Origin of the sequence: Halomonas sp. ALS9, from assembly GCF_001651035.1 — a bacterium.
Lineage (GTDB): Bacteria > Pseudomonadota > Gammaproteobacteria > Pseudomonadales > Halomonadaceae > Vreelandella.
In genome coordinates, this window is record NZ_LXRG01000110.1 from 108230 (window position 1) to 165615 (window position 57386).

At 56.6% G+C, this 57386-nt stretch carries 50 protein-coding genes and 2 tRNA genes (2 of these 52 running past the window's edge); 28 read left to right on the forward strand and 24 right to left on the reverse strand.

What is annotated here, in order from left to right:
- The 4 genes from A6R74_RS08700 to A6R74_RS08715 all read left to right on the forward strand — a co-directional run.
- Positions 1–1031 carry the 3' portion of an MFS transporter gene (locus tag A6R74_RS08700; RefSeq protein WP_064234127.1) on the forward strand. 337 nt of this gene lie to the left of the window's left edge, so 1031 of the gene's 1368 nt are visible here — the last part of the coding sequence; its start codon lies off the left edge, out of view; its stop codon occupies positions 1029–1031.
- 42 nt (positions 1032–1073) lie between these two features.
- Positions 1074–1589: a retropepsin-like aspartic protease family protein gene (locus A6R74_RS08705; RefSeq protein ID WP_064234438.1), complete on the forward strand. Its 516-nt coding sequence runs from the start codon at positions 1074–1076 to the stop codon at positions 1587–1589.
- A gap of 484 nt (positions 1590–2073) precedes the next feature.
- On the forward strand, positions 2074–2832 hold the full coding sequence (locus A6R74_RS08710; protein ID WP_064234128.1) for a response regulator: 759 nt from the start codon (positions 2074–2076) through the stop codon (positions 2830–2832).
- A gap of 20 nt (positions 2833–2852) precedes the next feature.
- Positions 2853–4463, forward strand: coding sequence for an ATP-binding protein (locus A6R74_RS08715; protein ID WP_064234129.1), 1611 nt, complete (start codon positions 2853–2855; stop codon positions 4461–4463).
- On the opposite strand, the gene A6R74_RS08720 is transcribed toward A6R74_RS08715, so the two are convergent.
- Positions 4426–5364 carry a LysR family transcriptional regulator gene (locus A6R74_RS08720; protein ID WP_064234130.1) on the reverse strand — a complete coding sequence of 313 codons (939 nt, stop codon included), beginning with the start codon at positions 5362–5364 and terminating at the stop codon, positions 4426–4428. The genes A6R74_RS08715 and A6R74_RS08720 overlap by 38 nt on opposite strands.
- 115 nt (positions 5365–5479) lie before the next feature.
- On the opposite strand from A6R74_RS08720, the gene metE reads away from it, so the two are divergent.
- Entirely contained in the window at positions 5480–7777 is a 2298-nt protein-coding gene (metE, locus tag A6R74_RS08725; RefSeq protein ID WP_064234131.1) for a 5-methyltetrahydropteroyltriglutamate--homocysteine S-methyltransferase, read from the forward strand.
- 72 nt (positions 7778–7849) lie between these two features.
- Here metE and ppk1 read toward each other — a convergent pair whose 3' ends face one another.
- Entirely contained in the window at positions 7850–10039 is a 2190-nt protein-coding gene (ppk1, locus tag A6R74_RS08730) for a polyphosphate kinase 1 (RefSeq protein WP_064234132.1), read from the reverse strand.
- Between the two features lie 120 nt (positions 10040–10159).
- Positions 10160–11170 (reverse strand): porphobilinogen synthase, encoded by a 1011-nt coding sequence (gene hemB / locus A6R74_RS08735; RefSeq protein WP_064234133.1) that lies wholly within the window; start codon positions 11168–11170, stop codon positions 10160–10162.
- Between the two features lie 199 nt (positions 11171–11369).
- Between hemB and elbB the strand changes: the two genes are divergently transcribed.
- Positions 11370–12041 carry an isoprenoid biosynthesis glyoxalase ElbB gene (elbB, locus tag A6R74_RS08740; RefSeq protein WP_064234134.1) on the forward strand — a complete coding sequence of 224 codons (672 nt, stop codon included), beginning with the start codon at positions 11370–11372 and terminating at the stop codon, positions 12039–12041.
- 80 nt (positions 12042–12121) lie between these two features.
- On the opposite strand, the gene tatC is transcribed toward elbB, so the two are convergent.
- From tatC to A6R74_RS08805, 13 genes are all read right to left on the reverse strand, one after another.
- Positions 12122–12913 carry a twin-arginine translocase subunit TatC gene (gene tatC, locus A6R74_RS08745; protein ID WP_064234135.1) on the reverse strand — a complete coding sequence of 264 codons (792 nt, stop codon included), beginning with the start codon at positions 12911–12913 and terminating at the stop codon, positions 12122–12124.
- The gene (gene tatB / locus A6R74_RS08750; RefSeq protein ID WP_064234136.1) at positions 12910–13416 is read right to left on the reverse strand and encodes a Sec-independent protein translocase protein TatB; all 507 of its coding nucleotides are present in this window, start codon (positions 13414–13416) and stop codon (positions 12910–12912) included. The genes tatC and tatB overlap by 4 nt, the downstream gene beginning before the upstream one ends.
- A gap of 3 nt (positions 13417–13419) precedes the next feature.
- Positions 13420–13698 (reverse strand): Sec-independent protein translocase subunit TatA, encoded by a 279-nt coding sequence (gene tatA, locus A6R74_RS08755; protein ID WP_064234137.1) that lies wholly within the window; start codon positions 13696–13698, stop codon positions 13420–13422.
- A 93-nt stretch (positions 13699–13791) separates the two neighbouring features.
- Positions 13792–14166 (reverse strand): phosphoribosyl-ATP diphosphatase, encoded by a 375-nt coding sequence (locus A6R74_RS08760; protein WP_064234138.1) that lies wholly within the window; start codon positions 14164–14166, stop codon positions 13792–13794.
- 64 nt (positions 14167–14230) lie between these two features.
- Entirely contained in the window at positions 14231–15853 is a 1623-nt protein-coding gene (gene ubiB / locus A6R74_RS08765; protein ID WP_064234139.1) for a ubiquinone biosynthesis regulatory protein kinase UbiB, read from the reverse strand.
- Positions 15850–16506, reverse strand: a complete 657-nt coding sequence (locus A6R74_RS08770; protein WP_064234140.1) for a ubiquinone biosynthesis accessory factor UbiJ — start codon at positions 16504–16506, stop codon at positions 15850–15852. The genes ubiB and A6R74_RS08770 overlap by 4 nt, the downstream gene beginning before the upstream one ends.
- Positions 16507–16588: 82 nt before the next feature.
- On the reverse strand, positions 16589–17344 hold the full coding sequence (gene ubiE, locus A6R74_RS08775) for a bifunctional demethylmenaquinone methyltransferase/2-methoxy-6-polyprenyl-1,4-benzoquinol methylase UbiE (protein ID WP_064234141.1): 756 nt from the start codon (positions 17342–17344) through the stop codon (positions 16589–16591).
- A gap of 138 nt (positions 17345–17482) precedes the next feature.
- Positions 17483–17866, reverse strand: coding sequence for a gamma-butyrobetaine hydroxylase-like domain-containing protein (locus A6R74_RS08780; protein WP_064234142.1), 384 nt, complete (start codon positions 17864–17866; stop codon positions 17483–17485).
- Between the two features lie 128 nt (positions 17867–17994).
- Complete coding sequence (gene hslU, locus A6R74_RS08785) at positions 17995–19317, reverse strand: ATP-dependent protease ATPase subunit HslU (protein ID WP_064234143.1); 1323 nt, start codon at positions 19315–19317, stop codon at positions 17995–17997.
- A 45-nt stretch (positions 19318–19362) separates the two neighbouring features.
- Complete coding sequence (gene hslV / locus A6R74_RS08790; protein ID WP_007113850.1) at positions 19363–19896, reverse strand: ATP-dependent protease subunit HslV; 534 nt, start codon at positions 19894–19896, stop codon at positions 19363–19365.
- A gap of 138 nt (positions 19897–20034) precedes the next feature.
- Positions 20035–20772, reverse strand: a complete 738-nt coding sequence (locus tag A6R74_RS08795) for an SPOR domain-containing protein (RefSeq protein ID WP_064234144.1) — start codon at positions 20770–20772, stop codon at positions 20035–20037.
- Between the two features lie 3 nt (positions 20773–20775).
- On the reverse strand, positions 20776–22461 hold the full coding sequence (gene argS, locus A6R74_RS08800) for an arginine--tRNA ligase (RefSeq protein ID WP_064234145.1): 1686 nt from the start codon (positions 22459–22461) through the stop codon (positions 20776–20778).
- 136 nt (positions 22462–22597) lie between these two features.
- Positions 22598–24856 carry a primosomal protein N' gene (locus tag A6R74_RS08805; RefSeq protein WP_064234146.1) on the reverse strand — a complete coding sequence of 753 codons (2259 nt, stop codon included), beginning with the start codon at positions 24854–24856 and terminating at the stop codon, positions 22598–22600.
- A 190-nt stretch (positions 24857–25046) separates the two neighbouring features.
- Between A6R74_RS08805 and rpmE the strand changes: the two genes are divergently transcribed.
- The gene (gene rpmE, locus A6R74_RS08810) at positions 25047–25262 is read left to right on the forward strand and encodes a 50S ribosomal protein L31 (RefSeq protein WP_064234439.1); all 216 of its coding nucleotides are present in this window, start codon (positions 25047–25049) and stop codon (positions 25260–25262) included.
- Between the two features lie 343 nt (positions 25263–25605).
- Complete coding sequence (locus tag A6R74_RS08815) at positions 25606–26877, forward strand: malic enzyme-like NAD(P)-binding protein (RefSeq protein ID WP_064234147.1); 1272 nt, start codon at positions 25606–25608, stop codon at positions 26875–26877.
- A 67-nt stretch (positions 26878–26944) separates the two neighbouring features.
- On the opposite strand, the gene A6R74_RS08820 is transcribed toward A6R74_RS08815, so the two are convergent.
- Positions 26945–27763: an acyl-CoA thioesterase gene (locus tag A6R74_RS08820; RefSeq protein WP_064234148.1), complete on the reverse strand. Its 819-nt coding sequence runs from the start codon at positions 27761–27763 to the stop codon at positions 26945–26947.
- A 113-nt stretch (positions 27764–27876) separates the two neighbouring features.
- On the opposite strand from A6R74_RS08820, the gene tadA reads away from it, so the two are divergent.
- The gene (tadA, locus tag A6R74_RS08825; protein ID WP_064234149.1) at positions 27877–28344 is read left to right on the forward strand and encodes a tRNA adenosine(34) deaminase TadA; all 468 of its coding nucleotides are present in this window, start codon (positions 27877–27879) and stop codon (positions 28342–28344) included.
- Between the two features lie 3 nt (positions 28345–28347).
- Here tadA and A6R74_RS08830 read toward each other — a convergent pair whose 3' ends face one another.
- Positions 28348–30306, reverse strand: coding sequence for a GGDEF domain-containing protein (locus tag A6R74_RS08830; RefSeq protein ID WP_064234150.1), 1959 nt, complete (start codon positions 30304–30306; stop codon positions 28348–28350).
- 12 nt (positions 30307–30318) lie between these two features.
- Positions 30319–31782: a membrane-bound lytic murein transglycosylase MltF gene (gene mltF / locus A6R74_RS08835; RefSeq protein ID WP_064234151.1), complete on the reverse strand. Its 1464-nt coding sequence runs from the start codon at positions 31780–31782 to the stop codon at positions 30319–30321.
- Positions 31783–31966: 184 nt separating this feature from the next.
- Here mltF and purL point away from each other — a divergent pair, with 184 nt between their 5' ends.
- Positions 31967–35917 (forward strand): phosphoribosylformylglycinamidine synthase, encoded by a 3951-nt coding sequence (gene purL, locus A6R74_RS08840; RefSeq protein WP_064234152.1) that lies wholly within the window; start codon positions 31967–31969, stop codon positions 35915–35917.
- Between the two features lie 77 nt (positions 35918–35994).
- Here purL and A6R74_RS08845 read toward each other — a convergent pair whose 3' ends face one another.
- Positions 35995–36234 carry a hypothetical protein gene (locus tag A6R74_RS08845; RefSeq protein ID WP_064234153.1) on the reverse strand — a complete coding sequence of 80 codons (240 nt, stop codon included), beginning with the start codon at positions 36232–36234 and terminating at the stop codon, positions 35995–35997.
- Between the two features lie 115 nt (positions 36235–36349).
- Here A6R74_RS08845 and A6R74_RS08850 point away from each other — a divergent pair, with 115 nt between their 5' ends.
- The 9 genes from A6R74_RS08850 to nadA all read left to right on the forward strand — a co-directional run bounded on the left by A6R74_RS08850 (position 36350) and on the right by nadA (position 43107).
- The gene (locus A6R74_RS08850) at positions 36350–38140 is read left to right on the forward strand and encodes a DEAD/DEAH box helicase (RefSeq protein ID WP_082906637.1); all 1791 of its coding nucleotides are present in this window, start codon (positions 36350–36352) and stop codon (positions 38138–38140) included.
- Between the two features lie 66 nt (positions 38141–38206).
- Positions 38207–38344, forward strand: coding sequence for a DUF4160 domain-containing protein (locus tag A6R74_RS23080; protein ID WP_240488193.1), 138 nt, complete (start codon positions 38207–38209; stop codon positions 38342–38344).
- Between the two features lie 88 nt (positions 38345–38432).
- The gene (locus tag A6R74_RS08860; protein WP_064234155.1) at positions 38433–38681 is read left to right on the forward strand and encodes a DUF2442 domain-containing protein; all 249 of its coding nucleotides are present in this window, start codon (positions 38433–38435) and stop codon (positions 38679–38681) included.
- 30 nt (positions 38682–38711) lie between these two features.
- Positions 38712–39662, forward strand: coding sequence for a segregation and condensation protein A (locus A6R74_RS08865; protein ID WP_064234156.1), 951 nt, complete (start codon positions 38712–38714; stop codon positions 39660–39662).
- Positions 39659–40513 (forward strand): SMC-Scp complex subunit ScpB, encoded by an 855-nt coding sequence (gene scpB, locus A6R74_RS08870; protein ID WP_064234157.1) that lies wholly within the window; start codon positions 39659–39661, stop codon positions 40511–40513. The genes A6R74_RS08865 and scpB overlap by 4 nt, the downstream gene beginning before the upstream one ends.
- On the forward strand, positions 40500–41375 hold the full coding sequence (rluB, locus tag A6R74_RS08875) for a 23S rRNA pseudouridine(2605) synthase RluB (protein ID WP_064234158.1): 876 nt from the start codon (positions 40500–40502) through the stop codon (positions 41373–41375). The genes scpB and rluB overlap by 14 nt, the downstream gene beginning before the upstream one ends.
- 174 nt (positions 41376–41549) lie before the next feature.
- Positions 41550–41625, forward strand: a tRNA-Lys gene (locus A6R74_RS08880).
- Positions 41626–41744: 119 nt separating this feature from the next.
- A tRNA-Lys gene (locus A6R74_RS08885) sits at positions 41745–41820 on the forward strand.
- Positions 41821–42078: 258 nt separating this feature from the next.
- Entirely contained in the window at positions 42079–43107 is a 1029-nt protein-coding gene (gene nadA / locus A6R74_RS08890; RefSeq protein WP_064234159.1) for a quinolinate synthase NadA, read from the forward strand.
- 72 nt (positions 43108–43179) lie between these two features.
- Here the strand turns inward: nadA and A6R74_RS08895 are convergent, their stop codons facing one another.
- A complete protein-coding gene (locus A6R74_RS08895) occupies positions 43180–44643 on the reverse strand; it encodes a M48 family metalloprotease (RefSeq protein ID WP_064234160.1) in 1464 nt (487 codons plus the stop codon).
- A gap of 287 nt (positions 44644–44930) precedes the next feature.
- Between A6R74_RS08895 and A6R74_RS08900 the strand changes: the two genes are divergently transcribed.
- Together A6R74_RS08900 and A6R74_RS08905 are read left to right on the forward strand one after the other, a co-directional pair.
- Positions 44931–45194: a sulfurtransferase TusA family protein gene (locus A6R74_RS08900; protein ID WP_064234161.1), complete on the forward strand. Its 264-nt coding sequence runs from the start codon at positions 44931–44933 to the stop codon at positions 45192–45194.
- Complete coding sequence (locus A6R74_RS08905) at positions 45191–46300, forward strand: AI-2E family transporter (RefSeq protein WP_064234162.1); 1110 nt, start codon at positions 45191–45193, stop codon at positions 46298–46300. Before A6R74_RS08900 ends, A6R74_RS08905 begins: the two co-directional genes overlap by 4 nt.
- A gap of 69 nt (positions 46301–46369) precedes the next feature.
- Here A6R74_RS08905 and A6R74_RS08910 read toward each other — a convergent pair whose 3' ends face one another.
- On the reverse strand, positions 46370–46846 hold the full coding sequence (locus A6R74_RS08910) for a peroxiredoxin (RefSeq protein WP_064234163.1): 477 nt from the start codon (positions 46844–46846) through the stop codon (positions 46370–46372).
- Positions 46847–47108: 262 nt separating this feature from the next.
- On the opposite strand from A6R74_RS08910, the gene dapA reads away from it, so the two are divergent.
- The 3 genes from dapA (at position 47109) to purC (ending at position 49803) form a co-directional block, all read left to right on the forward strand.
- The gene (dapA, locus tag A6R74_RS08915) at positions 47109–47993 is read left to right on the forward strand and encodes a 4-hydroxy-tetrahydrodipicolinate synthase (RefSeq protein WP_064234164.1); all 885 of its coding nucleotides are present in this window, start codon (positions 47109–47111) and stop codon (positions 47991–47993) included.
- 77 nt (positions 47994–48070) lie between these two features.
- Entirely contained in the window at positions 48071–49054 is a 984-nt protein-coding gene (bamC, locus tag A6R74_RS08920; protein WP_064234165.1) for an outer membrane protein assembly factor BamC, read from the forward strand.
- A 32-nt stretch (positions 49055–49086) separates the two neighbouring features.
- Positions 49087–49803 carry a phosphoribosylaminoimidazolesuccinocarboxamide synthase gene (purC, locus tag A6R74_RS08925; protein WP_064234166.1) on the forward strand — a complete coding sequence of 239 codons (717 nt, stop codon included), beginning with the start codon at positions 49087–49089 and terminating at the stop codon, positions 49801–49803.
- An 18-nt stretch (positions 49804–49821) separates the two neighbouring features.
- Here purC and tsaA read toward each other — a convergent pair whose 3' ends face one another.
- Positions 49822–50556 (reverse strand): tRNA (N6-threonylcarbamoyladenosine(37)-N6)-methyltransferase TrmO, encoded by a 735-nt coding sequence (tsaA, locus tag A6R74_RS08930; RefSeq protein ID WP_064234167.1) that lies wholly within the window; start codon positions 50554–50556, stop codon positions 49822–49824.
- 139 nt (positions 50557–50695) lie between these two features.
- Here tsaA and A6R74_RS08935 point away from each other — a divergent pair, with 139 nt between their 5' ends.
- Positions 50696–51226 carry a GNAT family N-acetyltransferase gene (locus A6R74_RS08935; RefSeq protein WP_064234168.1) on the forward strand — a complete coding sequence of 177 codons (531 nt, stop codon included), beginning with the start codon at positions 50696–50698 and terminating at the stop codon, positions 51224–51226.
- 3 nt (positions 51227–51229) lie between these two features.
- On the opposite strand, the gene nadC is transcribed toward A6R74_RS08935, so the two are convergent.
- Positions 51230–52084, reverse strand: coding sequence for a carboxylating nicotinate-nucleotide diphosphorylase (gene nadC, locus A6R74_RS08940; protein WP_064234169.1), 855 nt, complete (start codon positions 52082–52084; stop codon positions 51230–51232).
- Between the two features lie 123 nt (positions 52085–52207).
- Between nadC and ampD the strand changes: the two genes are divergently transcribed.
- From ampD to aceF, 3 genes are all read left to right on the forward strand, one after another.
- Positions 52208–52786, forward strand: a complete 579-nt coding sequence (gene ampD, locus A6R74_RS08945; RefSeq protein ID WP_064234170.1) for a 1,6-anhydro-N-acetylmuramyl-L-alanine amidase AmpD — start codon at positions 52208–52210, stop codon at positions 52784–52786.
- Between the two features lie 403 nt (positions 52787–53189).
- Positions 53190–55862 carry a pyruvate dehydrogenase (acetyl-transferring), homodimeric type gene (aceE, locus tag A6R74_RS08950; RefSeq protein ID WP_064234171.1) on the forward strand — a complete coding sequence of 891 codons (2673 nt, stop codon included), beginning with the start codon at positions 53190–53192 and terminating at the stop codon, positions 55860–55862.
- A gap of 58 nt (positions 55863–55920) precedes the next feature.
- On the forward strand, positions 55921–57386 hold the 5' portion of the coding sequence (aceF, locus tag A6R74_RS08955; RefSeq protein WP_064234172.1) for a pyruvate dehydrogenase complex dihydrolipoyllysine-residue acetyltransferase. Its footprint extends 559 nt past the window's final position; the window shows 1466 of its 2025 coding nt (coding positions 1–1466); it begins with the start codon at positions 55921–55923; its stop codon lies beyond the right edge, outside the window.

Below are 57386 nucleotides of genomic sequence, written 5' to 3' on the forward strand. Positions count from 1 at the left end.
TTGAACCGGGTTACGTTATCGTCGGACTGCTATTGATTGTGCTGTCCAACTACGCTTACTCCATGGGGGAGTCGTTTATCGCCTCTTTTTTACCCGAGCTTGGACCACCGCAATCGTTGGGCAAAATTTCCGGTTTTGGTTGGGCGTTAGGCTACATCGGCGGGTTGTTTGCGGCGGGGTTCACGCTAGTGGTGCTAGGCGAGGCCAGTGCGGACAACTTTGAACGCATCCGTTGGGTGGGGCCTTTTGCCGCCGGCTTTTTTCTAATTACCGCTATTCCTACGTTTTTATGGCTAAAAGAGCGCGGTACGCCCCAGCCTCGCGGCGTTTCTTATCGGCATATTGCTCTGAATCGCGTCACCGCCACTTTTCACGAGTTGCGCCATTTTAAAGACTTGACCGTGTTTTTGATATCGCTGCTGTTCTCGATGGCCGGTGTCTACATCATTATCGCGTTCGCCTTTATTTATGGTGCTCAAGTGATTGGTTGGGATGAAAGCGTGCGCAATATCATGTTTATTATTGTTCAAGTTACCGCCGCGGCAGGAGCTCTGGGGTTTGGCTGGATACAGGATCAGCTCGGCGCCAAACGCACGTACCAAATGACCCTGGCGCTATGGGTACTGGCGATTATTGCTATTTGGGCAACGCCTGAGGTGACTCAGTGGGTTAATGGGCATTTTGACCTGCAGTGGCAATCTCAATACGTATTTCTGGTGGTCGGCTGCCTTGCTGGGCTTAGCCTAGGTTCTAGCCAATCGGCAAGCAGGGCGCTGGTGGGGCTATTTTCACCCTTGGCTAAATCAGCCGAGTTTTTTGGATTCTGGGGGTTGGCTAATAAGTTAGCGGGGGTGTTGGGCATCGTCATGTTGGGTGTCCTGCAAACGCTGATTGGCTTGCAAGCGTCTATTCTATTATGTGTTGCCCTGTTCGTTATCGCGATGTTGATTTGCGCCAGGGTCAACGAGCGCCGTGGCCGGGAGGCTGCGCTCGCCTGGGAAGCCAGCCCTATCAACAGCCATAAGGCTTGAAAGGGCGCCCTGACTTCAGTGAGGTGAAGTATGGCAACGCACATGGCAAGTCGAACAACTCAGCGTGGCGGCATCGTTATGATGCTGCTGTTTTGGGTACTATTAATGGCAGTGGGCACTTGGTGGATTCACGGTGGTTTGGAAGAGATGATGCGCCCTAATGCGAATATTGTGCATACGCTGCCTGCGGGGGAACCGGTTACCTTAAAGCGTAACCGAGCCGGCCATTTTGAGTCGCCGGGGCGTATCAATGGCACGCCGGTAACCTTTTTGCTCGACACTGGCGCCACCTATGTAGCCATACCGGCCGAATTGGCAAGCGAGCTAGGTCTCGAACCTGGGCGTAGCGCTTGGTTCAATACCGCCAACGGCCGAGTAGAAGGTACCTTAACTGAACTTGATGAGGTTTCGCTGGGCGGCCTAAAAGTGCAAAATGTGCAAGGGTCAATCAGTCCCGGCATGGAACGCGACACCGTACTACTCGGCATGAGCTTTCTGAATTTATTGTCGATTGAAATACATGCGGGTGAGATGGTGTTGAGCCTTCCTGAGCAGTGAGTTCAGCTTATGGATGTACCATTGATATGAAGAGCTAAGCGGCCATGTAAAAAAGGCAGACCACTGATGGTCTGCCTTTTTGATATGCTTGAGCAAAAGTTGCTTAATATGCCTTACTCATTGGTGTCGTTTCCTTCCCCGGGTGGCGCCTTATAATGCCCTGGGATTTTTAACTTCTCCCCGTTGGGCAGGTCGCGCACTTGGGCTGGAATGTAAACACGTTTTATAACACTTTTCGTTTTGCTACTTCCCATGGCAGGCTCCCCCTGTCAGATTGTCGACAGTTAGCGTTTACACATTAGTCCTCGCTTGAGGAAGAATCAAGTTTCCGGCCTCGCGCCCAAGCCAATACGTGCAATTGTAAACGACAGAAGCGGGTGTTTTGGTGGTTTTGAGTTATCCTGAGTGCCAATCATGGGCGCCTGCGTTGATATTGGGTGAGCGGGTGAGAAAATAAACAGCCTAAGCGGAGTGCATAAAGAGGATGGTAGATCATTTGGAACAGCAATTTCAGGCACTTGAGTCGCAAGAGTCTGTAACGCCTGACTATCCCGATCAGGATCATGTTTTGATCATTGAGGATGACCAGCGTCTGGCCGAGCTTACCCGTGATTACTTGGAAGCGAACGGCTTTCAAGTAACGCTGGAAGCAGACGGTGCTAAAGGGGTCGACCGCATTTTAACCCTGCAGCCCGATCTGGTGATTTTAGACTTAATGCTGCCAGGGGAGGACGGTTTAGCGATTTGTCGCCGCGTTAGACCTAATTTTGCAGGCCCGATTATGATGCTGACCGCGCGCACCGATGACCTTGATCAGGTTTTGGGGCTTGAAATGGGCGCTGACGACTATGTGCCGAAGCCGGTTCAACCGCGGGTGTTACTGGCGCGCATGCGCGCGCTGCTACGCCGGGCGGACGGGCCAGCCCCGGACGGTGAAATGCGGCTGCGTTTTGAAAATCTGGAGATCGATAACGCGACTCGCGAAGCCTGGCTCTCGGGTGAACGTATTGACTTAACCAGCGCCGAGTTCGACCTACTTTGGCTGCTGGGTCGTAACGCAGGTCGAGTGCTCACCCGTGAAGAGATATTCAGCGACCTAAGGGGCATTAAGTACGACGGCCAAGACCGTTCTATTGATGTACGCGTATCGCGTATTCGACCCAAGATTGGCGATGATCCTAATCAGCCTCACCGGATCAAAACCGTGCGCAGTAAAGGTTATCTTTTCGTCAAGGACAGTTGATCATTCAGAGGGACAGCATCATGCGGCGAGTGCTCAGTCACGGCTCGTTTTTACGCTTCTATCTGTTGCTGGGTATCGCGCTATTAGTGGTGTTTATCATCGCCCTAGCGGGGCGTTCCTTTATCGAACAGGTGCGCCGCGAAGACTACCGTGAGCAGCTTGCCGCGCTACCCATGTCGCTGATGACGCAACAGCTCGCCGCCACGCCTTTAGAACAGCGAAATACCCTGCTTGAGCGTTTTTCAGAGCAGCTCGATGTGCAACTGACTCTAGAGCCCATCAACGAAGCGGATTTGGGCTATTTTGAGCGGTCTCGGCTGGAGCGGGGCCGGATACTGGTCGCCGAAAGCCCCTGGCTCTTGCAACAGCGTCTGCCCAGCGACACCTGGCTGCTGCAAGCACGCCTTGATGACTGGAGCGAGCACCAGTGGCATGGCAGCATTGAACTGCTCGGCGAGTGGCTTGCGGCAACGCCCGCGGAAGAGCGGGATGGCCGCATTGCCCAATTACGCCAAGGGAGTTGGCCGTTGCAGCTTTTGTCGTCGTTGCCTGTGGGGCTAACAGCGCAGCAGCAGGCCCAGCTGGCCAGCGGTAACGTTATCACTAAGCTAGTCTCCGATAAGCTGTCAATTACGCTGCTCTATCAGTTACCAAGCCAGCAGTTACCAGGCGAGTCACAATGGCTGCAAGCAGGGCCTATTTCCCGCGGCGACACCCTTCCACTAAATTTACATCTGCCTCTCCTTGTCGGGCTGATGATTGTTCTCAGCCTGATTATCTATTTGATTATGCGCAGCATTGAAGCCCGTATGGCACGGCTGGAACTGGCCGCCACGCGGATTGCCAGCGGCCGCCTGGAAACCCGTGTGAAAGTTGAGAGCGGTGACTTTTTAGGCCGCTTGGGCATGGCGTTTAACGGCATGGCCAATCAGGTGCAGAGCCTGCTGCGTGGTCAGCAAGAAATGATTCGGGCGGTTTCCCACGAATTACGCACCCCCGTAGCGCGTATTCGCTTTGCCGTGCAAATGGTCGAGGATATGACTGACCAACCCGCCATTCGGCGTCAGCTTCAGGGCATTGATGCGGATATTGCCGAACTTGATGAATTAGTCGATGAAATTCTCACCTATGCGCGCCTGGGCGGGGAAACAGTGAACGGCGCCGAGCTTGAAACGGCGCTGGTAGAGTGCCGGGCTATGGCAGAAAGGGTGATTGATACGCTGTCACCGTTGCATAAAGGCCTGGCGCTGGCGCTTGCCCCAGGGCCTGAAATCGAACTGCTGGCGGAGCCGCGCTATCTTCAGCGCGCGGTGCAGAATTTAGTCGGTAATGCCTGCCGTCACGCCAAGTCCCAGGTGGTGATTCAACTCTGGGATGAGCCCAATCTGGTGCGTATCGATGTTGAAGACGACGGCCCCGGCATTCCCCCTGAGGCGCGGGCGGATATCTTCAAGCCTTTTGCCCGATTGGACGACAGCCGTGCCCGCAGCTCCGGCGGCTACGGGTTAGGGCTTTCGATTGTGCAGAAAATCATGGCCGGGCACGGCGGTAGCGTGACCATCGATACCAGCCCCACCTTGGGCGGCGCGCGCTTTACGCTGCTGGTTCCCCGTCGCGATCCGCCGGCTTAACCCCCGTTAGCACTGCAAAGGAGGTTTCCCGCGCAGTGCGTAAGAAATCCTGCATCCACGGCGCTTCATGGGTCTCTTCGCGAATCGCGGCATATAGCGTGCTCCATACCCCATGCTCACCTAGTTTTACCGCGCTCACGTAATCGCGCTCTAAATACTCGGTTAGCGCCCAGTTGGGCAGCGCGCAGACGCCGCGCCCGCTGGCCACCAGCTGCATCATCATTATGGTTAATTCGGCAGTGCGGATCTCCTTGGGGCGCACATTCGCTGGTTCCAAGAACTGGGTGAAAATATCCAGCCGCGACTGCTCGACGGGGTAGGTAATCAACGTCTCCTCGGCCAGCGCCTGGGGCTCAATGAAGCCTCGCCCCGCAAACGGGTGCTGTCGAGCAACAGCCAATAGCCCTTCATAGCGAAACAGCGGAGCGTAGTGAATACCTTCAAGGGGCTGGGGGTCGGCGGTAATCACCAGATCCAGCTGCTCCCGGGCAAGCGCTGGGAGCGGGTCGAAGTGATGGCCGCTGGGAATGTCGATTTCCACCTCCGGCCAGTGATCACGAAAGTAATCCACTGTAGGCATCAACCACTGGAAGCAGCTGTGGCACTCAATGGCCATATGCAAACGCCCCTGCTCGGTGCCTGCCAGGCGCGCTAGATCACGCTCCGCCTTGCGCACTTCGGGCAGTACCTGGTCGGCCAGGGCGAGCAGGCGTAGCCCCGCGCTGGTGAACTCCACCGGGCGGGTTTTGCGCACAAACAGCGCGCTGTCCACGCGGCTCTCTAGATCTTTGAGCTGGTGCGATAGCGCCGATTGGGTTAAATGCACGCGATCGGCAGCATCGACCAGAGAGCCGGTTTCGCGCAGCGCCAGCAGGGTGCGTAGGTGTCGTAGCTCAATCATGTAATTGCTCAATCATCGTGAGTATTTTTCATTTTTACTATTAGAAACTTTAGTTTGATTCACTAAGGCGTGGTGCCCAGACTATGTGAAATCATTCACGTTGGTAGGCTTTATCATGACAGTTTCTCATATTCTCGGCTATCCCCGCATTGGCGCCCAGCGCGAGCTCAAAAAAGTCACGGAAGCGTACTGGAAAGGCGAGTGCACGCGTAGCGAGCTTGAAAGCACCGGTCGCGAGCTGCGTTTGCGCCACTGGCAGGCGCAGCAAGACGCAGGTTTGGATTTCGTTAGCGTGGGTGATTTCGCCTTTTATGATCAGGTGCTTAACGTCTCAGTGGCACTGGGCGCGGTGCCTGCACGCTTTAATGCCCAAGCAGAAGTGGCGGGTGGCAATATCGACCTGGATACCGTCTTCCGCATGGCCCGCGGTAGAGCGCCCACTGGTGAGCCCGCCGCGGCCTGTGAAATGACTAAATACTTCGATACCAACTACCACTACCTCGTCCCCGAACTGCACGAAGGGCAAACCTTTACCCTGGCCTCTAACCGCCTGTTTGACGAAGTGGATGAAGCGTTACTCGCGGGTTTTACCCCAAAAGTAACGCTGACAGGGCCGCTAACCTGGCTATGGCTGGGCAAGACCAAAGGCGGTGATTTTGACCGCCTGACGCTGCTCGATAGCGTACTTAATGTGTATGGCGAAATATTAGCGCGGCTCGCCACCCAAGGTATTGAGTGGGTTCAGTTGGATGAGCCAGCGCTGGTGCAGGATCTGCCGCTGGCGTGGCAGCAGGCCTATGAGCGCGCCTATCACCGTCTTCAGTCTGCGCCGCTAAAACTATTGCTAGCCACTTACTTCGGCGGCTTGGGCGATAATCTTTCCCTGGCGACCCGCCTACCCGTAGCGGGTTTGCACATTGACGCCGTACGGGCGCCGCAGCAAGTCGAGAGTGTGATTGACCGTCTCGGCCCCCACCAGGTGCTATCGGTGGGTTTTGTTGATGGCCGCAATATCTGGCGGGCCGATTTGGCTGCCTTGCGCGAACGTCTGCTGCCGTTAAAGGTGCGCCTGGGCCAGCGGCTTTGGCTGGCACCGAGCTGTTCGCTGCTACATGTGCCGGTGGATCTGGCCCAGGAGACGGCGCTTGACGATGAACTGATCAGCTGGCTGGCCTTTGCGCGGCAGAAGCTAGACGAGGTGGTCACCCTGGCGCGCTTGATCGATAACCGCGCCACGCGCGCCGACGAGCAGCGCCTGGATCAGGCCACTCGGGCGCTGGATGTCCGGCGTGAATCATCACGTATTCACCAAACTGTGGTCAGTCAGCGTTTGGCGGCGATTAGCGCCGCCGATAGCCAACGCCAGGCGCCTTATCCTGTTCGCGCTGTGGCTCAGCGGCGAGCGCTTAAGCTGCCGCTTTTCCCCACCACGACGATTGGTTCTTTCCCACAAACCGATGATATTCGTGCCGCCCGGCGCACCTTTAAGGCCGGTGAGCTGTCGCTAGCCGACTACGAAGCCCGTATGCAGGCCGAAATTGCCTACGCTGTCGCGCGCCAGCAGGCCTTGGCTATCGATGTGCCGGTACACGGCGAAGCCGAGCGCAATGATATGGTGGAGTACTTCGGCGAGCAGCTAGACGGGTTTGCCTTTACCCGCTTTGGCTGGGTGCAGAGCTACGGTTCACGCTGTGTTAAGCCGCCGGTGATTTTTGGTGATGTTTCGCGCCCTAGGCCGATGACGGTACGCTGGAGCGAGTATGCCCAGAGCCTGACCGACAAACCCATGAAGGGCATGCTGACCGGGCCGGTGACGATTCTACAGTGGTCGTTTGTACGCGATGACCAGCCGCGGGAAACCACCTGCCGCCAGATTGCCTTGGCGCTGCGCGATGAGGTGCTGGATCTTGAAAAAGCGGGGATCAAGATTATTCAAATCGACGAACCGGCGCTGCGTGAAGGGCTGCCGCTTCGCCAGCATGAGTGGCAGGCGTACCTTGATTGGGCGGTGGAAAGCTTCCAGCTAAGCGCCGCAGGCGTGGCCAATGCCACCCAGATTCATACCCATATGTGTTATTCGGAGTTCAACGACATCATTGGCGCGATTGCAGCCCTTGATGCCGATGTGATCACCATCGAAACGTCACGCTCCGATATGCACCTGTTGGATGCCTTTCAAGATTTCGCCTATCCCAACGAAATCGGCCCTGGGGTTTACGATATCCACACCCCCAATATTCCCGAGGTGAGCTGGATGGTCGATTTGATGGAAAAAGCCCTGGAAAAAATCCCCGCCGAACGGCTGTGGGTAAACCCGGACTGCGGTCTAAAAACCCGCAACTGGGCGGAAGTAGAGCCAGCGCTGGCCAATATGCTGGCAGCGGCTAAGTTACTTCGCCAACGCTACGCTTGAGTTTTCGGAGTTCGTAATCAAACCCGCTGCATTCAGCAGCGGGTTTTGAGATGAGACCTAATTATGCGCAGACTAGCTTTTCGATGCATAAGCGTAGAGCAGGGTCTCCTGGGCGCTGATCGCGTCGGCATCACCGGGGTCTTGTAGCTGATAACTGCCGTCGGTCTGCAGCAGCCAGCTTTGGCAGTTATCCACCAGGTAGGTTTCGAGATCCTTGCGCACCCGGGTGGCGAGCTTTTTGTCTAGTAACGGAAAGCAGGTCTCTACGCGGTGGAACATATTGCGTGACATAAAGTCGGCGCTAGAGCACCAGGTCTCCGACTTACCGTCATTGTGGAAGTGAAAGACCCGAGTATGTTCCAGCAAACGGCCAATAATCGAGCGCACGCGAATGTTGTCTGAGACGCCCGGTATGCCGGGTTTCAAACAGCACATGCCGCGAATAATTAAGTCGCACTCAACCCCTGCCTGGGAGGCACGGTAGAGCGCCTTGATAAGCTTGGGCTCAGTTAACGAGTTGCACTTAATGATGATATGCCCGCGCTTTCCCTTACGCGCTATCTGCGCTTCCCGGTCAATCATTGCCACCAAGCGCTCATGCAGGGTGAAAGGCGCATGCAATAGCGTGTCGATTTTGCGCGCGCGGCCCATCCCCGACAACTGTTGAAACACCTTATGCACATCCGCACATAGCGCTTTGTTGGCGGTCAGCAGGCTGTAGTCGGTATACAGTTTGGCGGTTTTAGCGTGATAGTTGCCGGTGCCCAGGTGGGCGTAGTAGCACAGCTCACCTTTCTCGCGGCGCACAATGTGGAGCATTTTGGCATGAGTCTTGTAGGCCATAATGCCGTAGACAACAATTGCGCCCGCTTCCTGCAGGCGTGAAGCCAGCTGTAAGTTGTCAGCTTCATCAAAGCGCGCACGCAGCTCAATGACCACGGTGACTTCTTTACCCTGGCTGGCCGCTTCCACCAGGGCGTTAACAATGGCTGAGTCTGCGCCCGTGCGGTAAAGGGTCTGCTTCACCGCCAGGACATGTGGGTCACGGGCGGCTTCGCGCAGCAGGTCTTCAATCGGCGTAAACGACTGGAAGGGATGATGGAGCAGAATGTCGTTCTTGGCGATAGCGTCAAACAGGCTGCCTGCTTTGAGTGCTTTGGGGATGCTGGGGGTGAACGGCCGATAAAGCAGTTCGGGGCGATCTACGTCCCCTAGTACCGACATCATGCGGGTTAAGTTGACCGGCCCTTTAACGCGATATAGGTCGCCGTTATCGAGCTCAAACTGGCGCAGTAAAAAGTTGATTAAGTCATCAGGGCAGCTGTCGGCGACTTCCAGGCGCACGCCGCTGCCGTAGCGGCGTGCCAACAGCTCGCCACGCAGCGCCGAGGCGAGATCCGAGACCTCCTCAGGGTCAACGCTCATATCCGCGTTGCGGGTCAGCCGGAACTGATAGCAGCCGCGCACGCTCATGCCGGGAAATAGCTCCTCGGCGTGGGCATGGATCATCGACGAGAGGAAAACATACTCCGAAAAACCCTCCTCGCAAATCTCCTTGGGCAGTGCCATCAGGCGCGGCAGCGAACGCGGCGCGGGTAGAATCGCCATCCCTCCGGCGCGCCCAAAGGCATCTTTGCCCTCCAGCTCAACGATAAAGTTAAGGCTTTTATTGACCAGGCGCGGGAAGGGGTGCGAGGGGTCAAGCCCTATCGGGCTGATGACCGGCATAATTTCATTATCGAAAAAGGCCTTCACCCAGGCTTTTTGCTTGGAAGTCCACTGATCGCGGCGTCGAAAGCGCAGCCCATGGGTTTCCAACGCTGGCAATAAAGTGTCGTTGAGTATCTGATACTGGCGGTCAATTTGGGCGTGAGCAAGCTGTGAGATCTCCGCCAACACTGCTTTAGGCAGCCGGCCGTCGGCGGCAGTGGTATCGTCGCCCAGGGCAATTTGGTGCTTCAAGCCTGCCACGCGGATCTCGAAAAACTCATCCATGTTGGAGGAGAAAATCAGCAGGAACATTAATCGGTTGAGCAGCGGGTGGGCGTCGTCTAAGGCCTGCTCCAGCACGCGGATATTGAACTGTAGATGTGACAGTTCACGGTTAAAGTAGAGCTGAGTGTCGTCAAGATCCGTTTCAGGCAGCTCTTCACGCGCTTGAACACCGGTCGGGGTGCGATTGATCCGCAGCGGCATATCGCCGTCGCTGCTGGTGTAATCAGTAGACGATAGTGGTAATGAATCTGATGCTTGATCGTCCATGGTGGATCTCCCCGCGTTGATAGCTCGAAGGTATCATAGCCTGATACTTGTTTATCAGTAGAGTATGCGGGGAGAAGATGACAAATAAGTGTCACCTGGTTGTCATCTTAGCGTTATTGGTTAGCGTTGTTGGAGTAAACGCGCGGCGTCGAGGGCAAAGTAGGTCAGAATGCCATCCGCGCCTGCCCGTTTGAAACACATCAACGACTCCAATATCACTGGCTCCGCTGCCAACCAGCCGTTATCGAAAGCGGCGCGGTGCATGGCGTACTCGCCGCTGACCTGGTAGGCGAAGGTGGGTACCTGCAGTTCGCTTTTTACCCGGCGCACGATATCCAAGTAGGGCATGCCGGGTTTGACCATTACCATATCGGCGCCCTCGGCGATATCCATGGCCACTTCGTGCAGCGCTTCATCGCTATTGGCGGGATCCATTTGATAGGTACGTTTGTCTGCTTTGCCCAAGTTGGCAGCTGAACCGACCGCATCCCGGAAAGGGCCATAGTAGTGTGACGCGTACTTGGCGCTGTAGGCCATAATACGTACGTTGTGCAGGTGTTCTTGCTCGAGTACTTGGCGAATTGCGCCAATCCGACCATCCATCATATCGGAAGGGGCGACCACGTCGGCACCGGCTTCGGCATGGGAAAGTGCCTGTTTAAGCAGCGTGTCTACCGTACGGTCATTCTGTACGTAGCCGTGCTCATCAAGAATACCGTCCTGGCCGTGGCTGGTATAAGGGTCAAGGGCCACATCCGTGATAATACCTAAGTCTGGCAGGGCTTTTTTAAGAGCGCGTACGCTGCGCTGGACTAAACCGCTGGCGCTATAGGCCTCTTCGGCAAGCTCACTCTTGTGCTCAGGCCCGACCACAGGAAACAGCGCCAGCGCCGGGATGCCCAGTGCATATGCCTCGCGGGCTTGCTCGATCAACAGATCGATCGAGAGCCGCTCAACGCCGGGCATGGAGGCGATGGCTTCGCGCTGATTTTCTCCCTCTAACACAAACACCGGCAGAATTAGGTCGGATGGGGTTAGGCTGTTCTCCTGCATCAACCGGCGTGAAAAATCATCGCGGCGCATACGGCGCATACGCGTGGCGGGAAAATGACGGGCAGTGGGTGTACTCAAGGGAGCTCTCCATTAGAAGTCATAAAAACAGGTAACGCGAACATTAAGGATCGTAAATAAACATGCTCGAAGGCCTGGAGGGAGTATATCAGCCATGCCTTGCGGCGAAAGCCGCCTTGTGACAATACGACAGACTGACTAAAGTGGACGATTGCTTTGCTGTATTGCGTTCGGCAGACCCTGGGATAAGGAGATAGGCATGACCAAACAGGTGGCAGTGATTTTAGCCGGCTGCGGCGTTTACGATGGCTCGGAAATTTATGAGACCACGCTGACGCTGCTGCGCCTGGATCAGTTGGGGATAGATTACCGTTGTTTTGCCCCGGACATTGAGCAGCACCATGTGGTTAATCACCTCACCCAAGACGTCGTTGAGGGCGAGCAACGTAACGTTCTGCTAGAGTCTGCCCGCCTGGCGCGGGGCGACATTAGTCCATTGGACGAGTTAGTGGCGGATGATTTTGATGCTGTCATTGTCCCCGGTGGTTTTGGCGTCGCCAAGAACCTGTCGGACTTTGCCAGCGCCGGTGACAGTATGCAGGTGTTAGAGGTCTTAAAAGAGGCGCTGACCGGCTTCCGGCAAGACAACAAGCCGATTGGTTTAATGTGTATTGCGCCCGTCATCGTGCCCCGGCTGTTCGATGATGGCATCGCGGTGACGGTGGGCAATGACCCAGCGGTTTCCGGGGCGATCAGCGCCATGGGCGGGCTTCACCGGAGTTGTGGGGTAGAAGATATCGTGGTGGATATTGAACACCGCGTGGTAACTACCCCAGCCTATATGTTAGCAACGCGAATTAGCGAGGCCGCAACCGGTATCTTTAAACTGGTAGACCGCATCAATGAAATGATGGATTTAACCACTGCTTAAATAACTGTGAGCCATTAAAAAGCCGCCGCCATCATTGATGGCGGCGGCTTTTTTAATTATTCATCAGCCAATTGCCAGCGCTATACGTCGGCTTCTTGATCTTCAGCAGTCTCTTGCTCTTGTTTGCGTTTGCGCACCAGGCGGCCAAACAGCAGCCCAACTTCATACAGCAGATACATCGGAATCGCCAGCAGGCTCTGAGAAATCACGTCCGGCGGGGTGAGTAGCATGCCGACCACGAAGCAACCTAGCAGAATATAAGGGCGCTTTTTAGACAGGCTCTCTACTGTGGTAGCGCCAGAGAGGATAAGCAAGAAGGTCGCAATGGGAATTTCAAACGCTACGCCAAAGGCAAAAAACAGCTTAAGCACGAAGTTCAGATACTGGTTAATGTCGGTCATGACAGCGACATTTTCCGGCCCGGTTTGGGTGAAAAACTCAAAGAGCAGCGGAAACACCACGTAGTAAGCAAACGCCGCGCCGCCGTAGAACAGCGCAATACTTGAAACCAGAATCGGCACCGCCAGCGCTTTCTCATTATCGTAAAGCCCCGGGGCGATAAATGCCCAGGCTTGGTGCAGTACGAAGGGAATAGCGATAAACACCGCCACCACCAGGGTAAGCTTGAATGGCGCCAAGAATGGCGAAGCGACTTCCGTGGCGATCATTTGCGAGCCTTCAGGCAGTAGCGCCATTAACGGCTCGGCAACAAACGTATAGATATCATTGGCAAAGGAGTAGAGGCCCAAGAAGACCACCAAAATCACAATCACGGCCCGCATTAGCCGTGAGCGTAGCTCGATCAGGTGCTCAATCAGGGGGGCTTGGCTGTGTTCTTCCTGCGGCTCCTTTGAATCGCCAGACATACTCATTGGTGATTACGATCCTTTTCAGATTCAGCCTTATTAGGTGCAGCTGATTCAGGTTTAGCCGTTTCTGGTTCGGCCTGGCGGGAGGGCGCTGCCGGGCCGGAAGACGGCGAAGGCGTTTCTTCACGCACCGTTTGTAGGGCGTCATCCAATCGAGCGCTAGCCTTGGCAACCCGCTGTTCAGTATCGCTCTGCGCTGCTTTGGCCGGTGGCGTTTCTGCCTTTTTAGCATTAGCACCGGCGGGGGCATCGGCAATGCTCTCTACATCCAGCTTCGCTTTCTGCAAACTGTCATCGAGCTTCTTCTGCTGTTCGTTGAGCTTTTGACGCAGCTCTTCTGCTTCCAACTGGGCGCTGATTTCACGCTGCATGCCGGATACCGTGCGCTTAATTTTGCCAATCCACATGCCCGCCGTTCGGGCAGCGCGGGGCAGCCGCTCCGGGCCAAGCACCAGCAGCCCGACGATACCAATCAGCATCAGTTCAAGAAAGCCGATATCCAGCATGGTTTATTTGCGCTCTTCGTTGCGGTCGCTTGCGGCCTGTTTCTCTTCGGCTTTAACGTCATAAGTGTTGCCGGGCTCTTCATGGCTCACTTTGGCATGGGGTTGGTCAGCGTCTTCTTTATCAGCTTCTTTGTTTTTCTCCTCGTCGTGCATGGCTTTTTTGAAACCTTTGACCGCCCCGCCCAGGTCGGTGCCCACGTTGCGCAGTTTTTTGGTGCCGAAAACCAGGATGATAATGCCCAGCACAATCAGCAACTGCCAAATACTAATACCACCTAACATATGCGTTTCCTCACGGATGGTTAACTGTCTCTTTTACCACTCTCTTTTACCACTATCCCTTTTACCACTAATTCTATTACAGCGATGCAAAAGCTATGGCTGGCGGGAGGCTTTTTCCGCATGTCCAGAAATGCCAAAGCGCCTGGCCAGTTCGTCTAATACAGCCTGATGATCCATCCCCAGGTGCGACAGCATCACCAGGCTATGAAACCATAGGTCGGCGGTTTCAGAAATCAACGCTTGGCGTTCAGCCTCGCTGCCGTGCTCGGCATCTTTTGCTGCTAGCACTGTTTCCGTTGCTTCTTCGCCAACCTTTTCGAGTATCTTGTTCAAGCCCTTATGATGCAAGGAGGCAACATAAGAATCTTCCGCCGCGGCGTGGCGCCGCTGCTTTAATACCTCATTGAGCGTATCCAGCACATCGGTATGGCGAGTCGAATTGTTAGGCGATAATGCGTTGCTGTCCATGGGAATCCTTGTAAACGTTTAATGCGCCGCTCTGTTGATCTGCAGATAGATGTACCGCGCAGGCTTACTGCCATACCAACAGCAGGAGCCCGATGGCGGCGGCCGCTAGTATCGGCCACTCCTGAAGCGCAATCCAACCGCTTAACGGCTGCCATGCTAGTGCCAACGCCAGTAGAATCAAGCCAAGCCGTAGGCGGTAAAGGCGTTTGCCTTGCCGCGCCATTTGCACGCGCATGGCGTTGATCGAGTCGACCTGCTGGTGGCGCTGGCGATGCTCGTGCTCCATTCGGCTGAGCGCCTGGTGAGCCAGTCCGGGCAGTTCGGGCAACTGGTGGGAAAGCTCCGGCGCTTGACGCTTTATCGACTCCCATAACCCGCTGACCCCGGCACGCTCTTTCATCCACTGTTCTAAATAGGGTTTGGCGGTGCTCCACAGGTCTAAATCGGGGTAGAGCTGGCGCCCCAAGCCTTCAATATTGAGCAGCGTTTTTTGCAACAGTACCAGCTGCGGCTGTACTTCCATATTAAAGCGCCGCGCGGTTTGAAACAGTCCCAGCAAGACCTGACCGAAGGAGATATCTTTCAACGGCTTCTCTAAAATGGGCTCACAAACGGTGCGAATAGCCGCCGCGAACTCATTGGCGCGGGTGTTTTCGCCCACCCAGCCAGATTCAATATGCAGCGCGGCCACTTCGTAATAGTCCTGATGGAAAAACGCCAGTAGGTTGCGCGCCAGGTAGTCCTGGTCTTCCCGCGTCAGACTGCCCACAATGCCGCAGTCGATGGCAATGTACTGAGGATCTTCGGGGTTGTCACAGTTGACGAAGATATTGCCTGGGTGCATATCGGCGTGAAAGAAGTTGTCACGGAATACCTGGGTAAAGAACAGCTCAACGCCGCGCTCGGCGAGCTTTTTCAGGTTGGTGCCCCTGGCAATCAGGGTGTCCAAGTCGGCGACTGGAATACCGCGGATGCGCTCTTGCACCATCACGTGGCGGCGGGTGAAGGGCCAGTAGATGGTCGGCACAAACAGCAGCGGTGAGTCTTTGAAGTTACGTTTGAGCTGCGAGGTGTTGGCAGCCTCTTTATAAAGATCCAGCTCGTCAAACAGCGTGGCTTCGTAGTCACGAATCACTTCTACCGGGCGCAAACGGCGCGCTTCGGGGATTTTGGAGCATAATTTGGCGACTTGATACATCAGCGCCATATCTTGGCGCATCACGCGGTCAATACCGGGGCGAATAATTTTCACCACTACGTCTTCACCGCCGTGCAGCGTTGCTGCGTGCACCTGGGCAATTGAGGCCGAGGCCAATGGCACTCGGTCAAACTCAGCAAAGGCCTCTTCCAGCGACATTTCCAGCGCTTTCTCGACCCGGGCGGCGGCTTGCTCGCCAGGGAAAGGCGGGACTTGATCTTGCAGGCGTTTCAGCTCATCGGCGATGTCTGCTGGTAGCAAATCGCGACGGGTCGAGAGCATCTGGCCGAATTTAATAAAAATCGGGCCTAGTGCCTCTAGCGACAATCGCAAGCGTTCGCCCCGTGAGCGTTTGCCAACAGGCACCAAGCGGAGTGGAGAGAACCATAGCAGCGCTCGAAGCCACCAGGGCAGCCGCTCTAACGGCAGCAGTGTGTCCAGTCGGTGGCGGCTGATCACCCAGCTTATCCGCAGCAGGCGCAGACTCATGGGCGCGACTCCTGTGACGCGGGCTGGCGCTGCTCCAGTCGTCGCTCTAAGCGGTTTAGGCGCGCTTCTAAACGGTCGGTCGCCACCTCCAGCTCAGTAAGATGCTCGCGGAGTAGGTTACGCTGCTGTCGTCCGGGTAGCAGGCGGGCCTCTTCAAAGACATATTCAGATACATCCTGCATTAGCTCGTCTTTGGTACGTAGACCCCAGCGGGCAGCACGGCGCAGGCCTTCGGCCAAGGAGTGGGCGGGCATATCGCCTAACCAGCGGGCCAGCTCGTTTTCCCAGTCGATGTCCAGATCGAGGAGCAGGTCGCGGGTGGCTTCAAGCAGATGAATACGCCCGCGCACGGCTAGCTTGCCGTCAAACATAAGACGTTCAACCGACGCCCCGCTGAGCCACTCTGAAAACGTTTCTGAGGTGAGTTCGACCACGGCGTCTACGTCGGTTTCATCAACGTCATCGCCGCGCATCAGGTCGAGCCCGGCGTGATGATAGTGAATGACCAGCGCTAAATGAGGCTGCTCCAGGCGCACCAGTAATCGACTGCCTGCCAGCTGGGCCAGCCGTGCAGGCGCCGCCGGATCACGGGCGAGTAGGGCATTGAGCGTGCGTTCACAACCGGCCAGCAGCAGGGTCGGGGTTACCAGCATGCTGACCTCTTGGCAGTGAATGTCAGGGCACAAAACGTCAGAGCACACAAAATCAGGGCACCAAAAATCAGAGCAACAAAAATCATAGCTTAATGCCGCGGTGCAGGGCCACGATACCGCCGGTCAGGTTGGTGTACTCGACCCGCTCGAGCCCTGCATCTTCCATCATGGCTTTGAGCGTTTCCTGATCCGGGTGCATGCGAATCGACTCCGCCAGGTAACGATAGCTATCGCCATCGCCTGCCACCAGTTCGCCCATTTTGGGCAGCAGGCGGAAGGAGTATTCGTCGTAAGCTTTGGATAGCAGCGGGTTGTTGGGCTTGGAGAACTCCAGTACCAACAAGCGTCCGCCGGGTTTAAGCACGCGGGTCATGGAGCGCAGTGCGGCGTCCTTGTCGGTGACGTTGCGCAGGCCAAAGGCAATGGTGATGCAGTCGAAGCTGTTGTCAGGAAACGGCAGGCTTTCGGCATTGGCTTGCACATACTCAACGTTGCCGCCTACACCGTTATCCATCAGCTTGTCGCGGCCTACTTTGAGCATCGAGGCATTGATGTCGGCGAGTACGACTTTGCCCCGGGGGCCAACCAAACGAGAAAACTTAAGGGTTAAATCCCCGGTGCCGCCGGCGATGTCCAGCACGTGGTGACCGGGGCGCACGCCTGCACGCTCGATGGTCATGCGCTTCCATATCCGGTGTATACCCATGGACATCAGGTCGTTCATTACATCGTAGCGGGCAGCTACCGAGTGGAAGACATCAGCTACTCGCGAGGCTTTTTCATCAACAGGGACTTCCTGAAAACCAAAGTCAGTAGTGCGTTTTTCTGTGGGGCTCATTGGGCAGTAGCTCCCGAATTCGAGGCGGTGGCAAATCGACCGTCAGTCTTTTGACCCATGGGCCGACGCGATAAAGAAGTTAGCGTCATTGTAGCCTTCTCCACCCTGACTTGTCTTCGTCTTGTCTGAGGCGTGCGGTCACAGCTGCTTGAATTGAATACTGGCAGGCTCTCGCGAGGCACCGGCTTCTTCTAAGCGCTGCAAGTAATTGTTCCAGTAGGCCTCTTGGTGGCAAGCGAGATCCAACAGGTAGTTCCAACTGAACAGCCCGCTGTCGTGACCATCGTCAAAGTGCAGTTTCAGCGCGTAGTTGCCTGCCTGGGTAATATTTTGCAGGCCGACATCTTTTTTACCCACTTGTAGTACCGCCGTGTCGCCGCCGTGACCGCGCACCTCGGCAGAAGGTGAATAGACACGCAGTAACTCTACCGGCAGCCGGTAGTTTTCGCCGCTGGCGTAGCCAAGTTCCAACTCGCGGGCCTGCTTATGGTAGTGAACCCGAGTGGGGGTAGGGGCATTCATAATGAGACCTCATCGCTCAGTGTCATAGAAGCGACTGACATAGCAGCAAGCCCGCAGAGAGCGGGCTTGCTGTTGCTGGCTATACCAATGCTGACTATACCAGTGCTGATAATAACGCGAGGCGCAGCTTATAAAATATACCGCGATAGATCTTCGTCGACCGCCAGTTCGCCAAGCTGGGCATTGACGTAGTCGCCATCAATGACCAGCGGGCTATCCATATCGCCGCCCCTGAAAGAAGCTTCTTCCAACAGCCGCTCCATTACCGTGTGCAGGCGGCGGGCGCCGATATTCTCGGTGCCTTCATTAACCTGCCAGGAGATCTGGGCGATACGCTCGATACCATCGGCAGTGAACTCAATGTCGAGCCCTTCGGTGGCCAGCAGCGCCTGATACTGCTTGGTCAGCGACGCGGAAGGCTCGGTAAGGATGCGTTTGAAATCGTTGGGCGTTAGCGCGTCAAGCTCAACGCGAATCGGTAACCGCCCCTGCAGTTCAGGAATCAGATCCGACGGGCGCGACAGATGGAACGCGCCAGAAGCGATAAACAGGATATGGTCGGTCTTGACCATGCCGTACTTGGTTGACACGGTAGAGCCTTCAATCAGCGGCAGCAGGTCGCGCTGAACACCCTCACGGGAGACTTCGCCACCACTGGATTGACCGCTGCCCTTGGCGACTTTATCGATCTCGTCCAGGAACACGATGCCGTGTTGTTCCACCGAGTAGACCGCACGGGCCTTGATCTCTTCTTCGTTGACCAGTTTGCCGGCTTCTTCATCGCGCAGCAGTACCAGCGCCTCTTTCACCGTAACGCGGCGGTGTTCACGCTTCTGCTGGCCCATGTTGGAGAACATGCTCTGCAGTTGGCTGGTCATCTCTTCCATGCCCGGCGGGGTCATGATATCGATGCCTGGGCCCTGGGAGGAGATCTCGATATCGATCTCTTTATCGTCCAGATGGCCCTCGCGCAGCTTCTTGCGGAAGGTTTGGCGGGTGCCGCTGTCTTCGCGGGGCTTATCTTCCTGGCCCCGCGGCGGCGGTAGCAGGGCATCGAGTACGCGGTCTTCAGCCGCATCTTCGGCGCGGTGGCTGACTTCTTCCTTGGCCTGTTCGCGTACCATCTTGATGGCGGCTTCCATTAAGTCGCGAATAATTGACTCAACGTCGCGGCCTACGTAGCCAACTTCGGTAAACTTGGTCGCTTCAACCTTGATAAACGGCGCTTTGGCCAGCTTGGCCAAACGGCGGGCAATTTCGGTCTTACCGACACCGGTGGGGCCAATCATCAAAATGTTTTTGGGCGTAACTTCCGGGCGCAGGTCATCGTCAAGCTGCATGCGGCGCCAGCGGTTGCGCAGGGCGATGGCAACGGCACGTTTAGCATCCTGTTGACCAATAATGTACTGATCCAGGGCGTGAACAATTTCGCGGGGTGTCATCTGAGTCATATAAGTAACCTTAGTGTGCAGTGAGCGGCGTTTGGGGATCGCAGGTTAGCGATCGTCAATCGACAGCTCTTCGAGGGTCACGTGGTGGTTGGTGAATACACAGATATCACCAGCGATCGAAAGCGACTTCTCGGTAATTTCACGCGCCGAAAGTTCGGTGTTTTCCAGTAGCGCTCGGGCGCTGGCCTGGGCGAAGTTGCCCCCAGAGCCAATGGCAATAATGCCGCGCTCGGGTTCGACTACGTCACCGTTACCGGTAATGATCAGCGAGGCGCTATGATCGGCGACGGCGAGCAGCGCTTCCAGGCGGCGCAGCGCCCGGTCGGTGCGCCAATCTTTGGCCAGCTCAACGGCGGCCTTGGTCAAATGGCCCTGGTATTTTTCCAGCTGGGCTTCAAAGCGCTCAAATAAGGTGAAGGCGTCCGCGGTGCCCCCGGCAAACCCGGCCAGTACCTTGCCGCGATAGAGGCGGCGCACTTTGCTGGCGTTACCCTTCATTACGGTATTGCCCAGCGACACTTGGCCGTCGCCAGCGAGGGCGACCTGGTTACCACGGCGGACAGAGACAATGGTGGTCATGGAGATAACTCCTTGGGGGGAGGCGTGCTCCCGATGACTGATCGGCCGCTGCTGGCGGCCGTAAAAAAAGCGATTCACAACAAAATGCGGGCGGCTGATAAAAAATCAACCGCCCGCAGGGTATTCAGCCGGGGATTATCAGTTTTGCAGTTGAATAAGCAGCGGTTCGATACCTTGGGTATTCATTAAATCCTGAGCTCGGTTCAGCTCACGGGTGTCCTCGTAAGGCCCTACTTGTACGCGGTGCCAGGTATTGCCGTCGGCCTGTACTTCGCTGATTTCTGCCAGCAGGCTTAAATTACGCAGTCGACCGCGCAGCTGTTCGGCGTCGCTTGCTTCGCGAAATGAGGCCGCCTGAAGCATATAGCGCCCTGGGGTGTTGGTGGCCGCTTCATTTTTTTGGGCTGCTGACACCTGATCCTCAGGCCGGGTATTGGCGGCAATGACCTGGGCGATAGGGTCGTCGCCTGCTGCGCCAGCGGCCGCTTCGCTATCCGCTGTGGGTTCTGGCGCCTCTGGGCGCACAACGCTTGACGGCAGCGAAACGCCTGGGGCAATGACCTCGGTTTCCGGCAGCAGGGTGTAAAACTCAAACGTCGGCATTGACGGCTCGGCGGCCTCCTCGGTTTCCCGGGCGGCAGCGCGCTCTTCGCTGCCCGAGGGTTTGGGCATCACTGTGGCTTGGGGCGTGTCACTCGGTTGTTCTTGCCAGGGAGCGGTACCGTGCTGGTGCTGCGCCAAAAAGAAACCAGCGGCCATGCCAGCAAGGCCCCACAGCCAGCCGGGTAGGCGAAAGCCGCCGCCTGAACTGCGATTGGACTTGCGCTGCGATGTGGCGCCGCGGCGAGGGGCGGGCTTTTTGCGCGGGCTAGCCATTGCTTACATCTCCTCTGGGGCGCTAACCCCCATTAAATCAAGCCCGTTGCGTAGCACTTGACGGGTGGCGAGGCCCAGTGCCAAACGCGTATTGCGTAGGGTGTCATCCTCGACCATGACTTTGACGGCGTTGTAGCAGGTGTGGAAATCGCCTGAAAGATCAAGCAGATACTGAGCAACCTGCTGGGGCTCGCGATTTTTGGCCGCGGTTTCAACAACTTCAGGGAAGCGCGCCAAACGGTTCAGCACAGCTTTCTCCTGGTCGCTGTCGAGTAGCGCAAGATTAGCCAGCGCCAGCGCGTGATCAAACGGTTGGCCGGCATCCTGGGCCTTGCGCAGCATGCTGCATACCCGGGCGTGGGCGTACTGGATGTAGTAAACCGGGTTGTCGTTGGACTGGGAGCGGGCCAGGTCGATATCAAAGGTGAGCTGTGAGTCGGCGCGGCGTGCGGCGAGGAAGAAGCGCGTGGCATCGCGGCCCACTTCATCGATCAAGTCGCGCACGGTGACGTAGCTACCGGCGCGCTTGGAGAGTTTCACCTCAACGCCAGAGCGGGTCACCATGACCATCTGGTGGAGCACATAGTCGGGCCAGCCTTTGGGGATGCCCACCTCCAGCGCCTGTAAACCGGCGCGCACGCGGGTGACGGTGGAGTGGTGGTCGGCGCCCTGTTCGTTGATCACGGTTTTGAAGCCGCGCTGCCACTTGTCCAGGTGGTAGGCCACATCGGGTAGGAAGTAGGTGTAGCCGCCGTCGCGTTTGCGCATCACGCGGTCTTTGTCATCACCGAAGTCGGTGGTGCGTAGCCACATGGCGCCGTCATCTTCATAGGTGTGGCCCGCGCTCACCAGCTTCTCAACGGTGGCGTCTACCTTGCCATCTTCGTAGAGTGATGACTCCAGGAAATAGACGTCAAACTCGACGCCGAAGGCCTTGAGATCCAGATCCTGCTCGCGACGCAGCCACGCCACGGCAAACGCTTGAATGGCGTCTAAATCGTCAGGATCTTTTTTGGCGGTGACTTCGCGGTCATCGGCGCTGACCGTTTTGCCTGCCAAGTAGTCGTTGGCGACATCGACGATATATTCGCCGCGATAGCCATCTTCGGGCCAGCTTTCATCGTCAGGGCCCAGGCCTTTTACCCGCGCCTGCACTGAACGGGCCAGATTGGCGATCTGGGCGCCCGCGTCGTTGTAGTAGAACTCGCGGGTGACATCAAAACCGGTGGCTTCGAGCAGGCGGCAGAGACAGTCGCCAATTGCCGCGCCGCGACCATGACCAACATGGAGCGGGCCAGTGGGGTTGGCGGAAACGAACTCGACCTGAACTTTTGCCCCTTTACCTGCCATGCTGCGCCCAAAGGTGTCGCCGCAGTCGAGCACCTGGGCAACGATTTGCGCCGCGGCGTCGGCGGCGGCGAAAAAATTGATAAAGCCGGGGCCCGCAACCTCGGTTTTTTGGATGGCGTCGCTGTCGGGCAGCGCTTCAACCAGCGCATTGGCTAATTCGCGCGGGTTTTTGCCAGCCGGTTTGGCCAGCATCAGTGCCAGATTGGTGGCGTAATCGCCGTGGGCCTTGTCTTTAGTCGGGTCGACTTTGATGCTGGGTTGTAGGTCGTTGGGCAGCACGCCTTGGTGCTTGAGCGCGGTGACTGCGCCTTCGAGCAGTGAAACTATCGTATCTTTCATTGAGGTATCCGGTGTCGTCGGTGGCGGCGTGTGCTAACGCGCAGCTGTAAAAGGTGCGTCGGTAAGGCAGCTATTATCGGCAATTGGGCCGCAGTTTCAAAGCCGCGTGATGGTAAGCCACGATTTAGGAGAGTGTTTAGGAGAGCGTTTGGGGGTCGATATCTATCGACCAACGTACTTTGCGCGCCTCGCGATTAGCTTCCAGCCACTGCACCAGCCAGCTAACGGCGGGGTGCAATTGGCTGCGTTTATCGGCGGCTAGCATAACGTGTAAATGGTAGCGGTTCTGGCGTCTTTCCATCGGGGCGGGCACTGGCCCTAGGCAGCGAGTGGCTACGCGGGACTCTTTGAGCCACTGGCGCAGGGCCTGGGCGGCCTGTTGCGCCGTCGCCAGAGCGGTCTCCTCTTTGGGGCTTTCGATGCGCAGCAACGCCATAAAGCAGAACGGCGGCAGTTGGGCGATGCGCCTCTCTTCGAGCATGTTGCGCGCCAGCGCCCCGTAGCCATGTTCGGCCAACTGACCCAAGTGAGGGTCGTCGGGGTGCAGGGTTTGCACCAGCACACGGCCAGGGTGGGCGGCGCGCCCCGCACGGCCTGCCACCTGTTCGAGCAACTGGGCGCTATGTTCGAGGGCGCGAAAATCTGCCGCATACAATCCGCCGTCGGCATTTACGACAACCACCAAAGTAACGTGGGGCAAGTGGTGGCCTTTGGCAAGCATTTGAGTGCCGACCAACACGCAGGGCTCACCGCGCTGTATCTCTTTTAACACTTGCTCAAAGCTATCCTTCCGTCGGGTGCTGTCACGGTCGATGCGGTGGATAGTCGTTTTTGGAAACAGCGTTTGCAGCGTCTCTTCGGTGCGCTCTGTGCCGCTACCCAGGGCGCGCAGGTCGCCGCTGCCGCACTCGGGGCAGGCATCCGGTAGGGCGCGGCGGCTATCGCAGTGGTGACAGGCCAGCAGCGGTGGCTGGCGGTGCAGCGTCATGCGCGCGTCGCACTGGTTACAATCGGCCATCCAGCCGCAGGCGTGGCAGGCAAGCGTCGGGGCAAAGCCGCGGCGATTGATAAAAATCAGCACCTGTTTGCCAGCGCTCAAGGTGCTTTTAATCGCCTTAATGGCACCGGGTAGCAGGCCGCCCTGACGACGCTGGTGGCGTAGGTCGATCAGTTCTAATTTGGCTGGCGGGTGCTGGCTGGGGCGCTGGGTCAGGCGAAGATGGCGGTAGGCGCCGCTAAGCGCCTGGTGCAGGCTCTCCAGGGAGGGGGTGGCACTGCCCATTAGCAGCGGAATCTTATGGTAATGGGCTCGCGCCACGGCTAAATCCCGGGCGTGGTAGCGCAAGCCGTCGTGCTGTTTGTAGGAGCCGTCGTGCTCCTCGTCGACAATAATCGCGCCGGGGTTGGCCAACGGGGTAAAAATCGCCGAGCGGGTGCCAATAATAATCAGCGCCCGGCCGCTGGCGGCGGCTTCCCACACGTCTAAACGCTCGGGGTCGGTGAGGCCGGAATGCAGCGCCACCACGGGAACGCGAAAGCGGCTTCTAAAGCGCGCGAGCGTCTGTGGGGTGAGGCCAATTTCCGGCACCAGTACCAGCGACTGTTTGCCCTTGGCGGCGATGGCTTCAATCAGTTGAAGATAGACTTCCGTTTTACCGCTGCCGGTGACACCTTCGAGCAAACAGGGGTGGTAGCCGCCGAGCTTTTCGTGCAGCGCTGCCAGCGCCGTTGCCTGCTCACGGTTAAGGGGTAGCGCTGGGGTTGCCAATAAGTTGCCGCTGGGCGGCGTTGGGGCCATCAGGATGTGTTCCTGGCTGGTCGCTAAGCCTTTCTTCTCTAGCGCTAATAGCTGGTCGCGGGCAAAACCATGGGCGCTAACCGCGCGCCCGGGCAGCCCGTGGGGGTGCTGGCGCAGCAGTGCATGCAGCGCCGCTTGTTTAGGTGCTCGGCTGAGTGTTTCTTCGGCGTCTTCGCCCTGGGCAAGCCAAAGGGTTTGGGTGCGACCGGCCATCGGGTGGCCCTGGCGCAGTCGCGCGGGCATAGCGTGGTGCAGGGTGTCGCCCAGGCTGTGCTGGTAGTACCGGGCGGCGAAGCGGCATAGCCACAGCCAATCTTCCGGCAGTGGGGCATCATCCAGTGCTTCACTGATGCTACGCAGCTGGCTGTGTGGCAGGTCACTATGGTCGGCCATTTCAACGACCACGCCGACGACTTCGCGACGCCCAAAGGGCACTCGCACTCGCAGCCCCGTCTGCCAGCCGCAGGAGGGTGCGTGCTTGGATGGCAGGTAGTCGAACAGGCGGCGCAGCGGCGAGGGCAGAGCTACCTTAAGCACATGATCGAGTGCTTGAGACGGTCTTTGCGAAGATGCCTGCGAAGAAAAAGAGTCAGCCAATTGGCCTCCGGCGTTAGTTTTGCTAGAATATGCGACCGCTCTAAATCTTAACGATCTTTCTTTCTTTGGGAAGTGTCCCTAAAGACTATCGTAACGACAGGGCGGCTAACCGGTTAGTCGTTTTTTCCAAACCCGTATGCGGTACCTGGCACGAGATCAGGTGGCGGCATATAGCTTCGTGAGGCTCGAGATGAGACAAGGTATTCACCCGAATTACAACACGGTCACCGCCAACTGTTCTTGCGGCGCCACTTTCCAAGTAGGTACGACCTCTGGTCAGGACTTCTCTTTGGATGTGTGCTCCAACTGCCACCCGTTCTACACTGGTAAGCAGAAGCAAGCGACCACTGGTGGCCGCGTAGAGCGCTTCAACAAGCGTTTCGGCGCTGCTGTTAAGCGCGGCTAATCCCAGTCGGATAAGCCATATCGCCAGCGTGCCTGTTCAGAACAGGCGAAGCTCGCGCAAAACCCACGCCCCGGCGTGGGTTTTTTGTTAGCTAAATATGCTTGCCTTATAAGCGGCGTTTGGAAAATTTTTCCATAAATGCTGTGTTGCAGCAATAAGCAAACCATTATAGGTAAGTTCTGTTTGCATAAGTTTCAGTAAATAATGGCTAAATGTGACGAATGTGAAGGGATAATTCAGTTAAACGGGCGTTTCGTTGTAAGTTGACGGCGCGCTTGAGGCGCTATGGTTTTTTCTATATTCTGAAATGACTTATCTACTTTATGTTAACTGGACTCTGACCATGACGGATGCAAATAAGCAGGCTGCTTTGGATTATCACGCGAAACCGATTCCCGGTAAGCTTTCGGTGGAGTTGACCAAACCCACCGCGACTGCACGGGATTTGGCGTTGGCGTATAGCCCAGGCGTGGCTGAGCCAGTGCTTGAAATTGCTCGGGATGCGGAAAATGCGTACCGCTATACCGGCAAGGGTAATTTGGTCGCGGTTATTACCGACGGCAGCGCTATTCTTGGTCTGGGTAACCTAGGCCCGTTGGCCAGCAAACCGGTAATGGAAGGTAAAGGCGTGCTGTTCAAGTGCTTTGCGGGCATCAACTCCGTGGATATCGAAGTGGATGCAGAAAGCCCGCAGGCGTTTATCGATACCGTAGCGCGGATTGCCGATACCTGGGGCGGCATCAATCTTGAAGATATTAAGGCGCCGGAGTGCTTTGAAATTGAAAAAGCGCTGATTGAGCGCTGCAGTATCCCTGTCTTCCACGATGACCAGCACGGCACTGCGATTGTCACGGCGGCCGGCATGCTGAATGCCTTGGATATCGCCGGTAAAAAAATCGAAGACGTCAAAATCGTCTGTATGGGCGCAGGGGCGGCGGCGATTGCCTGCATGCGGCTGCTGATCTCTTGTGGCGCTAGTAAAGATAACCTGGTGATGCTGGATCGGCGTGGCGTTATTCACACTGATCGTGAGGGCATTAACGAATATAAAGCCGAGTTTGCCCGCGATACCGAGATGCGCACCCTAGACGATGCCATCGAAAACGCGGACGTCTTTATCGGCCTGTCAGGCCCTGGGCTGCTGTCCGCTGAGCAGGTGAAGAAAATGGCGCCCGATCCGGTGATTTTTGCTTGCACCAATCCAGATCCAGAAATTCACCCTGATGTTGCTCGTGCAGTACGTTCGGATGTGATCATGGCGACCGGCCGTTCGGACTTCCCGAACCAGGTCAATAACGTGCTGGGCTTTCCTTTTATCTTCCGCGGCGCTTTGGATGTTCGCGCCACGCGCATCAATGAAGAGATGAAGCTAGCGGCGGTGCATGCGCTGAAAGACTTGGCCCGTGAACCGGTACCCCAGGAAGTGCTCAACGCCTACGAGCGTACAGAAATGAGCTTTGGCCGCGAGTACATCATTCCCACGCCGGTCGATATTCGTCTACTGGCGCGGGTTACCTCGGCGGTAGCCCAGGCCGCGGTTGATTCTGGCGTGGCGCGTAAGCCATTCCCAGCGCACTACCCGCTGCAGTCAATTAACGACGTTTACGGCGGCTAACCCCCTAACTTGTTCGCTGACTTACGCCCGCTTCTTGCGGGCGTAAGTGTTTTGAGAGACTGCCTGTTTAGTCTTTTGAATAGCGCGTCAGCCCTTCCTGAGCGGTAGAGGCCACTAAGCGGCCATCGCGGCTGTAAATATGCCCCCGCGCCAGCCCGCGAGCACCGCCTGCCCAAGGGGAGTCGATAACGTATAGCAGCCAGTCATCCAGACGGGTGTCTTGGTGGAGCCACAGAGCATGGTCAAGGCTGGCGATGCGCAGTTTGGGGTCGCGGTACTCAATACCATGGGGAATCAGGCTGGTGGTCAGTAAATTGAAGTCAGAAGCGTAAGAGAGCAGATGGCGGTGCAATGCCGGGTCGTCTGGCAGCGTGCCGGAAAGACGAAACCATAAGCATTGGCCTGCAGGCGTGCCATTGCCGGGGTTGCCGGGTAGATGCACAAACTCAATCGGGTGGCCGGGAAAGCGGTCGTGCTTGGCCTCGCCGCTTTCGATTAACGCTTCGGGGGTTGGCACATTCGGCATGGCGCGTTGATGGCTAAAGCTCGCTTCTTCACTTTGAAAGGAGGCGCTGCAGAAGAAGATCGGCCGGCCTTTCTGAATGGCAGTGACGCGGCGAGTCGTGAAGCTACCGCCATCGCGAATGGTATCCACCTGATAGACAACGGGACGGTGGGGGTCACCGGGGCGTAGAAAGTAGCCGTGCTGAGAGTGCGGCCGGCGCTCCACAGGCACTGTACGCGCCGCGGCTGCGAGCGCTTGGCCGAGTACCTGGCCACCATAGAGCTGAGGAAAGCCTAAATCCTGACTCTGGCCACGATATAGCGTCTCTTCCAGTGTTTCTAGCTCCAGTAACGCTACCAGTTTATTTAGCGCGTCTGTCATTCTCGGTATCCTTGCGGCTGTCTCAATCGAATGCTGTCGATGAAAGTGATTTGCTACGGCAGTGGACAAGCCTTTCATACGATCGTTTAGCTACCTTAGCGGAGTTTACGTTTATGCGCAGCGATGAATTTTACATGTACCGGGCGCTCGACCAAGCCCACTTGGCCGCTGCCGCAGGCGAAGTGCCCGTGGGGGCGGTGGTTGTCGATGCGCAGGGGGAAATTATTGGCGTAGGTTGTAACGCGCCGGTGGCTAGCTGCGACCCCAGCGGCCACGCGGAAGTTCGTGCCTTGCGGGAAGCGGGCAAGCGCCAGGGTAACTATCGGCTTGAGGGCTGTACGCTGTTTGTCACCCTAGAGCCGTGCATGATGTGCGCAGGTGCGATGATACACGCGCGCTTGGCGCGGTTAGTGTATGGCGCCGCCGAGCCCCGAGCGGGCATGGTTGAATCAAAAGCTAACCTATTGGCGCAGCCGTGGTTTAACCATCAGATAGAGGTGTCTGGTGGTGTTCTGGCCTCGGCCTCGCAAAAACTGCTAAAGCGTTTTTTTGCCGCGCGGCGAGCGTCGGCGGGTCAGTAAGCGCTAGGCATCTTCCGTTGTATTGAGTTCACCGCCCTCGACCCGGTTACGCCCGTTGTGTTTGGCGTGGTAGAGCGCTTCGTCAGCGGTTTGCATCATGCGTGCTATGTCGACGTCTTCAGGGCAATCAAAAGTGACAACCCCGGCGCTTAACGTGAGTGGTGTGCCGTCGGCATGGGAGAGGCTTGATGAGGCCAGCTTTTGACGCAGTTCGTCCGCCACCTTAAACGCTGAGGGTAGGGGGTGGTCAGGCAGCCAGGCGACGAACTCCTCACCGCCGTAACGGGCGAAAATACCGCCATGATATTCGATATGCGATTTACCCAATTGTGCAAAAAAGTGTAAATGCTCATCGCCGACTAAGTGTCCTAAATGGTCGTTAACCCGTTTAAAATAGTCGATATCGAACAGCACCAGGCTGATTGGGCGTACCTCCTGCAAGGCGTCGACCTGTTCTAAAAAGTGACGACGGTTAGCAATCCCAGTTAATTCATCGTGGCGTGCCAGCCACTCAACTTCCTGCTGTAACTTGCTGCGCTTGCGTATTTCCTGTTGCAGGACGGCATTGCTGTTTTGCATAGCGCTGTGCTGATGCCCCAGACGCTGAAAGGTATACAGCACGAGATAGAGTAAATACGTCAAGATTAACCCGGTGACCAGGCTAATGGTTGGTAGCCGCGAGAGCTGGCTGGCCAGGTACTCCCAGCGTGGTTGATAGGACAGCGTGAGCGTTTTATCCAACAAATTTACCTGAGAGTCGAACACCCAGGGGCCTGGTTGGGTAGCGTTGCCGTGTTGCGCTAGCAGCTGAGTGCCGTTGTGCCAGCGAATAACGCCTTCCTCGGCAGGAAGTCGGGCAAACAGCGCTTCAGCAAACAGAGGGAAGCTTACCGCCATCGCTGCTGCGCCTAAAGGAACGCCATCAGCATTAAGTACTGGGAAGTAGTGGATGACGCCTGGATCACCCTGGAGTAGCTCAATAACATCGGTACTGCCCTCTTGCTGCCCCCGGAGGGCTGGTTCAAGCGCATCTCGCCCTGCCGGTTGAACGTCAAAAAGGCGTCGTCCCAAGAGGCTTAAGTTGAGCGTGGTAATGGGGTAAACGTGGTCTATGACGCTATCAGGCGTGATAAAGGCAATGTTGATTAAATAGGCAAAGTCCTGACGGTAACCCGCCGCTTGATCTGTCCACTGTTGGTAGGTTGGTAGCGACCTCTGTAGTTGCCAAATACGCGCGAAACCGCGCATGGCATTTAAGTGGGTGTCGATTTCAAAAGAGAGCTGGTGAGTGGCTTGCTGAGCTTGTGCTCCAACCTGGTGATAGAGCGTCTGTTCGGCCTCATGGTGAAGCTTTTCCCAGAGTAGCAGTACCGCGATGAGCAGTCCGCAGGCTGGCCAAAGCGCGTTAGTCAAATAGCGTTTGCCGCGCCAGTAGCGCACTGACAGCAGGTTTTGGCACAACAGTAATAGACCTAACGTCAGCAGACCAGGCCAGTCGGCCGTATAGCGCAGCAGCGGTGCAAAATTTTGGCTGCTGGGTATCAGCTGTAAACCCGTCAGTAGTAGGGCTGCGAGCAGCAGTAGTGGCGCGCCTAAACGGGCACGCTGACGGAGCAGTATCGCGAGCGCGCTCAACTGAAGGGCCAGTGTCATTAACAGCGGTGCACGGAAACCTTCAAATGCTATGGGCTGCGCCCAATGGGTCAGCGTTTGCCAACTCTCAGTGGTGACCCAGCTTTCCGGGGTCAGGTAGCTAATAAGCCCTGGCAACAGTAGGCCAATAGCGCTAACGCATAGCAGGCAAGTGAGCCAACGAACGCCTTTAAGCGTACTCAGTTGGGCAAGCGCCACAAGCGTCAGCGCGGTAGAACTAATATTAGGATGAAGAGCGACAAGTGTAACGGCACAGCAGGCAGCAATAATCGGTAGCCAATGTGCAGCACGGGCAATGAGAAAGGGCATTGCATCCTCACGTTAATTTAGCGGCGGCACAAGCTCAAACAATAGCAGTGGATCATCGTTGACAGGCGTTTGTTCTAGTTGGAAAAACTGTTGGCGGCTGCGCTCAACATACTCAATCATTTCGTAGTAGCGGCGGATATTGCGTACATATATCACCGGCTCGCCACCCCGGGCATAGCCATAGCGTGTTTGGCTATGCCATTCACGCTGTTGCAACAGGGGTAGCGCAGCGCGCACATCAGCCCACCTGTCGGGGTCGCCGCCACGCATCTCGGTAATCTTGCGAGCGTCATATAAGTGGCCTAGGCCCACATTATAAGCAGCCATAGCCATGAATAGACGGTCATCACCGGTGATGCTTGCCGGCAAACGGTCTTTAATGCTGCGCAGATAGCGAGCGCCGCCATCAATGCTCTGGGCTGGATCGGTACGGTCGCTGACGCCCATCTCGCTAGCGGTGGGGTTGGTCAGCATCATCAAGCCGCGCACCCCCGTTGGCGAAACAGCATCAGGATCCCAGTGAGACTCCTGGTAGCCCACGGCAGCGAGCAGCTTCCAATCAAACCCCGTTTCCCGAGCAGACTGTTGGAATAGATCCGTGTAGCGGGGCAGGCGTGCATCCAGGTGATCAAGAAAAGTACGCGTGCCGACATACTCTAAGTAGTCGTCATGGCCAAAATAGCGGCTGACTAGCCGATCAAGCGTACCGCTCTCCTGCAGGTCTTGGAGAAAACGATTAGCGGCCTCGAGTAAACCCAAGCCGCGACCGCTGGGCACGGCCCAGGCCATTGAGAGCGGGTCGCCGAGGATAAAACCACGCTCAACGTTGGGGAAAAACAGCCGGTTTAAACGAAACTGGTGCTCAAAAATAACCGCTGCGTCCAGGGTGCCGTTCTCAACCCGCGCCAGCAGTTCAGCGACTTCCAGCTCATGGGACTCTTTCCAGCTCAGGGTAGGGTGGCGAACCTGCAGATCGCGCAGCGCTTCGCTGGTGCCCGCTTTGCTAAGTGTACCCAGCTCCAGACCAACGAGGTCACTTGGCTCACTAATACCGTTCAGTCCACGCCGGTATACCACAAGTGGCTGCATCTGAATGATTGGCCGGGTGTAGTAAATACCTGGCGTATTGGGCAGTAGAGGGAGGGCAGCTGCCCCCAGATCGCCGTTTTCACGTACCGCTGGCAGCACACTTTCAGGGTGATGGCGGGCGTTAAGGTTAAGGCTCACCCCAAGGTAGTCGGCAAAGCGGTGCATTAGCTCGTACTCAAAGCCGGTAGGGCCTTGGCGACCTTCGTAGTAAGTGGTGGGCGTGTTACGGGTGTGAACGGTAATAAAATCTTTTGCAGTGATCTGCATCAGATGCTCGCCGGGAGGAACCAGGGAGAGGGTAGGTACCAGAGTCAAAAGCGTAACGGCGATCAGCGCATAATAAGCGCTGGCGCGGGTTACTAAATGTCGGCAAATCAACGTCAGCATGGCGTCTTGTCGGCATGAAACAAGCTGCCACGATACCCAGCCAGGAGCAGGCTGTCACCTTGTTGATTTCGTGTGGCGGCTGGTTTCCAGTATCATAGTGGCTTTCCGTTACTAAAAAAGCACGGCCGTACTGCGGCCTGGTGATTTCCCTGCTCGAATTTCCCTGCTCTAGAGGCTTCAGGATATGCTCGAACTGCGAGGCGCGCCCGCCCTTTCTGCCTTCCGTCATGCTCGGCTGCTAACGGTGCTGCGTGAACGTGTGCCCGAGGTGGAAGCGCTGTCTGCCCACTATGTTCATTTTGTTGATGTGAACACCAAAGATCACCACCAAGAGCTTGATGATGCCTCCCGCGAGCGCTTAGCTCAGCTGCTCGATTACGGCGCTCACACGAGTGTGGAAGTGCTCGATAATGCCCAGCGCTTTTTGGTTGTGCCACGCTTAGGTACTCAATCTCCCTGGTCGTCTAAAGCCACTGATATCGCCCATAACTGCGGCCTGCGTCAGATTAGCCGCATCGAGCGCGGCATTGATTACCGCATAAGCGTCACAGCCATGCCAGATGAAGAGAGTTTGAGCGCGCTGGCGGCAATGCTGCACGACCGGATGACCGAAACGGTGCTAGCCGATGCCTCCGACGCCGCTAAGCTGTTTGCCCAACACGACCCGGCACCGCTGGGCAGTGTGGATATTTTGGAAGGCGGGCGGAACGCCCTGGCGACGGCCAATCAGGCACTCGGTCTGGCGCTGGCGGAAGACGAGATCGATTACCTGGTTGATGCCTTCAACGAGCTTGGGCGTAACCCCAGTGACGTCGAGCTGATGATGTTTGCCCAGGCCAATTCCGAGCACTGCCGTCACAAAATCTTTAACGCCGACTGGGTGATCGACGGCGAACCACAGAGTCACTCGCTGTTTAAGATGATCAAGAATACCTTTGCGTCATCGCCGGATAACGTGCTCTCGGCCTACAGCGACAACGCCGCCGTCATCAAGGGCAGCCAAGCCGGGCGCTTCTTTGCCACGCCGTTGACCGGCGCTGACGAAGAACGTGCGCTCTACGCCACTCATCAGGAGCCTATTCATATCCTGATGAAGGTAGAAACCCATAATCACCCCACCGCGATTGCCCCCTTCCCGGGGGCGGCGACGGGCTCCGGCGGGGAAATCCGCGATGAGGGCGCGACCGGCATCGGCGGTAAGCCCAAGGCCGGTTTGTCGGGCTATACCGTGTCTAATTTACGCATTCCTGAGTTTGTGCAGCCCTGGGAGGCGTTTGATTACGGCAAGCCCGAGCGCATGCAGTCGGCGCTGAACATCATGCTCGACGGCCCCATCGGCGGCGCCGCGTTTAACAATGAGTTTGGTCGCCCCAATTTAACCGGCTATTTCCGCACCTATGAGCAGGAGTCGCTGAACGACGGCGGTATCGAGCGACGCGGCTTTCATAAGCCGATTATGCTCGCCGGTGGCTACGGCAATATTCGCGCCCACCATGTTCAGAAGGGCGATATCCCCGTTGGTGGCAAGCTGATTGTAATGGGCGGCCCAGCGATGTTGATTGGCCTGGGTGGCGGTGCAGCCTCCAGCATGGCGTCCGGCACCTCCAGCGCCGATCTGGATTTCGCCTCGGTGCAGCGTGAAAACCCCGAGATCGAACGTCGCGCCCAGGAAGTGATTGACCGCTGCTGGGCGTTGGGCGATCACAACCCGATCCGCTTTATCCACGATGTGGGCGCGGGCGGGCTCTCCAACGCGCTCCCAGAGCTGGTCAAAGACGGTAATCGCGGTGGCCGCTTTGATCTGCGTGCGGTACCCAATGCCGAGCCGGGCATGAGCCCGCTGGAAATCTGGTGTAACGAAGCCCAGGAGCGCTATGTGCTTGCGGTCGCGCCAGAGGATTTGGATACTTTTGACGCGCTTTGTAAGCGTGAGCGCTGCCCCTATGCGGTAGTCGGCGAGGCGCTGGAAGCCCACCACCTTGAAGTACGCGACGGTCATTTTGACAGCAAGCCGGTCGATTTGCCGATGAGCGTACTGTTTGGCAAAGCGCCTAAAATGCAGCGCGAATTTGAGCGCCACGACCCGGCGCTTTCCGGCATGATGCTGGATAACCTCGACCTGCGCGAAGCCTTGGACCGGGTGCTGCGGCTACCCACGGTGGCATCCAAAAGCTTCCTAATCACCATTGGCGACCGCTCAATTACCGGCCAAGTGGCCCGCGACCAGATGGTCGGCCCTTGGCAGGTGCCGGTGGCCGATGTAGCGGTTACTACGGCAAGTTTTGATACCCACGCCGGTGAAGCCATGGCCATGGGCGAACGTCCGCCGGTGGCACTGATCAACCCGGCGGCCAGCGCTCGTTTGGCGGTCGCCGAAGCGATTACCAACTTGGCCGCGGCGCCGATCGCCAAGCTAAGCGACATCAAGCTCTCCGCTAATTGGATGAGCGCTGCCGACCACCCAGGTGAAAACCAGGCGTTGTATGACGCCGTCTACGCGGTGGGCATGGAAATGTGCCCGGCACTGGGCATTGCCATTCCGGTGGGCAAAGACTCTATGTCGATGCGCACGGCTTGGGTCGATGAAAGTGAGCAAGGCGAAAGTGAAGACAAGAGCGTGACCTCGCCGCTCTCGCTGGTCGTTACCGGCTTTGCTCCCGTCACCGATGCCCTAGCGACGCTGACGCCGCAGATCAACTTGGATCAAGACGAATCGGATCTGATTTTGATCGATTTAGGCAGCGGCCAGAACCGTCTGGGCGGCTCCGCTCTGGCCCAGGTGTACGGCCAAGTAGGCAACGACTGCCCGGATGTGGATGACCCGGAAGATATTAAGGCGTTCTTCGAAGTCATTCAGGGCCTTAACCGTGACGGTAAGCTACTGGCCTACCACGACCGCAGCGACGGCGGGCTGATCGTCACCCTGCTTGAAATGGCTTTTGCGGCCCACGCCGGGCTGGAGATTAAGCTCGACTGGATGATTGATGAGCCGGTGGAGGCGTTGAACGCGCTGTTCTCTGAAGAGTTGGGCGCGGTGATCCAGGTCAATCGCCAACACACCGAAGAAGTGCTGGCGCAGTTTGCCGTTGCAGGGATCGAAACCTGCGGCGTTATTGCCCGTCCCCGCTATGACGACCAGGTACGCGTCACGCTGTTCGAAGAGCCGCTGCTGGAAACCACGCGTCAACTTACCCAGCGCACCTGGACAGAAACCAGTTACCGCATGCAGGCACTGCGCGATAACCCCGAATGCGCTAAAAACGAATTCGACAATCTGCTCGATAGCCGTGACCCAGGGCTCTCCGCCACACCGTCCTTTGATGTCAATGAGGATATCAGCGCGCCGTTCGTTAATACCGCCAAGCCTGCTATGGCGGTGCTGCGTGAGCAGGGCGTCAATGGTCAAGTAGAGATGGCCTGGGCTTTCGATAAGGCCGGGTTTGAGGCAGTGGATGTGCATATGAGCGACATCCTTGAAGGGCGCGTGTCCTTGGAAGCGTTCAAAGGCCTGGTGGCCTGTGGCGGTTTCTCTTATGGCGACGTGCTGGGCGCCGGCGGCGGCTGGGCCAAGTCGGTGCTATTTAACGAGCGCGCCCGGGAGCAGTTTGCGGCGTTCTTTGCCCGCGACGACAGCTTTTCGCTGGGCGTGTGTAACGGCTGTCAGATGCTGTCGCAGTTGAAAACGCTCATTCCCGGCGCTGAAAACTGGCCGACCTTTGTGCGTAATGAGTCCGAACAGTTTGAAGCGCGAGTCTCCATGGTGCGGGTCGAGAAGAGCCCCTCGATTCTGCTCGCCGGTATGGAAGGTTCAAAGCTGCCCATTGCCGTGGCCCATGGTGAAGGACAGGCGGCGTTCCGCGACAGCGCGCATCTGCGCAGCATGCAGTCGAGCAATCAAATCGCCCTGCGCTACATCGATAACTATGGCCAGGCCACCACTCGTTACCCGGCCAACCCCAACGGCTCGCCAGCGGGCATTACCGGTTTGACCACGCCGGATGGCCGGGTGACCATTATGATGCCGCACCCGGAGCGTGTCGCCCGCGCCATCACCAACTCCTGGCGTCCGGCAGAGTGGGTCGAAGATGGTGCTTGGCTACGGCTATTCCGCAATGCACGGGTTTGGCTCAACTAATTCAAAGTATGTGTTTGTTTTAGAGATAGCGTCCACGTTAACGGCGGCTTTTGCCGCCGTTAGCCGTTTCATCAGCCTCAAGAGTGCTGCTGAGCAGTGCTCGCTGGTGTTTCTTCTGCTCCCGTCGGCGGCAGTCCTAGCTTGGCTTCCAGTGTTTCAAGCTCTAAGCGGTAGCGCTCAACGAGGTATTCAAAGCGCCCAAAATCATGTCCGCAATCCATACAGAACACATGGGCTTGACCACGCCGTGTGGCGGGCAGGCGTTTTAGACGGCTGCTGCATTCCGGGCACTCAGGGCTGAAATGGTTGGTTGTCATGACTCACCTCACTATTATCTTCTCGCTGATAGACGTTGCGAGTTCAGGGATTATTTAAACCATCATTACTACGACGCGACTAAAGTCGTAATAGTTCAATAGCAGGCTATTTAATTTGCCATCACCTAACGTCTCACGCCCGTCATCTCCAACGCCCCAGCTACGCCCCTATCAGCAGGAGGCGGTAAAGCGCGTGGTGGTGCATTTTCGCGCCTCCAGCGATCCAGCGTTGGTGGTATTGCCTACCGGCAGCGGAAAATCTCTGGTCATTGCAGAGCTAGCGCGCTTGGCGCGTGGGCGGGTGCTGGTGCTGGCCCATGTGCGGGAACTGGTGGAGCAGAACCACGCCAAGTACCAGGCCTATGGCCTTGAGGCGGATATTTTTAGCGCCGGTTTAAAGCGCAAAGAGGCCAGTCGCCAAGTGGTGTTTGGCTCGGTGCAGTCGGTGGTGCGCAACTTGGACAGTTTTAACGACGCTAACTTTACCCTGCTGGTGATCGATGAGAGCCACCGCGTATCACTTAATGAAGACGCCAGCTACCGCCAGGTGATCGAGCACCTGCGCCAGCATAATCCGCAGCTTAAAATACTTGGCCTTACCGCGACGCCATACCGCTTGGGGCAGGGGTTTATCTACTATCGCCACCACCACGGCATGGTGCGGGGCAGCGAGGAGAGCTTTTTTCGCGACTGCGTGTTTGAGCAGCCGCTGAGGCTGATGGTCAAACAGGGCTATCTCGCCGCTCCCAAACGACTGGATATGGCCATTGAGGGTTACGACTTCTCTGCGCTCAAGCCCGCTTCAAGCGGTCTGTTTGCGGAGGAAGCGCTTAATCGCGTGGTGGCGGGTAGCCGGGCAACCCCGGGCATCATTGGTCAAATTGTCGAACGCGCGGTTGAGCGCCAGGGGGTGATGGTTTTTGCCGCCACCGTGGCTCACGCCGAAGAAATTATCGGCTATTTGCCCAGGGCAGAAGCGGCGCTGATTACCGGCGCAACGCCTTCCCAGGAGCGCACGACGCTGATCGATGCATTCAAGGCGCGAGAGCTGAAGTATCTGGTCAACGTGGCGGTGCTGACCACCGGCTTTGATGCGCCACACGTGGATTTAATCGCTATTTTACGGCCCACCGAATCGGTGAGCCTCTATCAGCAGATGATAGGTAGAGGGCTGCGCTTATCGCCGGGTAAGAGCGACTGCTTGATTCTGGATTACGCCGGTAACCCCTGGGATATCTTCGCCCCAGAAGTGGGCGAACCGAAGCCGGATAGCGACAGCGAGCCGGTGCAGGTCGAGTGCCCCGCCTGTGGTCACGCCAATCTGTACTGGGGCAAGCGCGATGGCGAGCTGGTGATTGAGCACTATGGCCGTCGCTGCCAGGGATTGATTGAAGATGACGAAGGGAGGCGCCATCAATGTGACTTCCGTTTCCGTTTTAAGGTGTGTGATGAGTGCGGGGCCGAGAATGATATTGCCGCCCGGCGCTGCCACGGTTGCGAAAAACTGCTGGTGGACGCGGATGATAAGCTCAAAGATGCCCTTAAGCTGAAAGATGCCAAGGTGTTGCGGGTAAGCGGCATGCAGTTGGAAGCGACGACGAATGGGCGCGGCTTGCCGCGCTTAAAAGTCATCTATCATGACGAAGACGGTAGCCATCTTTCCGAATGGTTTGCCCTGGAAACCCCCGCCCAGCGGCGGGCTTTCTATGCTGCCTTTCTGCGCTACCACCTGCGTGCCCCTGGCGGTAAATGGCAGCCGCTAAGCGCCGACGAAGTCGTCGCCGAACAGCGACGCCTGCGCCACCCTGATTTTGTCGTAGGGCGCAAAGTAGGCCGCCATTTCCAAATCCGTGACAAGCTGTTTGACTATGCTGGCCGCTACCGCAAAGCGGTGGAGGCGGGGTAGCATGTGCCTTGTGGCGATAAACCATCTATTATTCAGTATTTAGGCTGTAAACTGTAGGAGCGCTAGATGCCGACGGTGCTACGCTTGCAGGGTTTTAGGTTCTTCTTCTATTCAAATGAAGGTAATCCTTTAGAGCCTGCCCACATCCATATATTTAAAGCGGGCGCTGAAGCTAAATTTTGGCTCTCACCTGATGTTCAATAGGCGAGAAATGATGGCTTCGACGCCAAAGCGCTACGCACTATTACGGCGATGATTCTTCAACACCGCGATATATTAGAGGGAGCCTGGCATGACTACTTCTCCTAAGCGAGTTACGTTTGATGAAGATAATTTTTGGGTTGAGTTAAGCGATGGGCGAACGGTCGGCGTACCGCTGGCTTGGTACCCGCGCCTTCTTAAAGCATCACCTCAACAATTGGCAAGCTATGAATTGAGCGCCCGTGGAATTCATTGGGATGCACTGGATGAAGATGTATCTATTGATGGGATTCTAGCCGGGCAAGGCGATTTAACGCGTCACCGTCAGACTGTTGCCTGATTTCAACCACCTTAAGAGAGTCCGACCCGCGTGAGCGAGACGCCAAGCGATGCTATCGATTTAGAAAATCCTGATGCCGCGGTCACCGAGCCTGCGGCCGCTTCGTTTGGGCGTCTGTTTGATGAGCCGATTACGCAGATGCCGGAGGATCTGTATATTCCCCCGGAAGCGCTGCGGGTCTTTCTAGAGACCTTTGAAGGCCCACTGGATCTTTTGCTCTATCTGATACGCCGTCAGAACCTGGATATCCTCACTATCAACGTGGCCACCATCACCCACCAGTATATCGAGTACGTGGAGCTGATGAAGGCCATGGAGATCGAGCTGGCGGGTGAGTACCTGCTAATGGCCGCTATGCTGGCGGAGATCAAGTCGCGCTCGCTGCTGCCCCGCCCGCCTAAAGCAGAGGGCGAGGATGAAGAAGATCCCCGCGCCGAGCTTATCCGTCGGCTACAAGAGTACGAGCGCCTTAAAGAAGCCGCAGAGACACTGGATACGCTGCCACGTATGGGGCGTGACTGGTTCAGTGTGCAGGCAGGCTTGCCGCCGCTGGAATCCCGGGTGATTCACCCTGAGGTGGAATTGGATGAGCTGCTCAGCGCGCTCTCCGATGTGCTCAAGCGTGCCGAGCTGGTGCAGGCCCACCAGATCAGCCGTGAGGTGCTGTCCACCCGCGAGCGCATGCTAAAGATTATGGAACAGCTCAATGATGATGACGGTCACCAACGCTATACCCCCTTCGAGGCACTGTTTACCCTAGAAGAAGGTCGGGCAGGCGTTGTAGTCACCTTTATGGCGATTTTAGAACTGGCTAAAGAAGCCATGATAGAGATTGTCCAGAATGCGCCGCTGTCGCCGATTCACGTGCGCGCGCGGCGTGCGGCCCTAGCTGAGGACGAGGAGGGGGCTTTTGAGCAGGATGAGAGAGACGATGACACCTATGGCGAGTCCGCTTTTGAGCCCGGCGAGGAGACGCCATGAGTAACGCCGTCACCGCGTTAGATGACATTGTTTTAGATGACATTGTTGAAGCAGCGCTGCTGGCCGCTGGCGAACCCTTGCCCTTTGAGCGTTTGGAAACCCTTTTTCTGGAAGGTGAATGCCCGACGCGCAAGGAGTTTCGCGATGTGCTTGAACGTTTGCAGCAGCGCCATGCTGGCGGCGCTTTGGAGCTGTTGGAAACCGTTTCAGGCTACCAGTTGCGCATTCGTCCGCGGCTTTCCCAGTGGGTGTCGCGGCTATGGGACGAGCGCCCCCAGCGCTACTCCCGAGCGCTACTGGAAACCCTGGCATTGATCGCCTACCGCCAGCCGGTTACCCGGGGCGATATCGAAGAGGTGCGTGGGGTTAGCGTGAGCAGCTCGATTATGCGTACCTTAGCGGAGCGCGGCTGGATTCGGGTAGTGGGGCATAGAGATGTGCCAGGTCGCCCGGCGGTTTACGCCACCACGCGTAGTTTTTTGGACGATTTTGGCTTAAAAACCCTCGATGCACTGCCGCCCATGCATACGCTGGCCAGTTGGGAGGAGAACGAAATACCCGAAGAGCCGGGAATGATGAAAGGTGCTGACATTCATGAAGAGAATGGCTTCGTTTCAGACAATGAAGCACTGGACGAAACGAGCAAAACCGTGCAGGATGCGCCTCCCCTGCAAGATGAGATTACCGCGGCTGAAATAGCCGATAAGCACGCCGAGACGGCGTTAACCCAGCCGCTGAGTTTTGCCGATTTACAGGCCCGACTAGCGGCACGTGCGCAGCGCGCTGACGATGATGAGCGCGGGCGCACGCAGACTACCGATGTGAGGTCAGACGACCATGAGTCAGAGTGATAACACCACGCCCCCCACCAGTGAAAAACTGCAAAAAGTCCTGGCCCGTGCAGGTCTTGGTTCGCGGCGTGAGATGGAAACGGCGATTTCCGCCGGGCGCGTTAAAGTCAATAGCCAAGTGGCAAAACTGGGTGATCGCGTTGAAGCGCGGGATAAGGTCAGTTTTGATGACCGCCCGGTGGCGCTACGTCCGGAAGAGGAGTCGCCGCGTCGGGTCATTATGTACAACAAGCCGGAAGGCGAGCTGTGCACCCGTAAAGACCCGGAAGGTCGGCGCACCGTATTTGAACGTTTGCCGCGCCTGAAAGGTGAACGCTGGATTGCGATTGGCCGCCTGGATATCAACACCAGCGGTTTGCTGTTGTTCACTACCGATGGCGAGTTGGCCAACCGCTTGATGCATCCCTCTACCCAGGTAGAGCGCGAATATGCGGTTCGCGTCATGGGGGAAGTGAAGCGCGAGCATATCTTGGCGATGGTCGACGGCGTTATGCTGGAAGATGGCCCCGCGCGCTTTACCGACGTGCAGGAGTTTGGTGGCGAGGGTATCAATACCTGGTTCCACGTGGTGATTCTGGAAGGACGCAATCGTGAAGTGCGGCGTCTTTGGGAGTCCCAGGCGCTGACGGTGAGTCGTCTGAAACGCGTGCGTTATGGCAATATCTTCCTCGATAAAAGGGCAAAAGCCGGCGAATGGGTCGAACTCACCCAGGATGAGGTGGATGACTTAGCTACCCTGGCTAACTTGGAAACCCGTAAAGTGCCCGCGCTGACGCCAGATGAGAAGAACCGCTGGAACCGCGATAAACACAAGCGTAAGCCGGTGCAGGCGTTGCGCAAGCCGAAAAGCAAAGCCCGCTAAACGCAATTGTCTGAGCCCTACCTTGTCCACAGCCGTTAGCGTTTAGACTTGGCGGCGAGCCTGCCCGCATTGAGTGATGTGGGCAGGCACGAAAATGGTTGATTATTGTAGAGTGAAGGCAAAAAACGCTTGCTATCAATAAGGTGTAAGCGTAGGATATGCATCCGTTCAGGCGGGTCGTTAGCTCAGTTGGTAGAGCAGTTGACTTTTAATCAATTGGTCGCAGGTTCGAATCCTGCACGACCCACCATTCAAACAGCTGATCTTTTTGGATGAGGTTAGGTTAAGTCAGTTTGAATTAAGTAATGAACGTCTAGAGTAGATGGCGTATGTTTGATGGCGCCAGTAAGTAAGCAGCAAAGCAAGTTTGGGTCGTTAGCTCAGTTGGTAGAGCAGTTGACTTTTAATCAATTGGTCGCAGGTTCGAATCCTGCACGACCCACCAAATTCAACGCCCTTGGCAGTTTACTGCCAGGGGCGTTTTGCTATGCAGGCAGGAAAGGATCTGCTGTAACAAGTTGCTTGCAGCAAGCAGCAATTACCCACCACAATAGTCTAGAATTGATTCTAAAGCGGTAGGCTTCCGCGAGAGACGCACCGGCCTATCGCGCACGCGAGCGGCATAGCGGTATCACGATAATGACCTATGCCGTGACCCAGTGTTTAACAGGGGGATTCCCTGTTCGTCGCAGTGGTAGACACAATGACTATTATGACTACGCAAGCAGAGCTGAGTGTTCAGCTACCCACCGCTTATTGTCCAACCCGTATTCCAGAGGAAGATCAGGCCCGGGTTGAAGAGATAAAGCGGCTTTTAAAAGCCCATAACGCTGTTTTGGTCGCCCACTACTACACCGATGACGCCATTCAGCAGCTAGCGGAAGAGACCGGTGGCTGTGTCGCGGACTCGCTGGAGATGGCGCGCTTTGGTGCCCGCCATGACGCCACCACGCTGGTCGTGGCAGGGGTAAGGTTTATGGGTGAGACCGCCAAGATCCTCTCGCCTGAAAAGCGCATATTGATGCCCACTCTGGAAGCAACCTGCTCGCTGGATATTGGCTGCCCGGCGGGGGCGTTTAGCGCTTTTTGCGATGCCCACCCTGACCGTACCGTGGTGGTGTATGCCAACACTTCCGCGGCGGTTAAAGCGCGGGCGGATTGGGTGGTGACGTCGTCGATTGCGGTAGAGGTGGTTGAACACCTGCAAGCCAAAGGCGAGAAAATTCTCTGGGCACCCGACAAACACTTGGGCGGCTATATCCAGAATAAAACCGGCGCCGATATGTTGATGTGGGACGGCGCCTGCATCGTCCATGAGGAGTTCAAGGCCAAGGGCGTTGAAGACCTCAAACGCCTTTATCCGGATGCCGCGGTGCTGGTGCATCCAGAATCGCCGGAGCCGGTGGTTAAACTGGCCGATGTGGCAGGTTCCACCTCGCAGCTGATCAAGGCGGCGAAAGAGCTGCCCAACGACAAGCTGATTGTGGCGACGGATCGGGGTATCTTTTTCAAGATGCAGCAGGCCGTGCCCGACAAAACCCTGTTTGAAGCGCCTACAGCGGGCAACGGTGCCACTTGCCGCAGCTGCGCTCACTGCCCCTGGATGGCCATGAACGCGCTGGATAACCTGGCGGGTGCGTTGCGCGAAGGGAGTGGTGAGATTCAGGTGGATGAAGCGCTGCGCCTGCAGGCCTTAAAGCCGCTAGAACGTATGCTTAACTTCAAAGTATAGCTGGACTTAACCTGCTAAGAGCATACTTCGCCCATGATGCCTAACTCATGGGCGCTTTTCATGCTGAGGGCATCAACTAAAATCTTTTAGCGTTTCGCGATACGCAATAAAGTCTTCACGGCGCTGCTCAATTCTTGCCAACGCCTGCTGGTCATTTTCCCGCTCGGCGGCATCTCGTGCGATGGAAAGCTGGCGAATGCCGCGATCAACCTGGCCGGTCAGTTGAAGATACTCTGCGCGTGCTAAATGTCCCCAGCTATCGTGTCCGCTGCGCCCGGCTGCTTCGGCCAGCAGGTTAAAGCCCTGGGGGTTTTCCGGGTTTTGCGCGGTAATATCATTTAGCAGTTGGTAAGCCGCCGGAGGGTCGCGCTGAAGTTGTGCTTCAGCCAGGGTCAGCTGGGCAGGCAGGTAGTTGGGCATAAAGCGCAGTAATCGCTGACTGCGCTGAATGGCCTGGTCGTAGCGGCCAGCTTCCAGCGCGACACTCGCCGCGGAGGCGGGCAACATGGCATAGTCAGGGTGCTGGTTGGCAAGCCTATCCAGCTGCTCCAGGGCGCTGTCGGTTTGGCCGTTGCGAGCATCGATCAGCGCGGCTAAATAGTCCTGAGCGGCTTGTTCGGCGCCTTCCTGAGCAAGCCGGGAAGCTGCTTGCTGGGGAGTGTTGGTGTAAATGCTCAGCAGTGCACGGGCGCGCATCATGTCGTAGAGGGTGTTGCTGGTATAAGCATCGGCGACATTGAGTTGGGCAGCGCGGGCTTGTGCGGCGCTTAGGCGGTTATCTGAGACCGGGTGGGTGAGCAAAAATTCCGGCGGCGTATCGCCCTGCAGGCGTGCCATACGCTGCATGGCTGAGAACATGCGCACCATTGCCTGGGGGTCATAGCCCGCGTCGGCCATCGCCTGCAAGCCTATGTTGTCGGCTTCCTGTTCAAATAGCCTTGAGTAGCTGAGTTGATCCTGAATCAGTGCCGCCTGAGAGCCCATAGCGGCCGCCATACCAACGTCGCCCCCACCGCTGGCGGCAATCAGCATACCTGCCAGCATAGCTGCCATAGCGGGTAATTGGGTCTGTGACGCGCGGGCGCTCCCCCGGGCATAGTGGCGTTGAGAGAGGTGACCTAGTTCGTGGGCGAGTACCGAGACAAAGGCGCCTTCATCCTCAGCAAATGCGAAAAGCCCTGAATTGATACCCACTACGCCGCCAGGTACGGCAAAAGCGTTCAGGGAACCGTTATCGACCATCACGGTGATCGTGCGCAGGCCGTTAATTTGGCTATGTGGTGCTAGTCGGGCAATCAGGCTTTGCAAATAATCATTGGCAATCGGGTCTTGCCACTGGGGGGCTTGGGCACGAAATTGGCGCAACCACGCGCGGCCCAAGCGGTACTCTTCATTGCTGACGGAGGTAGATGCCGCCCCTAAACTTGGCAACCCATAGTCGTTACTAGCCGCGCTGGGTGGGCTAAAGAGTAGGCTGCCACAGGCACAAGCGAACGCACATATCCAGCCTGGGTAAGTAGTACGAAGGGTCGGCATGGCATCCTCTTAAGTGATGGTTAAGTATAGCGGTCAGGGTATGCATTGATTGAGAGTGTGACATTGATAAACACGGGGAAGTGCCGTTAAATCGACTACCTAGTGAAATCAATCGCTAAAAGACAGTGTATGTCGCAGGGTTTATGAAACAGGATTTATGAAACAGGGTTTAGTGAACAGGATTTATTGAACAATGTTTGTTGAAGAATGTTTGTTGAAAAAATGTTTATGCAACAGCATTGATCCATTTATGCCGTCAATAGGCAAGTGATTTTGAGGGAGAGTGTATGTCTGAGCAAACCGGGGGCTTTCAACCCGACACGGTGCTTGACGCTTGTGGGCTGCATTGCCCGTTGCCGTTGCTAAAAGCGAAGCAGGCTTTGGCGAGCTTGGCGGCAGGGCAATTATTGGAAGTACGTTCAACGGATGCGGGGTCGTGGCGGGATATGGCGTCGTTTACCGACCAGAGTGCGCATACGCTGGAAGGACGTGAACAGCGCGACGATATTTATGTGTACTGGATTAGAAAAGCTGGGGATGCGCACCCATGACCCTGCGCACGATTCTAAAAAGTTGGGTGGAGCGCTACTTCTCGGACGAAGAGGCGCTGATCCTGCTAGTAGTTCTAGTGGCGGGCTTTGCAGCGATTATTTGGTTCGGGCGGATGCTGGCGCCCTTTTTTACCGCCTTGGTGATTGCGTTTCTGTTGCAAGGCGTTGTGAGCGCGTTTACCCGGCGGGGAGTGCCGCATCTGCTGGCGGTCATCCTGGTCTTTTTGGCCTTTATTAGTGTGCTGCTGACACTGGCATTTATTCTAATGCCGTTGATCTGGAATCAGTTAGTGGGGCTGGTGCAAGAGACGCCGCGGATGTTCGCCAGTGGACAGGGATGGTTGGATGAGCTGCAGGCGCGCTACCCGAATATTATTACACCGGATCAGATGCAGAGCTGGATTGGGGTGGCGAGCCGTGAAATCAGCCAACTGGGCCAGCGCGCCTTGACGCTCTCGCTGGCGTCGCTAGGCAACATCATGTCGCTGATTATTTATCTGGTACTGGTGCCGATTCTGGTCTTTTTTATGCTTAAAGATCGTGACGTTCTGGTCGGTTTTATACTTTCACTGCTGCCCCAAAAGCGCACGCTGCTATCGCGTATTTGGCGCGAGATGGATGATCAAATAGCCAACTATATCCGCGGCAAATTTATTGAAATCATCATCGTGGGTACGGTGGCGTTCTTTACCTTTGCTTTTTTTGGTTTGCCCTACACGGCGCTGTTGGCGGTGCTTGTGGGTTTTTCAGTGCTAGTGCCCTACATCGGTGCGGCGGTGGCCACGCTGCCGGTAGCTGCGGTGGCTGGGTTTCATTTTGGCATTAGTGAGCAGTTTGCGTATGTGCTGGTGGCTTACGGCGTGATTCAAGCGCTGGATGGCAACGTTTTGGCGCCGATTTTGTTCTCTGAGACCAATAATATTCATCCGGTTTCTATCATTGTGGCGGTACTGTTTTTCGGCGGCATTTGGGGCTTCTGGGGTATTTTCTTTGCCATTCCCTTGGCAACGCTGCTGAAGGCACTGATCTACGCTTGGCCGCGCAGCCTGCAAGGGCGTGAGGAGCGACGAGGGCTGCAAGCTCCGGCAGCCCAAGAGGTCGAGTAAGGTTGATCCATTACCCGTGCGGGTTTGCACGGGTAATGGGGTTGGTTGAAGAAAAATTAGAAAAGCGGGCTAGCCAGCCGCGTTAAGTTGTTCAGCCGCAGCAAGCACTTCGTCAACGTGGCCAGGCACTTTAACACCTCGCCACTCCTGGGCTAGCTTGCCTTCCTTATCAATCAGGAAGGTGCTGCGTTCGATGCCCAGGTGCTCCTTGCCGTACATCTTCTTGAGCTTGATAACGTCAAACAGCGTGCAGACGTTTTCATCTTTGTCAGAGATCAGGTCGAAATTGAAATCCTGCTTGGCCTTAAAGTTCTCCTGGGCGCGCAGGCCATCGCGGGAGACGCCGAGAATCACCGTATTAGCGGCATCAAAGGCGGTTTTACGGTCGCGGAAGTCTCCGCCCTCGGTGGTGCAGCCAGGCGTACTGGCCTTGGGATAGAAATATACCACCACTTGTTTACCGCGCAGTGCCGATAGCGTGACGGTGGTGTCTCCGGTAGCTGAGGCGGAGAAGTCAGTGACGGTTTGACCAATTTCAATGGGCATGAAGCGTCCTCGTTGAGTGTGGGTGTTAAGGCGGTTGCTGGGGGCGATTACACGTATCCTAACCGCGTATGTCAAAGCGATAAAACAGCGTGGCTGCAAACTCGCAGCGCTTTACGCTGTACAGGCTCGAATCGCCTGAGTACCATTTGCTCTCTGTGCGATACTGGCGCTTGATACAGAGTGTCGCGATAGCGCTTAAAACACGACGTACTTAAAAACGTAGATAGTTGATACCATAATTTGGCTGGTGAGGAATAAACGGATGATCACAGGCAGCATTGTCGCCCTGGCGACGCCTATGAAGGTCAATGGCGACATCGACTGGGAGGCGCTTCGCCGTCTGGTGAACTTCCATCTCGATAATGGCACCGATGCCATTGTGGCAGCTGGCACCACGGGCGAACCGACGACTATGTCCTTCGCAGAGCACTTTGACGTTATTCGCAGTGTGGTTGAAGAGGTCAATGGCCGTATTCCCGTCATTGCGGGTACCGGCTCGAACAACACCACCGAAGCAGTGGAATTGACCCGCTACGCTAAAGAGGTCGGTGCAGATTATTGTCTGACGGTTGCTCCCTATTACAACAAGCCTACTCAGGAAGGCCTGTTTCAGCACTTTAAGGCCACCGCCGAAGCCAGTGATCTGCCGGTCATTCTTTACAATGTGCCTGGCCGTACTTGCTCTGATATCTACAACGAAACCGTGCTACGCCTAGCTGAAGTCGATAATATTATCGGTTTAAAGGACGCTACGGGGAACCTAGAGCGTGCGGAAGATCTAATCACTCGCTTAAAGGGCAGTGGCTTTATGCTCTACTCCGGCGACGATGCCACCGCCTGTGACTTTATGTTGATGGGTGGTCATGGAGATATTTCTGTCACTGCCAACGTTGCTCCCCGGGCGATGCATGAGCTTTGCGCGGCAGCCGTAGCCGGTGATTCTGATAAGGCTCACCAAATTAATACGCGTTTGATGCCGCTGCACACCAATCTGGGAATAGAATCGAACCCTATTCCGGTGAAGTGGGCGCTGAATCGTATGGGTTACGCGGACGCGGGTATTCGCTTACCGCTAACCTGGCTGTCGGAAAAGTACCACGCCACAGTGAGCGAAGCGCTGCAGTTAGCGGGCGTCGTAGAGGAGTAATTCGGCGCAATACCCTTTGCTACCCAGCACACCTACCGCTGTGCTGGGTACCTGATTTGTTGACTTAAGGTGGCTTGATGAGCTCTGTGCTTGAAATACGTGCGCTTAAATGGGTGCCGCTGGCACTCGCAGCGGCTGTCGCGCTCTCTGGTTGTGCGCGGGATGGTTTTTACGATGACCGTAATCTGGACTACACCGACGCCGCGCCAGCGCCGCCGCTAGTGCTGCCAGAGACCCGCAATACTCAACGCTATCGCGATGCGCTGCCGGTTCCTCAAGCCGCCACCCAAGGTGCACGGCTTGACGAAGCGGCAGAAATTCGTCCTCCTCAGTCACTGGCAATCGGTAGTGGCCTGGAACCTGAGTACGTTGAGCGCCGCGAAGTGGGCGATCAAACCTGGCTAGTCGTCGCCGCTGATACCGGTACGGTGTGGCCGCAGTTGGAAGCGTTTGTGCGCAGTCGTCAGTTGGAGGTGCTGCAGAGCAGCGCTTCCCAGGGTGTCATCGTTACCCCCCAGGCGGAAATACGGTTACAAAGCGCGCTGCGCGCAGGTAGCAGCGAGGTTCGCTGTGAACGTGGTGGGCAAACCATGGCTAGCTGCCTGGAGGCGCTAGAGAGCCATCTAAGTTCGCGCAGCGCGTCAGCCAGCGTCTCCTCTTCCTGGACGGCGCAACGTCTTACCGATGAGCAGACGCTGCAAATTCGCCAGCAGAACGACGAGTGGGAAGTGGTTATCCCGCAACCCGTTGACCGTGTCTGGGCCGAGTTGCACCACTACCTTGAGCTGGACTTTGCTCAGCAAGGCCAGCGTGATTTGCTGGCGGCTGATCCGGCTAGTCACGAGTTTATGGTTGAATATATGACCGAAACCGAGCGCAACCGTAATCCGCTGCAAATTGTCTTCAGCGCGGACGTGCGCAAGATGTCTCAAGAGATCCGTCTTGCCCTGCAGCCTGACGGCGATCAGACGATTCTGCGTGCCATTAACGCCAGCGAGCGGGCATTCAGCGCCGATGATCAGCGCGAGCTGCTTGAGCGTGTCTCCGGCTATTTACGTTAACTTATTGACCTTTGCCCCCTTACGGAGCCCCCATGGAAAAGCGCCAAGAACTTTACGCCGGTAAGGCGAAATCTGTGTATACCACCGACGATCCGGATTTGTTGGTGCTCAATTTTCGTGATGACACCAGCGCCTTCGATGGCAAAAAAGTGGAATCGCTGGCCCGCAAGGGAATGGTCAATAACATCTTTAACGCCTTCATTATGGAGCGGCTGCAGGAAGCGGGCATTCCCACTCACTTCGAAAAGCAGCTCTCCAATACGGAGAGTCTGGTCAAAAAGATGCAGATGATCCCGGTGGAGTGCGTAGTGCGCAACATCGCCGCAGGTGGCCTAGTAAAACGACTCGGCGTCGAAGAGGGCATCGCGCTTACGCCGCCGACCTTTGAACTGTTCCTGAAGAACGATGAGAAGGGCGACCCGATGATCAATGAATCGTTGGCGGAAACCTTCGGTTGGGCCACGCCTGAGCAGTTAACCAAAATGAAGGTATTAACCTTCAAGGTTAACCATATCCTCAAAGCGCTGTTCGCTGAGGGCGATATGCTGCTGGTGGATTACAAGCTGGAGTTCGGCGTATTCAAAGGTGAAGTCGTGCTGGGCGATGAATTCTCCCCGGACGGCTGCCGCCTGTGGGATGCCAACACCCGTGAGAAACTGGATAAAGACCGCTTCCGTCAGGGGTTGGGCGGAGTGATTGAGGCGTATGAGGAAGTTGGTCGTCGTTTGGGCATAACTTTCCCCGCTTAAACCGCCACGCTTGTGTCATTACTGGTCGTACGGCTCGATAGCCATCACCTCTAAGGTGGTGGCTTCGCCTTTTTGACGAGGGCAAAACTTAACGTCCACGTCGCGCAGCCGCACGCCGTAAAGACGATCAGACCCTCTATCCTTTTGCTTGTAGGCGGGCCTGGGGTCTTGGCTTAGCACCTGCTCAATTAAGGCCAGCAGGGTGGCACTGTCTTGGCGCTGAGCGAGCGTGTCGAGTGCCGCTGGATGAAAGACAACCTCCATGAGTGACGGTGTCTCAGGGGCAAAGCCGGCCAGTGCGTTAGGATGAGATTCGGCCCAGGGTAGATAAGGCTTGATATCGACCACCGGGGTTCCGCTGACTAAGTCGCAGCCCTGGAGCTTTAGGGCGACACCGTGCTGGGAGTCTATCCCGACTAACCTCACTAGAGAGAGCCCGAGGCGGTTAGGGCGGTGGGTGCTACGGCTGGCAAAAACCCCCACTTTTTTATTGCCCCCCAGGCGCGGCGGCCTTACCAGCGGCGACCAGCGCTCGGGGCTTTGATGAAAAATAAAGCTCAACCAAAGGTGGCTGAAGTCTTCCAAACCGCGCACAGCGTGTGGATCGTTGTAGGGAGCGGTGAGTACCAGTTGGGCATTGGCAGCAGGGGCGAGCCCTGGCTGGCGGGGAATACCGAATTTATCCGGGTAGTCGCTAACCACATGACCAATGGGCGTCAGCGTAAAGTGCTCGCTGTTATGTGCATCGTCCATCACACTGCCTTTTGCTAGGGTTGATTCGCATAGGGTTGATTTGCGTAGTATAAAGCAGGCGATGGCCCAAGCGTGACCAAATGGGGCGTGAGCGAATGTGTGTTGAACAAATGATAGCTGAACAGCTCAGAGGTGACGCATGACCAATACCGAGGGGCAGCAAGCGCCAACGCCGGCAAATGCGCGCGTTATGTACCGTGCGGCGCTGGCACGTGATGCCGTCGACCAGGCGGAAGTGTTTTACCACGCCGTGATGCAGGGCGCAGCAGCGCATTACACGCTCTCAGAGCGAAAGGCCTGGGCGCAGGCGTTGCCCCGCGAAGGCAGTGCCTGGGGGGTGCGACAAGCGCTCTATACCACTTTGGTGGCTGCCTGCGATGGTCGCTGCGTGGGCTTTTTGGAGTTGGACTTAGCCGCTGGGCGGGTTGAAACCCTCTACGTTTGGCCCTCTCTGGCCGGCCGCGGTATCGGCACCACGCTGCTGGTTCATGCCGAGCGGCTACTGTTGGAGCAGGGGCTTGGGCGGGTAGAAATAGAGGCCAGTTCGATGCTCTATGAGCGGCTAGTGCGCCGTGGCTGGGAGAACCACGGCGAAGAATGGGTAGAGCGAAGCGGAGAACGGCTGCAGCGCTATAAGCTCTCCAAGCGGCTTAACGCTGTCGAAACTTAATCATCACACGCTATAGCTGCGCGTGATGCGCATTGAAAGATCGATGGAAGCGATATCTTTGGTCAGTGCGCCGCTAGAGATACAGTCAACGCCGGTATCGGCGATTGCCCGCAGGGTGGTGGCATCCACATTGCCTGAGGCTTCCAGAGTGGCTCGGCCGCCGTTAATTTCAACCGCAACGTGCAGGTCTTCAATGGCGAAATTGTCGAGCATGACAATATCTGCCCCCGCTGCCAGCGCCTGATCCAGCTCTTCAAAGGTTTCTACCTCGACTTCAATGGGCAGGTCGCTGGCTAGCTTGCGCGCCTGGGCAACCGCTGCTTGAATGCCTCCGCAGGCGGCAATGTGGTTCTCTTTGATTAAAAACGCGTCCCACAGTCCTATGCGGTGGTTGTGTCCGCCACCGCAGGTGACCGCATATTTTTGCGCCAAGCGCATGCCGGGTAGCGTTTTGCGGGTATCCAGCAGGCGCACGCCGGTGCCTGCGATCAGGTCGACATAAGCGCGGGTAGCGGTAGCGGTGGCCGATAGTGTTTGCAGCACGTTCAGCGCTGCACGCTCGCCGGTGAGCAGTATGCGGGCGGGGCCTTCCAGAGTTAAAAAACACTGCTCAGCCTCAAGCTTATCTCCGTCGGCAGCGTGCCAGGTCAGGCTTACCCGACTATCCAGGCGGCGAAACAGTTCATCGACCCAGGGTGCTCCGCACAGTATGGCGGCTTCACGGGTAATAACATCGGCGCTGGCCCACTGGTGTTCAGGGATCAATTGCGCGGTAATATCACCCGGGCCAACGTCTTCTGCTAACAAGCGAGCGGCACTGGCGCGGATTTCTTCAGCAAGAGCGGATTGATAATGCATGGCAGTGAATTCTCTGAACGTCGTCTTCGATGTCGGGCATTGTAGTGAAAAACAGCGGTGAAGGTGAAAGAGAACGGAGAAAGAGAGCAGTGAAAAAGAGCGCTAACGTAGAGGAGCCCTCCAGTGGAAAACAAACAACCCCTTGACGGCTGGTGGGAAAAAGCGCGTAAAGTCGTTTCACCGAACTGTGATTCTCGGCCCAGCGGTGAGGTGTCGTTGCTAGTGATACATGCGATCAGTCTTCCCCCAGGTCAGTTTAGTGGTCATGCTATTGAGGCGCTATTTACCAATCAATTGGCAGTAGACGAGCATCCGTTTTTCGCCGAAATTGCCCACTTAAAGGTCTCCGCACACCTGCTTATCCGTCGCGATGGTGAGTGCGTGCAGTTTGTTGATACAGATCAGCGAGCTTGGCATGCCGGGCGCTCCGGTTGGTGGGATGCCCGCCTGCTAAGCTGGCGAAGGGCGCTCAACGATTTCTCGGTGGGGATTGAGCTTGAAGGGGATGACGTTAGCCCCTACACCAGGGCCCAATATGACGCGCTGATAGAAGCGGTGGTGTGGCTATTGGCGCGCAACCCCCAGCTAGATAGCCGTCGTATCACCAGCCATGCCCATGTGGCGCCGCTGCGCAAAACAGACCCCGGTCCGGCGTTTGACTGGGCGTATTTTAAGCAGCGGCTGATATCGCGCCTTGAGTGATGGCGACTCGGTTACGTTTTCCGCGCTAAGTATTTCACTAATAACGTAATAAAACGGTAGTTTAATTACAGCTGGCTCTCGAATGGCAGCAGTGGAAAAGGCTATATATATTGCTTATGTTGCAGTGCAATAGTTTGTTTTCGATAGGCTTTTCCGCTGCGACAGAATTGGCAGCGTGGCGACTTTGAGGTATCTTCCCCTATACAAAAGGCTAACTTTTAAGAGAATTGTGTAGCTTTACTACATTAATGAGCACGTAGCTTGTTGAATGTAGAGCTAAAACCCCTATCCGGCGTTTAATCACCGGCTGAATGTTGGCGGGTGGTGGAGTTCCACACCGCCGCCCCAGGCCCTTCAGGGTAGCGGGGATTTTTGTCATTTATCGTCATTCGGAGAGACCTCTATGAGTCTGGAGACAAGAGAAGATCTCGATCCGATCGAAACCACGGAATGGATTGATTCCCTGGAATCGGTATTGGATCGTGAGGGCGAAGATCGTGCCCGCTACCTGATGACCCGCCTGGCGGATCGCCTGCGCCGGGATGGGATGAAGGTGCCCTTCTCGGTGACAACCCCGCACCGTAATACGATCCCGGTTCACCGCGAAGCACCGATGCCTGGCGACCTGTTCATGGAGCGTCGTATTCGCTCTTTGATCCGTTACAACGCCATTGCGCAGGTCATTCGTAATAACCGTGCCAAGCCCGGCCTGGGTGGCCACATTGCCAGCTTTATGTCTTCGGCAACGCTTTATGACGTGGGCTTTAACCACTTCTTCCGCGCCCCTCAGGGCGACTTTGCCGGTGACTTGGTGTATATCCAAGGGCATGTGGCGCCGGGTATCTACGCGCGTTCCTATTTGGAAGGTCGTCTGTCTGAAGAGCAGATGGACAAATTCCGCCAAGAAGTGGACGGCGATGGCCTCTCGTCCTACCCGCACCCGTGGTTAATGCCTGACTACTGGCAGTTCCCCACTGTCTCCATGGGTCTTGGGCCGATCCAAGCGATTTATCAAGCACACGTGATGAAGTACCTGCATCACCGTGAGCTGAAGGACATGTATGACCGCAAGATCTGGTGCTTTATGGGTGACGGCGAGTGTGATGAGCCGGAATCTCTGGGTGCCATTTCGTTGGCAGGTCGCGAAAACCTCGACAACCTGATCTTCGTTATCAACTGCAACCTTCAGCGCCTTGACGGCCCGGTACGCGGCAACTCGCGTGTTATGGACGAATTCGAAGGCGTCTTCCGTGGTGCTGGCTGGAACGTGATTAAGGTCGTTTGGGGCCGTCACTGGGATCCGCTGTTCGAGAAGGACAAGAAAGGCATCCTTCAGAAGCGCATGGATGAAGCGGTCGATGGCGAGTACCAGAACTACAAAGCCAACGGCGGCGCGTATACCCGCGAGCACTTCTTTGGCAAATATCCAGAAACCGAGGCGATGGTCAACGACCTCTCCGACGAAGATATCTGGAAACTCAACCGCGGTGGCCACGACCCGTTCAAGGTTTACGCGGCATACAACGAAGCGGTTAACACCTCTAATGGCAAGCCCACGGTTATCCTGGCGCATACCGTTAAGGGGTACGGTATGGGTAGCGGCGATGGCGAAGCAGCCAACGAAGCGCACCAGGTCAAGAGCATGGAGTACGAAGCGCTCAAGACATTCCGCGATCGCTTCGGCATTCCGATCACCGATGAACAGCTCAAAGATGTGCCTTACTACAAGCCGGAGGATGATTCTCCCGAGCTGAAGTACATGCACCTGCAGCGTGAGCGTTTGGGTGGCTACTTGCCTAGCCGCCAGAGCGACTTTGAGGCACTGGAAATCCCCAGCCTCGAAGATAAAACCTTTGCCTCGCAAATGGTCGGCTCGAAAGGCCGTGAAGTCTCCACCACCATGGCGTTCGTGCGGGTACTTAACGGCTTGGTAAAAGATAAGAAGCTAGGCCAGAAAGTGGTGCCGATCATCCCCGATGAGGCGCGTACCTTCGGTATGGAGGGCATGTTCCGCCAGCTGGGTATCTACACCTCGGAAGGTCAGAAGTACGAGCCGGTGGATAAAGGCCAGATCATGTTCTACCGCGAGGATCAGAAAGGTCAGATCCTTGAAGAAGGTATTACTGAAGCGGGCGCGATGTCGGCCTGGATCGCCGCGGCGACCTCCTACAGCAACAACAACGTCACGCTATTGCCGTTCTACATCTACTACTCGATGTTCGGCTTCCAGCGCATTGGTGACTTGGCTTGGGCAGCAGGCGACCTGCAAGCACGCGGCTTTATGGTTGGCGGCACGGCGGGGCGTACCACGCTTAACGGCGAAGGTTTGCAGCACCAGGATGGTCACAGTCTGATTCAGGCCTCGACTATTCCTAACTGCCGCAGCTACGACCCGACCTACGCACATGAAGTGGCGGTTATTGTTCAGGATGGTCTGAAGCGCATGTTCTCCGACAAGGAGAACTGCTTCTACTACCTAACGGTGATGAACGAGAACTACGAGCACCCTGCGCTGGAAAACGTACCTGCCGCAGATATCGTTAAAGGCATGTACCTATTGCGTGAAACCAAGGGTGACAAAGGCCGCGTTCAGCTGATGGGTTCGGGCACCATTCTGCGCGAAGTCGAAGCTGCCGCTGAGTTGCTTGAGAATGATTGGGGCATTGGTGCCGACATCTGGAGCGTGACTAGCTTTAACGAGCTGCGTCGTGAAGCGCTGCTGCTTGATCGTGAAGCCTTCCTGAACCCAGACGCTGAGTCTAATAAGCCTCACGTCACGAAGTGCTTGGAAGGGCGCGACGGGCCGATTATTGCGTCAACCGATTACATGAAGCTGTATGCCGATCAAGTGCGCGCCTGGGTACCGGGTGACTACACTGTATTGGGTACCGATGGCTTTGGCCGTTCAGACACCCGCGAGAAGCTGCGCTACTTCTTCGAAGTAGACCGCTACTTCGTGACCGTAGCGGCGCTGCGTGCGCTGGCTGAGCGTGGCGAGATTGATCGCAAGCAGGTTGGCGAAGCGCTTAAGAAGTACGGCATTGATGCCAATAAGCCTAACCCGCTGACTAGCTAAACCGCTGACCGGTGGGCGCTTGCCCACCGGCTCGATCCGATTTGGAAGGAGCGCGACCTTGAGTAGCGAAATCATCAAAGTTCCCGATATCGGCGGCGATACCGATGTCGAAATCATCGAGATTGCGGTGTCAGTAGGCGACGTCATTGAAGCGGAAGACACCCTAATCACGCTGGAATCCGATAAAGCCAGCATGGATGTACCGGCCCCTAAAGGCGGCAAGGTGCTTAAAGTGCTGGTCAAAGAAGGCGATAGCGTCTCGGAAGGTGACGATATCGTTGAGCTGGAAGTCGAAGGTGGTGGCGACGAGAAACAAGAGAGCTCGTCTGATAGCCAGTCTGAAGAGGCCCCAGCGAAAAAAGAAACACCTAAAGAAGACAAACCACAAGAGCAGAAGTCAGCGGCTAAAAAGTCCGCCGGCGGTAAGCAGACGGTGGATATCAAAGTGCCGGATCTCGGTGGCTCTGAGAGCGTCGAAATTATCGAAGTCGCTGTCAGCGAAGGCGATGAGGTCGAGGCTGAAGACACCCTGATCACCTTGGAGTCCGACAAAGCCTCCATGGACGTGCCCAGTCCCCATAGCGGTAAGATCGTCAGCTTTACCGTAAAAGAGGGCGACACGGTCTCGGAAGGCGATGTGATCGGCCAGATGGAAATCGTTGGCGAAGGTGGCGATGACAGCGAAGACGCTTCTGACGACCAGGCATCCAACCAAGCCAGCGAACCACAAGCGGCGGCTGAGCCGGATGACGAGCCAGAAGAGGCCGCTAGCGGCGAACCGGAGCGTAAAGAGATTCGCGTACCGGATCTTTCTGGCTCTTCTGACGTGCCGATTATCGAGATCGGCGTAGCCGCGGGTGACGAGGTCAACGAAGAAGACCCGTTGATCACCCTGGAGTCCGACAAAGCCTCTATGGACGTGCCCAGCCCCTATAAAGGCAAGCTCCTTGAGCTAACCGTTAAAGAGGGCGACACGGTTTCGGAAGGCGATGTGATCGGCTATATGGAAGTGGCTGGTGCCAAAAAAGCGGCACCGAAAAAAGCCGCGCCCGAAAAAGCCGCGCAGAGCAGCTCAAGCCAGCCAAGTGCTAAGCCTGAATCACCGGCGGGTACGCCCAGCCCGGAAGCGCAGATGGCAGCCCACAAGCCCCGCGATGGCAAGTTGGTTCACGCTGGCCCTGCGGTACGCATGCTGGCTCGCGAGCTGGGCGTCGATTTGGGGCTTGTTAAGCCCAGCGGCCCGAAAGATCGCGTGCTCAAAGAGGATGTGCAGTCCTACGTGAAGCAGGCGATTGCCAATCAGGGCAAAGCCCAGCCCGGCGCGGCAGCCGCAGCGACGGGTGGTGCGGGTATTCCGCCGATCCCAGAAGTCGACTTCAGCCAGTTTGGTGAAGTGGAAGAGAAGCCCATGGGGCGCCTGCTCAAGATGGGTGCCACCAACCTGCACCGCAGCTGGCTCAATGTGCCCCACGTCACCCAGTTCGACGAAGCGGACATCACCGAGCTGGAAGCTTTCCGTAAGGC

Bases quoted from the DNA above. Each gene is read 5' to 3' on its own strand.
- A6R74_RS08770 (WP_064234140.1), bottom strand. From the start codon at position 16,506: ATGCTGGTAACCCCGACCCTGCTGCTGGCCGGTTGTGAACGCACGCTC.
- A6R74_RS08860 (WP_064234155.1), top strand. From the start codon at position 38,433: ATGACTACTTCTCCTAAGCGAGTTACGTTTGATGAAGATAATTTTTGG.
- ppk1 (WP_064234132.1), bottom strand. From the start codon at position 10,039: ATGGACGATCAAGCATCAGATTCATTACCACTATCGTCTACTGATTAC.
- A6R74_RS08720 (WP_064234130.1), bottom strand. From the start codon at position 5,364: ATGATTGAGCTACGACACCTACGCACCCTGCTGGCGCTGCGCGAAACC.
- argS (WP_064234145.1), bottom strand. From the start codon at position 22,461: ATGAAAGATACGATAGTTTCACTGCTCGAAGGCGCAGTCACCGCGCTC.
- ubiE (WP_064234141.1), bottom strand. From the start codon at position 17,344: ATGAGCCCCACAGAAAAACGCACTACTGACTTTGGTTTTCAGGAAGTC.
- dapA (WP_064234164.1), top strand. From the start codon at position 47,109: ATGATCACAGGCAGCATTGTCGCCCTGGCGACGCCTATGAAGGTCAAT.
- mltF (WP_064234151.1), bottom strand. From the start codon at position 31,782: ATGCTGACGTTGATTTGCCGACATTTAGTAACCCGCGCCAGCGCTTAT.
- rpmE (WP_064234439.1), top strand. From the start codon at position 25,047: ATGAGACAAGGTATTCACCCGAATTACAACACGGTCACCGCCAACTGT.
- A6R74_RS08830 (WP_064234150.1), bottom strand. From the start codon at position 30,306: ATGCCCTTTCTCATTGCCCGTGCTGCACATTGGCTACCGATTATTGCT.
- nadA (WP_064234159.1), top strand. From the start codon at position 42,079: ATGACTATTATGACTACGCAAGCAGAGCTGAGTGTTCAGCTACCCACC.
- A6R74_RS08895 (WP_064234160.1), bottom strand. From the start codon at position 44,643: ATGCCGACCCTTCGTACTACTTACCCAGGCTGGATATGTGCGTTCGCT.
- A6R74_RS08935 (WP_064234168.1), top strand. From the start codon at position 50,696: ATGACCAATACCGAGGGGCAGCAAGCGCCAACGCCGGCAAATGCGCGC.
- A6R74_RS08715 (WP_064234129.1), top strand. From the start codon at position 2,853: ATGCGGCGAGTGCTCAGTCACGGCTCGTTTTTACGCTTCTATCTGTTG.
- hslV (WP_007113850.1), bottom strand. From the start codon at position 19,896: ATGACCACCATTGTCTCTGTCCGCCGTGGTAACCAGGTCGCCCTCGCT.
- nadC (WP_064234169.1), bottom strand. From the start codon at position 52,084: ATGCATTATCAATCCGCTCTTGCTGAAGAAATCCGCGCCAGTGCCGCT.
- ubiB (WP_064234139.1), bottom strand. From the start codon at position 15,853: ATGAGTCTGCGCCTGCTGCGGATAAGCTGGGTGATCAGCCGCCACCGA.
- A6R74_RS08780 (WP_064234142.1), bottom strand. From the start codon at position 17,866: ATGAATGCCCCTACCCCCACTCGGGTTCACTACCATAAGCAGGCCCGC.
- tatA (WP_064234137.1), bottom strand. From the start codon at position 13,698: ATGTTAGGTGGTATTAGTATTTGGCAGTTGCTGATTGTGCTGGGCATT.
- A6R74_RS08705 (WP_064234438.1), top strand. From the start codon at position 1,074: ATGGCAAGTCGAACAACTCAGCGTGGCGGCATCGTTATGATGCTGCTG.
- A6R74_RS08900 (WP_064234161.1), top strand. From the start codon at position 44,931: ATGTCTGAGCAAACCGGGGGCTTTCAACCCGACACGGTGCTTGACGCT.
- A6R74_RS08815 (WP_064234147.1), top strand. From the start codon at position 25,606: ATGACGGATGCAAATAAGCAGGCTGCTTTGGATTATCACGCGAAACCG.
- A6R74_RS08795 (WP_064234144.1), bottom strand. From the start codon at position 20,772: ATGGCTAGCCCGCGCAAAAAGCCCGCCCCTCGCCGCGGCGCCACATCG.
- A6R74_RS08760 (WP_064234138.1), bottom strand. From the start codon at position 14,166: ATGGACAGCAACGCATTATCGCCTAACAATTCGACTCGCCATACCGAT.
- hslU (WP_064234143.1), bottom strand. From the start codon at position 19,317: ATGACTCAGATGACACCCCGCGAAATTGTTCACGCCCTGGATCAGTAC.
- A6R74_RS08905 (WP_064234162.1), top strand. From the start codon at position 45,191: ATGACCCTGCGCACGATTCTAAAAAGTTGGGTGGAGCGCTACTTCTCG.
- bamC (WP_064234165.1), top strand. From the start codon at position 48,071: ATGAGCTCTGTGCTTGAAATACGTGCGCTTAAATGGGTGCCGCTGGCA.
- rluB (WP_064234158.1), top strand. From the start codon at position 40,500: ATGAGTCAGAGTGATAACACCACGCCCCCCACCAGTGAAAAACTGCAA.
- scpB (WP_064234157.1), top strand. From the start codon at position 39,659: ATGAGTAACGCCGTCACCGCGTTAGATGACATTGTTTTAGATGACATT.
- A6R74_RS08845 (WP_064234153.1), bottom strand. From the start codon at position 36,234: ATGACAACCAACCATTTCAGCCCTGAGTGCCCGGAATGCAGCAGCCGT.
- metE (WP_064234131.1), top strand. From the start codon at position 5,480: ATGACAGTTTCTCATATTCTCGGCTATCCCCGCATTGGCGCCCAGCGC.
- aceE (WP_064234171.1), top strand. From the start codon at position 53,190: ATGAGTCTGGAGACAAGAGAAGATCTCGATCCGATCGAAACCACGGAA.
- tatB (WP_064234136.1), bottom strand. From the start codon at position 13,416: ATGCTGGATATCGGCTTTCTTGAACTGATGCTGATTGGTATCGTCGGG.
- elbB (WP_064234134.1), top strand. From the start codon at position 11,370: ATGACCAAACAGGTGGCAGTGATTTTAGCCGGCTGCGGCGTTTACGAT.
- tadA (WP_064234149.1), top strand. From the start codon at position 27,877: ATGCGCAGCGATGAATTTTACATGTACCGGGCGCTCGACCAAGCCCAC.
- purC (WP_064234166.1), top strand. From the start codon at position 49,087: ATGGAAAAGCGCCAAGAACTTTACGCCGGTAAGGCGAAATCTGTGTAT.
- A6R74_RS23080 (WP_240488193.1), top strand. From the start codon at position 38,207: ATGCCGACGGTGCTACGCTTGCAGGGTTTTAGGTTCTTCTTCTATTCA.
- A6R74_RS08710 (WP_064234128.1), top strand. From the start codon at position 2,074: ATGGTAGATCATTTGGAACAGCAATTTCAGGCACTTGAGTCGCAAGAG.
- tsaA (WP_064234167.1), bottom strand. From the start codon at position 50,556: ATGGACGATGCACATAACAGCGAGCACTTTACGCTGACGCCCATTGGT.
- A6R74_RS08820 (WP_064234148.1), bottom strand. From the start codon at position 27,763: ATGACAGACGCGCTAAATAAACTGGTAGCGTTACTGGAGCTAGAAACA.
- tatC (WP_064234135.1), bottom strand. From the start codon at position 12,913: ATGAGTATGTCTGGCGATTCAAAGGAGCCGCAGGAAGAACACAGCCAA.
- purL (WP_064234152.1), top strand. From the start codon at position 31,967: ATGCTCGAACTGCGAGGCGCGCCCGCCCTTTCTGCCTTCCGTCATGCT.
- A6R74_RS08910 (WP_064234163.1), bottom strand. From the start codon at position 46,846: ATGCCCATTGAAATTGGTCAAACCGTCACTGACTTCTCCGCCTCAGCT.